Annotated in this window: 49 protein-coding genes (1 of these 49 running past the window's edge); 10 read left to right on the top strand and 39 right to left on the bottom strand. The window is 63.5% G+C overall.

Going from position 1 to position 57,671, the window contains the following annotated elements; genetic code table 11:
• Positions 1-202, top strand: the 3' portion of a protein-coding gene (locus EKL94_RS05595) for an ABC transporter permease (protein ID WP_126928326.1). 986 nt of this gene lie to the left of the window's left edge; the window shows 202 of its 1,188 coding nt (coding positions 987-1,188); the start codon falls outside the window, past its left edge; its stop codon occupies positions 200-202.
• Positions 199-1,326, top strand: coding sequence for an ABC transporter permease (locus tag EKL94_RS05590; protein WP_126928325.1), 1,128 nt, complete (start codon positions 199-201; stop codon positions 1,324-1,326). Before EKL94_RS05595 ends, EKL94_RS05590 begins: the two co-directional genes overlap by 4 nt.
• Before the next feature lie 127 nt (positions 1,327-1,453).
• Here EKL94_RS05590 and EKL94_RS05585 read toward each other — a convergent pair whose 3' ends face one another.
• Together EKL94_RS05585 and EKL94_RS05580 are read right to left on the bottom strand one after the other, a co-directional pair.
• The gene (locus EKL94_RS05585) at positions 1,454-1,822 is read right to left on the bottom strand and encodes a glycine zipper 2TM domain-containing protein (protein ID WP_032127541.1); all 369 of its coding nucleotides are present in this window, start codon (positions 1,820-1,822) and stop codon (positions 1,454-1,456) included.
• A gap of 166 nt (positions 1,823-1,988) precedes the next feature.
• Entirely contained in the window at positions 1,989-4,211 is a 2,223-nt protein-coding gene (locus EKL94_RS05580; protein WP_126928324.1) for a methyl-accepting chemotaxis protein, read from the bottom strand.
• A 281-nt stretch (positions 4,212-4,492) separates the two neighbouring features.
• Between EKL94_RS05580 and EKL94_RS05575 the strand changes: the two genes are divergently transcribed.
• Entirely contained in the window at positions 4,493-4,885 is a 393-nt protein-coding gene (locus tag EKL94_RS05575; protein WP_126928323.1) for a barstar family protein, read from the top strand.
• Between the two features lie 29 nt (positions 4,886-4,914).
• Here the strand turns inward: EKL94_RS05575 and EKL94_RS05570 are convergent, their stop codons facing one another.
• Both EKL94_RS05570 and EKL94_RS05565 read right to left on the bottom strand, forming a co-directional pair.
• Positions 4,915-5,907, bottom strand: coding sequence for a glycosyltransferase (locus EKL94_RS05570; RefSeq protein WP_126928322.1), 993 nt, complete (start codon positions 5,905-5,907; stop codon positions 4,915-4,917).
• Positions 5,907-7,184: an O-antigen ligase family protein gene (locus tag EKL94_RS05565; RefSeq protein WP_126928321.1), complete on the bottom strand. Its 1,278-nt coding sequence runs from the start codon at positions 7,182-7,184 to the stop codon at positions 5,907-5,909. The genes EKL94_RS05570 and EKL94_RS05565 overlap by 1 nt, the downstream gene beginning before the upstream one ends.
• Positions 7,185-7,521: 337 nt before the next feature.
• Between EKL94_RS05565 and mutS the strand changes: the two genes are divergently transcribed.
• From mutS to EKL94_RS05550, 3 genes are all read left to right on the top strand, one after another.
• On the top strand, positions 7,522-10,077 hold the full coding sequence (gene mutS / locus EKL94_RS05560) for a DNA mismatch repair protein MutS (RefSeq protein WP_185829995.1): 2,556 nt from the start codon (positions 7,522-7,524) through the stop codon (positions 10,075-10,077).
• 195 nt (positions 10,078-10,272) lie between these two features.
• Positions 10,273-11,916 (top strand): catalase, encoded by a 1,644-nt coding sequence (locus EKL94_RS05555; RefSeq protein WP_126928319.1) that lies wholly within the window; start codon positions 10,273-10,275, stop codon positions 11,914-11,916.
• A gap of 108 nt (positions 11,917-12,024) precedes the next feature.
• Positions 12,025-12,627 carry a DUF937 domain-containing protein gene (locus EKL94_RS05550; RefSeq protein ID WP_111203359.1) on the top strand — a complete coding sequence of 201 codons (603 nt, stop codon included), beginning with the start codon at positions 12,025-12,027 and terminating at the stop codon, positions 12,625-12,627.
• A gap of 38 nt (positions 12,628-12,665) precedes the next feature.
• Here the strand turns inward: EKL94_RS05550 and EKL94_RS05545 are convergent, their stop codons facing one another.
• Both EKL94_RS05545 and EKL94_RS05540 read right to left on the bottom strand, forming a co-directional pair.
• On the bottom strand, positions 12,666-13,073 hold the full coding sequence (locus tag EKL94_RS05545) for an RNA-binding S4 domain-containing protein (RefSeq protein WP_043396656.1): 408 nt from the start codon (positions 13,071-13,073) through the stop codon (positions 12,666-12,668).
• 9 nt (positions 13,074-13,082) lie between these two features.
• The gene (locus EKL94_RS05540) at positions 13,083-13,322 is read right to left on the bottom strand and encodes a hypothetical protein (protein ID WP_126928318.1); all 240 of its coding nucleotides are present in this window, start codon (positions 13,320-13,322) and stop codon (positions 13,083-13,085) included.
• Positions 13,323-13,384: 62 nt separating this feature from the next.
• On the opposite strand from EKL94_RS05540, the gene EKL94_RS05535 reads away from it, so the two are divergent.
• Complete coding sequence (locus EKL94_RS05535) at positions 13,385-14,845, top strand: MATE family efflux transporter (protein ID WP_126928317.1); 1,461 nt, start codon at positions 13,385-13,387, stop codon at positions 14,843-14,845.
• Positions 14,846-15,001: 156 nt separating this feature from the next.
• Here the strand turns inward: EKL94_RS05535 and EKL94_RS05530 are convergent, their stop codons facing one another.
• The 10 genes from EKL94_RS05530 to ffh form a co-directional block, all read right to left on the bottom strand.
• The gene (locus tag EKL94_RS05530; protein ID WP_126928316.1) at positions 15,002-15,409 is read right to left on the bottom strand and encodes a DUF1801 domain-containing protein; all 408 of its coding nucleotides are present in this window, start codon (positions 15,407-15,409) and stop codon (positions 15,002-15,004) included.
• 38 nt (positions 15,410-15,447) lie between these two features.
• Positions 15,448-15,882: a DUF1801 domain-containing protein gene (locus tag EKL94_RS05525; protein ID WP_126928315.1), complete on the bottom strand. Its 435-nt coding sequence runs from the start codon at positions 15,880-15,882 to the stop codon at positions 15,448-15,450.
• Positions 15,883-15,962: 80 nt separating this feature from the next.
• A complete protein-coding gene (locus EKL94_RS05520; RefSeq protein WP_126928314.1) occupies positions 15,963-16,343 on the bottom strand; it encodes a DUF6404 family protein in 381 nt (126 codons plus the stop codon).
• Between the two features lie 82 nt (positions 16,344-16,425).
• Positions 16,426-16,827: a 50S ribosomal protein L19 gene (gene rplS, locus EKL94_RS05515; protein ID WP_005408597.1), complete on the bottom strand. Its 402-nt coding sequence runs from the start codon at positions 16,825-16,827 to the stop codon at positions 16,426-16,428.
• 153 nt (positions 16,828-16,980) lie between these two features.
• The gene (gene trmD, locus EKL94_RS05510) at positions 16,981-17,739 is read right to left on the bottom strand and encodes a tRNA (guanosine(37)-N1)-methyltransferase TrmD (RefSeq protein WP_126928313.1); all 759 of its coding nucleotides are present in this window, start codon (positions 17,737-17,739) and stop codon (positions 16,981-16,983) included.
• An 8-nt stretch (positions 17,740-17,747) separates the two neighbouring features.
• A complete protein-coding gene (gene rimM / locus EKL94_RS05505) occupies positions 17,748-18,260 on the bottom strand; it encodes a ribosome maturation factor RimM (RefSeq protein WP_010483256.1) in 513 nt (170 codons plus the stop codon).
• Between the two features lie 44 nt (positions 18,261-18,304).
• Positions 18,305-18,565 carry a 30S ribosomal protein S16 gene (gene rpsP / locus EKL94_RS05500; RefSeq protein ID WP_005415733.1) on the bottom strand — a complete coding sequence of 87 codons (261 nt, stop codon included), beginning with the start codon at positions 18,563-18,565 and terminating at the stop codon, positions 18,305-18,307.
• A gap of 131 nt (positions 18,566-18,696) precedes the next feature.
• A complete protein-coding gene (locus EKL94_RS05495; protein WP_126928312.1) occupies positions 18,697-19,479 on the bottom strand; it encodes an aminotransferase class IV family protein in 783 nt (260 codons plus the stop codon).
• Positions 19,476-20,552 carry an NAD(P)H-dependent flavin oxidoreductase gene (locus EKL94_RS05490; protein WP_126928311.1) on the bottom strand — a complete coding sequence of 359 codons (1,077 nt, stop codon included), beginning with the start codon at positions 20,550-20,552 and terminating at the stop codon, positions 19,476-19,478. Before EKL94_RS05490 ends, EKL94_RS05495 begins: the two co-directional genes overlap by 4 nt.
• A gap of 91 nt (positions 20,553-20,643) precedes the next feature.
• The gene (ffh, locus tag EKL94_RS05485; protein WP_126928310.1) at positions 20,644-22,020 is read right to left on the bottom strand and encodes a signal recognition particle protein; all 1,377 of its coding nucleotides are present in this window, start codon (positions 22,018-22,020) and stop codon (positions 20,644-20,646) included.
• A 122-nt stretch (positions 22,021-22,142) separates the two neighbouring features.
• Here ffh and EKL94_RS05480 point away from each other — a divergent pair, with 122 nt between their 5' ends.
• Complete coding sequence (locus EKL94_RS05480; RefSeq protein ID WP_126928309.1) at positions 22,143-22,937, top strand: cytochrome C assembly family protein; 795 nt, start codon at positions 22,143-22,145, stop codon at positions 22,935-22,937.
• Positions 22,938-23,037: 100 nt separating this feature from the next.
• Here EKL94_RS05480 and EKL94_RS05475 read toward each other — a convergent pair whose 3' ends face one another.
• From EKL94_RS05475 to radA, 4 genes are all read right to left on the bottom strand, one after another.
• Positions 23,038-23,502: a YqhG/Tai3 family protein gene (locus tag EKL94_RS05475; RefSeq protein WP_126928308.1), complete on the bottom strand. Its 465-nt coding sequence runs from the start codon at positions 23,500-23,502 to the stop codon at positions 23,038-23,040.
• Between the two features lie 92 nt (positions 23,503-23,594).
• Entirely contained in the window at positions 23,595-25,901 is a 2,307-nt protein-coding gene (locus EKL94_RS05470; RefSeq protein WP_126928307.1) for a tetratricopeptide repeat protein, read from the bottom strand.
• Between the two features lie 48 nt (positions 25,902-25,949).
• A complete protein-coding gene (locus tag EKL94_RS05465; RefSeq protein WP_126928306.1) occupies positions 25,950-27,806 on the bottom strand; it encodes an ATP-binding protein in 1,857 nt (618 codons plus the stop codon).
• Positions 27,807-27,950: 144 nt separating this feature from the next.
• Entirely contained in the window at positions 27,951-29,327 is a 1,377-nt protein-coding gene (gene radA / locus EKL94_RS05460; protein WP_014646395.1) for a DNA repair protein RadA, read from the bottom strand.
• A 149-nt stretch (positions 29,328-29,476) separates the two neighbouring features.
• On the opposite strand from radA, the gene EKL94_RS05455 reads away from it, so the two are divergent.
• Positions 29,477-31,537, top strand: a complete 2,061-nt coding sequence (locus EKL94_RS05455; protein WP_126928305.1) for a putative bifunctional diguanylate cyclase/phosphodiesterase — start codon at positions 29,477-29,479, stop codon at positions 31,535-31,537.
• A 117-nt stretch (positions 31,538-31,654) separates the two neighbouring features.
• Here EKL94_RS05455 and cyoD read toward each other — a convergent pair whose 3' ends face one another.
• Genes cyoD through cyoA form a run of 4 tightly spaced genes read right to left on the bottom strand, consistent with a single transcriptional unit; the run spans position 31,655 to position 35,686 of the window.
• Positions 31,655-31,996, bottom strand: a complete 342-nt coding sequence (gene cyoD / locus EKL94_RS05450; RefSeq protein WP_126928304.1) for a cytochrome o ubiquinol oxidase subunit IV — start codon at positions 31,994-31,996, stop codon at positions 31,655-31,657.
• Positions 31,996-32,634: a cytochrome o ubiquinol oxidase subunit III gene (gene cyoC, locus EKL94_RS05445; protein ID WP_012510428.1), complete on the bottom strand. Its 639-nt coding sequence runs from the start codon at positions 32,632-32,634 to the stop codon at positions 31,996-31,998. The genes cyoD and cyoC overlap by 1 nt, the downstream gene beginning before the upstream one ends.
• Positions 32,631-34,628 carry a cytochrome o ubiquinol oxidase subunit I gene (gene cyoB, locus EKL94_RS05440; RefSeq protein WP_012510427.1) on the bottom strand — a complete coding sequence of 666 codons (1,998 nt, stop codon included), beginning with the start codon at positions 34,626-34,628 and terminating at the stop codon, positions 32,631-32,633. The genes cyoC and cyoB overlap by 4 nt, the downstream gene beginning before the upstream one ends.
• Before the next feature lie 2 nt (positions 34,629-34,630).
• The gene (gene cyoA, locus EKL94_RS05435; RefSeq protein WP_126928303.1) at positions 34,631-35,686 is read right to left on the bottom strand and encodes a ubiquinol oxidase subunit II; all 1,056 of its coding nucleotides are present in this window, start codon (positions 35,684-35,686) and stop codon (positions 34,631-34,633) included.
• Positions 35,687-36,038: 352 nt separating this feature from the next.
• On the opposite strand from cyoA, the gene EKL94_RS05430 reads away from it, so the two are divergent.
• Positions 36,039-36,662 (top strand): GyrI-like domain-containing protein, encoded by a 624-nt coding sequence (locus EKL94_RS05430; protein ID WP_126928302.1) that lies wholly within the window; start codon positions 36,039-36,041, stop codon positions 36,660-36,662.
• Here EKL94_RS05430 and EKL94_RS05425 read toward each other — a convergent pair whose 3' ends face one another.
• The 15 genes from EKL94_RS05425 to EKL94_RS05360 all read right to left on the bottom strand — a co-directional run bounded on the left by EKL94_RS05425 (position 36,663) and on the right by EKL94_RS05360 (position 57,399).
• Positions 36,663-42,248, bottom strand: coding sequence for an RHS repeat domain-containing protein (locus EKL94_RS05425; RefSeq protein WP_260473385.1), 5,586 nt, complete (start codon positions 42,246-42,248; stop codon positions 36,663-36,665).
• 776 nt (positions 42,249-43,024) lie between these two features.
• Positions 43,025-43,261 (bottom strand): hypothetical protein, encoded by a 237-nt coding sequence (locus EKL94_RS05420; RefSeq protein ID WP_126928301.1) that lies wholly within the window; start codon positions 43,259-43,261, stop codon positions 43,025-43,027.
• Positions 43,262-43,770: 509 nt separating this feature from the next.
• A complete protein-coding gene (locus EKL94_RS22825; RefSeq protein ID WP_440087448.1) occupies positions 43,771-44,412 on the bottom strand; it encodes an RHS repeat-associated core domain-containing protein in 642 nt (213 codons plus the stop codon).
• Positions 44,413-44,579: 167 nt separating this feature from the next.
• Complete coding sequence (locus tag EKL94_RS22820; RefSeq protein WP_126928300.1) at positions 44,580-44,996, bottom strand: hypothetical protein; 417 nt, start codon at positions 44,994-44,996, stop codon at positions 44,580-44,582.
• Positions 44,997-45,023: 27 nt separating this feature from the next.
• The gene (locus EKL94_RS22815; protein ID WP_260473384.1) at positions 45,024-45,965 is read right to left on the bottom strand and encodes an RHS repeat domain-containing protein; all 942 of its coding nucleotides are present in this window, start codon (positions 45,963-45,965) and stop codon (positions 45,024-45,026) included.
• A 595-nt stretch (positions 45,966-46,560) separates the two neighbouring features.
• A complete protein-coding gene (locus EKL94_RS05400; protein ID WP_126928299.1) occupies positions 46,561-47,052 on the bottom strand; it encodes a hypothetical protein in 492 nt (163 codons plus the stop codon).
• 620 nt (positions 47,053-47,672) lie between these two features.
• Entirely contained in the window at positions 47,673-48,200 is a 528-nt protein-coding gene (locus EKL94_RS22315) for a hypothetical protein (RefSeq protein ID WP_148105797.1), read from the bottom strand.
• Between the two features lie 73 nt (positions 48,201-48,273).
• Positions 48,274-48,993, bottom strand: a complete 720-nt coding sequence (locus EKL94_RS22635; RefSeq protein WP_260473383.1) for an RHS repeat-associated core domain-containing protein — start codon at positions 48,991-48,993, stop codon at positions 48,274-48,276.
• Between the two features lie 15 nt (positions 48,994-49,008).
• Complete coding sequence (locus EKL94_RS22630; RefSeq protein ID WP_260473382.1) at positions 49,009-49,215, bottom strand: hypothetical protein; 207 nt, start codon at positions 49,213-49,215, stop codon at positions 49,009-49,011.
• 333 nt (positions 49,216-49,548) lie between these two features.
• On the bottom strand, positions 49,549-49,863 hold the full coding sequence (locus EKL94_RS05385) for a DUF5076 domain-containing protein (protein ID WP_227417111.1): 315 nt from the start codon (positions 49,861-49,863) through the stop codon (positions 49,549-49,551).
• 7 nt (positions 49,864-49,870) lie between these two features.
• Entirely contained in the window at positions 49,871-50,797 is a 927-nt protein-coding gene (locus tag EKL94_RS22625) for an RHS repeat-associated core domain-containing protein (protein ID WP_312023654.1), read from the bottom strand.
• A gap of 644 nt (positions 50,798-51,441) precedes the next feature.
• Positions 51,442-53,778 carry an EcoAI/FtnUII family type I restriction enzme subunit R gene (gene hsdR / locus EKL94_RS05375; RefSeq protein ID WP_126928297.1) on the bottom strand — a complete coding sequence of 779 codons (2,337 nt, stop codon included), beginning with the start codon at positions 53,776-53,778 and terminating at the stop codon, positions 51,442-51,444.
• Positions 53,775-54,935: a restriction endonuclease subunit S gene (locus EKL94_RS05370; protein WP_126928296.1), complete on the bottom strand. Its 1,161-nt coding sequence runs from the start codon at positions 54,933-54,935 to the stop codon at positions 53,775-53,777. Before EKL94_RS05370 ends, hsdR begins: the two co-directional genes overlap by 4 nt.
• On the bottom strand, positions 54,935-56,392 hold the full coding sequence (locus tag EKL94_RS05365) for a class I SAM-dependent DNA methyltransferase (RefSeq protein ID WP_126928295.1): 1,458 nt from the start codon (positions 56,390-56,392) through the stop codon (positions 54,935-54,937). The genes EKL94_RS05370 and EKL94_RS05365 overlap by 1 nt, the downstream gene beginning before the upstream one ends.
• Before the next feature lie 476 nt (positions 56,393-56,868).
• A complete protein-coding gene (locus tag EKL94_RS05360) occupies positions 56,869-57,399 on the bottom strand; it encodes a dCTP deaminase (RefSeq protein WP_126928294.1) in 531 nt (176 codons plus the stop codon).
• Positions 57,400-57,671: the final 272 nt, after the last annotated feature.

Below are 57,671 nucleotides of genomic sequence, written 5' to 3'. Positions count from 1 at the left end.
CTGGCATCAGCTGCTGCCGCTCAGCGCCTACATCAAGCTGCAGACCCAGCAGCAGTTCATCGGTTCGCCGCTGCAGGTTTCGGTATGGCCGCTGGCCACGCTGTTGTTGATGGCGGTGGTGGCCGGTGGCATCGGCGGCCTGCGCCTGATCGCCTTTGCGCGCACGCCTGCCGCCGCACAACCGGCAGGGGCCGACGCATGAGCGCACTCTGGCGCAGCCTGCGGCAGACCCTGATGGCGGTGCTGTGCGACCGCTACGCGATCGTGGTGATGGTCGGCGCGGTGATCCTGTATTCCTTCTTCTACCCGGCCGCGTACCGCCACCAGGTGGCAGGCAACCTGCCGGTGCTGGTGGTGGACGAAGACCACAGCGCGACCAGCCGCGAGCTGCTGCGAAAGCTCGATGCACTGCGGGTTGCACGCGTGGTCGGGCAACCGGCGGACATCGACAGTGCGCGCCAGCAGCTGGAAGCCGGCCACGCCGAGGGCATCGTGCTGATCCCGGCCAAGCTGGAGCGCGACATCCTGCGCGGCCACCCGGCCAAATTGGTGCTGCTCGGCAACGGCGCCTACCTGGGCCGTGCCAGCTGGGTGCTGGGCAGCGTGGCCGATGCACTGGGCGCGTTCGGGCGTGAGGCGGTGGTCGGCCAGGCGGCCTTCATGGGCGCGCCGCAGGCACCACCGGTCACCCTGGTGCAGCGCCCGCTGTACAACACCCAGGAAGGCTATGGCAGCGCCATCGTGCCCGGCGTGGCCGAGCTGATCGTGCACCAGACGCTGTTGATGGGCATCGGCGTGCTGCTGGGTGGACGTCGTCTCGCGCTCGGCCGGCGCCTGCGCTTCGACCTGCCGACGCTGGCCGGCATGGCACTGGGCTTCGGCTTGATTGGCCTGTTCGGCCTGTTCTACTACGCCGGTTTCACCGCCTGGGTGCAGGACTATCCACGCGGCGGCAACCCACTGGGTCAGCTGCTCGGCGGCACCCTGTTCATCGCCGCCACGGTGGCCTTTGGGCTGTTCGTCGGCAGTTTCTTCCGCACCCGCGAACGCGCCTTCCAGTACATCATCGCCACCTCGATCCCGCTGTTCTTCCTGGCCAACCTGTCATGGCCGGCAGTGATGACGCCACAACCACTGGTCTGGCTGGCGCAGCTGCTGCCGACCACCTCCGGCATCAACCTGATGGTGCGCCTGAACCAGATGGACGCCAGCCTGGCCGAAGTCGGCCACGAACTGATCACCCTCACCGCCCTGCTGCTGCTCTACGGCAGCCTCGCCACCTGGCGCCTCCTCGCGAAAAAGGGGACGGAGGGGATTAAGTCGTAAACGGTCGGTTGGGGGAATTGCGACTTAATTCCCTCCGTCCCCTTTTTCCATAACGACGAACGCCGGCGTGGAGCCGGCGTTCGAGTACTGCGGTGTGGAAGGGGAAACGGGGTCCGGCAGCGACCGATCAGCGGTAGACGCGTTCGCAGCGGCGTTCAACCACGCGGTCGCCGTTCTTCTGCTGGCTGTTGCCCTGGATCTGGCGGCCGGCCGCACCGCCGGCCACGGCACCGGCCACGGTTGCAAGCTTCTTGCCGTTGCCGCCGCCCACCTGGTTGCCCAGCAGGCCACCGATCACTGCGCCGGTAGCGGTACCCGTGATGCGGTTCGGATCGCGCGAGTTGCGCTGCACTTCCACGTTCTTGCAGACCACGCGGCTGCCGTCGTTGAACTTGCGTCCCTCATCGCGCGGCCCATAGGTCTGCGCGCCGGCCACCGACGAAGCCGCCAGCAGGGTGCCCAGCACAAGCAATCGGGTCGAGGTCTTCATGGCCATCTCCTGAGTTCCGGTATGACGCAAGTGTCCTCCCGCGGTTGGCAACCGGAAGTGAAATACGCGTGTCCGCCACTTCATCGGCCATCGCACGTTCAGGAAGAAAATCCGCGCCCATCGCGACCAGCCGTCGCGATGGGCGCCGTCTCCCTGCCGGCCTTGCCCTCTGCTAGAACTCTTCCCAACCACCCGCATTGGCGGCCAGCGTCGGCTCGATCCGCGGCGACAGCGCCGCGGGCCGGCGTACCGGCGCAACCGATGCCGCCACCGCTGCCAGCGCCGGGCGCACCGCTGCCGCAGCGGTCACCGCCCCCGTGCGGAACACGGACACGGCCTCGGCCAGCAGGTTCGCCTGCTCCTCCATCGAGCGCGCTGCAGCACTGGCTTCTTCGACCAGCGCGGCATTCTGCTGGGTGGTCTCGTCCATCTGCACCACCGCCTGGTTGACCTGTTCGATGCCCGAGCTCTGCTCCTGCGAGGCAGCAGAGATATCGGCCATGATGTCGGTCACGCGCTGCACCGAGGCCACGATCTCGCCCATCGTGATGCCGGCCTGGCGGACCAGCGCCGAGCCGTCAGCGACCTTGCCGACCGAATCCTCGATCAGGCCCTTGATCTCCTTGGCGGCACCGGCCGAGCGCTGCGCCAGCGTACGCACTTCGCTGGCCACCACGGCAAAGCCCCTGCCCTGTTCCCCGGCACGCGCAGCTTCGACCGCCGCGTTCAGCGCGAGGATATTGGTCTGGAAGGCGATGCCATCGATGACCGAGATGATCTCGGCGATCTTCTTCGACGCTGCTTCGATGGCCGACATCGTGGTGACCACCTGGCCGACCACCTCACCGCCCTGCGAAGCGACACCATGCGCGCCGATGGCGAGCTGGTTGGCCTGGCGCGCATGCTCGGCGTTCTGCTTCACGGTGGAGGTCAGTTCCTCCATTGACGCTGCGGTCTCTTCCAGGTTTGCCGCCTGCTGTTCGGTACGCCGCGACAGGTCAGTGTTGCCCGAGGCGATCTCGCCTGCTGCCAGGTTGATGCTGGAAGCACTGCTCTGGATGCGGCCAACGATCTGCTTGAGCTGGTCGACGGTGGCATTGCAGTCATCACGCATGCGCGCGAACACGCCATGGAAATCACCCTGCATGCGCACGGTCAGGTCACCGCGCGAGATGGCCTGCAGCAGGGTCGACACCTGCACCAGGTTCTCGTCGGTGGTCTGCATCAGGCGATTGAGCCCTGCCACCATGTCGCGGAAATCGTAGGCGAAGCGATCTTCATCACCGCGCAGGCTGAAGTCGCCTGCCGCGGCCGCTGTCGCCAACCGGCGGATCTCGCTGTTGATCGCCGACAGGCTGGACTTGGTTTCGTCCATCGCCTGGGTGATCGCCGCCTTCTCGCCGGGCAGCGGGTCCATGTCCACCGACAGATCGCCGCGTGCGTAGTGTTTCATCACCTCGATCAGCCGGTTCTGCACCTGCACGTGCGATCCAACCAGCGCATTGGTCTCATGCACCATGCGCCCGTAGTCACCGGGGAATGCGCTCTCGTCCATGCGGTAGCTGAGGCTGCCGGCATCGTGCTGGCGGGCCAGCTCTCCCTGTGCCGCCATCACCGCCTGCAGCTGTGCCTGCATGCGTTGCATCGACTTCAGCAGCTGGGTCACTTCGTCGTTGCCGGTGGCGTCGATGCTGCTGTCCAGGCGGCCACTGGCGATGCCGTCAGCCAGCTTCACCGCTCCTTCCAGCGGACGGGTCAGGCTGCGGGTGATCGCCCAGGCCGCCACTGTGCCCAGCAACAGGCTCAGTGCCCCGAACGCGATCGACAGCGTGCCGGTCCACGATTCGGTTGCGCGGTACTCTTCGCGACTGCGTTCGGTCAGTGTCTCCTGGTGGCGCAGCAGGGCCGAGATGGATTCATTCCAGGCCGTTGCCAGACCGTGCTCGGCCAGCAGCTCCTTCGCTGCCCCATCAAAATCCCCCACCTTCATGCGCTCATGCAGTTGCTGGGTTGATGCATCGGTGGCCTTGCGGGCCACCTCGATGCGCGCGACCAGGGTGTCGCCGGTAGCGTCACGCGGAATCTTGATGTACTTGGCCCAGATACCGTCATAGGTCCGCGACAACTCCTGGGCACGCTGGTAATCCTTGTCGAACTCGTCACCCCGCTTGATCACCATCAGGCGGCGATGCATCAGCACCGCGTTGTTGGTATCAAGCATGTCATTCAACAGACGCATCTTCACCATGTTGACGTCCACCACTTTCTCGAACTGGGCGGATTTCAACTGATTCCCATACAACACCAGGCCAACGATGGCCATGATGAACAGCAGCAGCAGACCGAAGCCGGCGCCAAGCCGGGATCCCACACGGAGATTACGTAAGGCAAGCATCTCAATTCCCTTGATCGTGGCCGTACGTTCGATGGCGGCGCAGCGAAGGGAAACTTTACGGGGCTTTATATATGGACCGATCCAAATATATGGAACTGTGCAGGCCGTCAGAAAATACAGCGGCGGATAATGGCGCTATATCATTATCGAATACCGCTGACACGCCAGCGCCCGATGAAAATCACACGGGTTTAACACCATAATCACGCCCCCCCATCCAAAGCGACCCTGGATTATCTGCACCGGATACAACCGCCGCCCGGGCGGGCTACAGTCTTCAAATGACACGGATCCTGCACATCGAAGGCGCGTCCATCAACGACATCGCCAGCCTCTACGTGGAAATCAATCGCGTGTTCATGGCCGACGAAGACTGGCTGCTGGGCGCAAGCCTGGACGCGCTTGATGACCTGCTTCACGGTGGCTACGGCGCTCTCGCCGGCCATGCCACCGCCACGGTGGTGTGGCGTGACATCGCCCACAGCCGCGAGGCACTGGGCCGCGAGACCACACGCGCCTGGCTGCAGTCAAAACTCGGTCAGGGCGGCAGGTTCATCGGTCCGGCCATCCACGCTCAGTTGACGGCACTGGCGCTTGGCCAGGGACAGACCTACTTCGAGATCGTCATGGAGATCTTCGGCAGCCATCCGCAGATCACCCTGGTGCCTGGCTGAGCGCGCTGCAGCGACCAGACCCCATCCGCTCAGAGCTTGGCCAGGGCCTCGCCCAGACGGCGCGGGAACGCCACTTCGCTGGCCAGGTGCCATGCGCGTGCATTGGTGCCCAGCTGGGTCCACTCGGCCTCATCCATCGCCAGCGCGCGCTCGACGGCCTGTTCCAGCGCCTTCTCATCCACATGCCAGGTCCTGGACAGATGGCAGGGCTCGCCCTCGTGCGCGGCAACCAGGATGCCGCGGCTGTCGTCGATCATCTGATTCATCGGCGCGCCGTCGCAGGTGATCACCACCGCCCCGCAGCTCATCGCTTCCACCAGGTAATGGCCCCAGCCTTCGGTCTGCGACAGGCACAGGTGGAACGCATGTTCGTTCTGCAGGCGCTGCACCTCCTGGTCGGGCAGCCGCTCGCGGACGATCCGCAGGTTCGCGGCACCGCCCTCATCTTCGTCCGAAGGGCCGCCGCGCAGGATGGTCAGCAAGGGCCATTCAGGGTGCCGCTTCCAGACATTGACGAGTGCAGCCGTCCCCTTCATGCGGCTGGTACCGGCCGCATGCAGGAAGCTGCGCGACCTGCGCGGCACCGCCGGGTCGTAGCGGTCACGGCTGCAGAAACCGACTTCCAGCGCGCGCATGCCCAGCGCGTTGAAGATGCGCGTGGCTTCTTCGGTCTTGGTCAGCAACGCATCGAACCGCGGCAGGATCCGCAGGCTGCGTGCGGACACCCATTCCGGATTCGGAATCAGAAGATTGACCTCGGCCAGTCCGAAGCTTGCCGGCCGGACATGTTCCAGCGAAATGTTGATGTCGAACCGGGCCGGCGTGCGCCCCAGGCTCAGCCACGAGGCCAGCAGTCTGCGCAGGCGCATCCCGCGCAGTTTCCAGGCACCCCCATTGCGCACCGCGTCCAGGCGACTGACCGTCACCGTGTGCCCGAGCTGCTGCAACGAGCGCTCGATCACCTGGATGTCATGGGACAGGCCACGCTGGTTGTCGGCGGCCAGCAGATGGATATGCGCCATCAGGACGGACTCCCTGGCCGATGCAGATCGCGCGCCGGCAAGGCGGTCGCCAGCATGAAGCCCAGCACCAGGTAGAAATAGAACGAATGCGGCATCGCCCGGTAGAACACGTTGTCCGTGAACGCCGAAAGCGCATAGACGATGACCACGGCAAGTCCGGCGGTGGCGATCATCGCGGTGATGTCGTCGGCGTGGCCGAGGCGCCGCACGAAATGAATGCCGGGCAGGATGAAGACCAGCAGCATGATCAGCAGCAACGGCACGCCACCGGTCACCGCCGCTTCCAGGTACTCGTTGTGCGGGTGGTTGTAGCGGAAGATCGACTCGGACACCTCGCCGCGGGCGATGCCCTCACGTGCATAGGTACCGAACTGGTTCAGGCCCACCCCCGCCACGGGATGCTCGGCGAAGGCGTCGACCGCCACGCCCCACATGGCGATGCGCTCGCGGACCGAGCCGACCTCGTTTTCCTGGTTGAAACCGGAGATCTCGCCACTGACCTCACCGAAGCGCTGGATCACCTCATGGTTCAGCACCGAGGTGGCGCCGACCACGCCAATGACCAGGGCACCGACGAAGGCCAGTGCCCCCCGCCAGCGCCGGGTGCGCCGGACGTGCACCGCAATCACCATCAACATGGCGGGAATGAACGCCAGGATCGGCCCGCGGCTCTGCGCCAGGATCGAACCGTAGACGCCGACGGCGATGGCCACGCCGTGCAGCCAGCGTTCGGCCGGATGGACATTGGGCTGGATCAACCGGATGACCGAGAACAGCGCCATGCACAGCGTCACCATGGTGAACTCGATGGCCGTCCATTCGCCGCCGCTGAAACCGTGCGCGCGTTCAAGGCCCATCACGTGGTGCTGCACGATGCACGACCCGCCGAAGACCAGGGTGGACAGGGCGAAGATCTTCCAGATCAGGCGCCAGTCCAGCGCAGTGGCGAACACGGCAGCGGTACCCAGGTAGAGCAGTGTCTGTGCCGGCAGGTCCAGCTCGTTCCAGCGCAGCCCATGCCAGAGGATGCTGTAGAAAGCATAGGCCAGGCGCAGGAAGCAGACGATCACGATGAACCGGGCGATGCGGTAGCGCAGGCGGACATCGGGCTGGCGGCGGATCAGAACCACGCCGGTGACCAGCAGAGCCAGCAGCAGCACCGCCTTCAGCAGGGTGTAGGGTGCGGATCCGGCAAGCGGAATGATGGCGACCAGGATGCTCAGCAGGACGGTACGCCAGGTGTAACGAGGTTCGGCGGCCATGCAGGCTGCAGTCATGCTTGTTCTTTCCATCAACGCCCGCCCGGGATAAGTCGCCCCGGTTTCCATGGAGGCCGCTTGGCGGAAATCGCCGGGGCTGACACTACCGTGGGCCCCTGGGGAAATCAACCAAAGTGCCCGCGCAGGGGCGCAGGCGTTGGCGCACGGACAGCCCCGGGCCCAGCGCGGGTGCCGCGGATCATCGACCGCCCCAGGTCGCTACACTAACGACCTCTCCGGCCATGCCTGCGCGTGGCCACGCCCCGACGCCCTGCCAAGACGCGAAACGCCCCAAGTGACTGATACAAAAGACAACACCAGCAACGCCAAGGCGTCCAAGGAACACACCCCGCTGATGAAGCAGTTCTTCGCGGCCAAGTCCGATTACCCGGACCTGCTGCTGTTCTTCCGCATGGGTGACTTCTACGAACTGTTCTATGACGACGCCCGCAAGGCGGCGCGCCTGCTCGACATCACCCTGACCCAGCGCGGCAGCTCCGGGGGCGCACCGATCCCGATGGCCGGCGTGCCGGTACATGCCTATGAAGGCTACCTGGCGCGGTTGGTGGCGCTGGGCGAGTCGGTGGCGATCTGCGAACAGATCGGCGACCCGGCGCTGGCCAAGGGCCTGGTCGAGCGCAAGGTGGTGCGCATTGTCACCCCCGGCACCGTCACCGACGAGGCGCTGCTGGATGAACGCCGCGACACCCTGCTGATGGCCCTGTCGCGCAGCAAGCAGGGCTACGGCCTGGCCTGGGCCGACCTGGCCGGTGGCCGATTCCTGGTCAACGAAGTGGAAACCGACGACGCCCTGGAAGCAGAGCTGGCCCGCCTGGAACCGGCCGAGCTGCTGGTGCCCGACGAGGAGAACTGGCCGGAGTTCCTGCGCCAGCGCACCGGCGTGCGTCGCCGCGCGCCGTGGCTGTTCGATGCCGACAGTGGCCGCCGGCAATTGCTGAACTTCTTCAAACTGCACGATCTGAGCGGCTTCGGCATCGACGACAAGCCGCGCGCCACCGCTGCCGCCGGCGCCCTGCTCGGCTATGTCGAGGAAACCCAGAAGCAACGCCTGCCGCACCTGACTTCGATCGCGATGGAAACCGCCGGCGAGGCGATCGCGATGAACGCCGCCACCCGCCGCCATCTGGAACTGGATACGCGTGTTGATGGCGACACCCGCAATACGCTGCTGGGCGTGCTCGACAGCACGGTGACACCGATGGGCGGCCGCCTGTTGCGGCGCTGGCTGCACCGCCCACTGCGCCTGCGCGAGGTGCTGGTGCAGCGCCACCACGCGGTGGAAACCCTGATCGATCGCGGCAGCGACGCCGACATCCGCGAACAGTTCCGCCGCCTCGGTGACCTGGAACGCATTCTCACCCGCGTCGCACTGCGTTCGGCGCGGCCGCGCGATTTCTCCACTCTGCGCGATGGCCTGGGCCTGCTGCCGGCGGTGCGCGAAGTGCTGGCCCCGCTGGATTCACCACGCCTGCAGGCCCTGCATGCGGCGCTGGGCGAACACGACGAGTGCGCGCAGCTGCTGGCCAGCGCCATCGCCGAGATGCCGCCGCTGAAGCTGAGCGACGGCGGCGTGCTGGCCGATGGCTTCGATGAAGAGCTGGACGAGTTGCGCCGCCTGTCCACCCATGCCGACCAGTTCCTGGTCGACCTGGAACAGCGCGAGCGCGAAAGCAGCGGCATTGCCACCCTGAAGGTGGGCTACAACCGCGTGCATGGCTACTACATCGAGATCAGCAAGGGCCAGTCCGACCGCGCGCCGGTGCACTACACCCGCCGCCAGACGCTGACCAATGCCGAGCGCTACATCACCGAGGAACTGAAGGCGTTCGAGGACAAGGTGCTGTCCGCGCGCGACCGCTCGCTGTCGCGCGAGAAGTACCTGTACGAGCAGCTGCTGGATACCCTTGGCGGGCAGCTGGAACCGCTGAAGCAGTGTGCTGCCGCGCTGAGCGAACTGGACGTACTGGCGGCCTTCGCCGAACGCGCGCAGGCGCTGGACTGGGCGCGCCCGGAACTGCAGGCCGAGCCGTGCCTGAAGATCGAGCGTGGCCGCCATCCGGTGGTCGAGGCGGTACGCGAGCAGCCGTTCGAACCGAACGACCTGGACCTGCATCCGGACCGTCGCATGCTGGTCATCACCGGCCCGAACATGGGCGGTAAATCGACCTACATGCGGCAGAACGCGCTGATCGTGCTGCTGGCCCACATCGGCAGCTTCGTGCCGGCCAGCCGTGCACTGATCGGCCCGATCGACCGCATCCTGACCCGCATCGGCGCCGGTGACGACCTCGCCCGCGGGCAGTCGACCTTCATGGTCGAAATGGCCGAGACCAGCTACATCCTGCATCACGCCACCGCCCATTCGCTGGTGCTGATGGACGAGATCGGCCGCGGCACGTCCACCTACGATGGCCTGGCTCTGGCCGACGCGGTGGCCCGCCACCTGGCCTACCAGAACCGTTGCTACACGCTGTTCGCCACCCACTACTTCGAGCTGACCGCGCTGGCCGACGAGCAGTACGAGGGCGGCCGCAGCGGCATCGCCAACGTGCACCTGGACGCGGTCGAGCACGGTGAGGCGCTGGTGTTCATGCACGCGGTGAAGGATGGCCCGGCCAACCGCAGCTTCGGCCTGCAGGTGGCGGCACTGGCCGGCCTGCCGCGCGCCACCGTAGCGCAGGCACGCCGTCGCCTGGCCGAGCTGGAGCGGCGTGGCGGTGAAAGCCATGCCGCCGAGCTGGCGCCGCAGGCACTGGATGCGCCGCAGCAGTTCGGCCTGTTCAGCGCACCGGCCAGCAAGGCGCAGGAAGCGCTGGCGGCGATCGACCCGGACGAACTGACCCCGAAGCAGGCGCTGGAAGCCCTGTACCGGTTGAAGGCGCTGCTGTAGCCGCAGCGCACGCCCATGGCCTCCCGCCCACCTTGCGGGAGGCCCGTTGAAAGACTCTGCAAATCCGATTCTGCGTTTCAATTGACAGAATCTATCAACCTGAATGAATCATTCGATTATTCATTTCATCTGGCCATAGCTAAAGTCGAGTGAAGATGTTTCTCCCACGTCTTCACCGCCACCAGGAGCCAGCCGATGAGCCAGTCCGACAACAACAACGCCAAGTGCCCGTATCACACCGCCCCGTCGCCGGAGCAGGGCGCCGAGCAGCAGCGCGAGCTGAGCACCACGCCCAAGCAGAAGCATGGCGACGATCCGGTCACGCCGATGACCACGGCCTTCGGCGCGCCGGTGGTGGACAACCAGAACAGCAAGACCGCCGGTCCGCGTGGGCCGCTGCTGATGGAAGACGTGTGGCTGCTGGAGAAGCTGGCCAACTTCAACCGCGAGATCATTCCCGAACGCCGCATGCACGCCAAGGGTTCGGGCGCCTACGGCACCTTCACCGTCACCCACGACATCAGCAAGTACACCCGCGCCAAGCTGTTCGAAAAAATCGGCAAGCAGACCGAGATGTTCGCCCGCTTCACCACGGTGGCCGGCGAGCGTGGCGCCGCCGACGCCGAGCGTGACATCCGCGGCTTCGCGCTGAAGTTCTACACCGAGGAAGGCAACTGGGACCTGGTCGGCAACAACACGCCGGTGTTCTTCCTGCGCGACCCGCGCAAGTTCGGCGACCTCAACAAGGCGGTCAAGCGCGACCCGCATACCAACCTGCGCAGCGCGCGCAACAACTGGGATTTCTGGACGCTGCTGCCCGAAGCCCTGATGCAGGTGACCGTGGTGATGAGCGACCGCGGCATTCCGCGCAGCTTCCGCCACATGCACGGTTTCGGCTCGCACACCTACAGCTTCACCAACGCCGACGGCGAACGCTTCTGGGTGAAGTTCCACTTCGTCAGCCAGCAGGGCATCGAATCGCTGACCGACGCGCAAGCGCAGATCCTGGTCGGCCATGACCGCGAAAGCCACGGCCGCGACCTGTTCGCCGCAATCGAGAAGGGCGACTTCCCGAAGTGGAAGCTGTTCATCCAGGTCATGCCGGAGCTGGAGGCGGAAACCTACCGCGTGCATCCGTTCGACCTGACCAAGGTGTGGCCGAAGAGCGACTACCCGCTGATCGAAGTGGGCCAGTTCGAACTGAACCGCAATCCGGTCAACTGGTACCAGGACGTTGAGCAGTCTGCGTTCGCGCCGAGCAACCTGGTGCCGGGCATCGGCCCGTCGCCGGACAAGATGCTGCAGGCACGCCTGTTCGCCTATTCCGATGCGCAGCGCTACCGCCTGGGCGTGAACCACCACCAGATTCCGGTTAACGCAGCGCGCTGCCCGGTGCACAGCAACCACCGCGACGGTGCGATGCGCGTGGACGGCAACTACGGTGGCCTGCCGCACTACGAGCCGAACAGCTACGGCCAGTGGCAGGAACAGCCGCAGTACCGCGAGCCGCCGATGAAGATCCGCGGCGACGCCGACTTCTGGAACTTCCGTGAGGACGACGCCGACTACTTCAGCCAGCCCGGCGCCCTGTTCCGCAGCTACAACCAGGCACAGAAGGACCGTCTGTTCGCCAACACCGCCCGCGCCCTGGGTGATGCGCCGGACTTCATCAAGCAGCGCCACATCGACAACTGCAGCAAGGCCGACCCGGCCTACGGTGCCGGCATTGCCGCGGCGCTGAAGGCGCTGGCCAGCCAGCCGTCGGACCCGTTCAAGCCGGCCCAGCCGGAAGCGGACTTCCCCACCGCGACGCCGGGCGCCGAGGACATCGAGCTCTGATCGCCCTCCCCCGTGTACGGCACGCCGCCTCCCTGTGAGGCGGCGTCGCCGTTTTAACGGTCCGCGTCGTACCTTCTGCACGCCCAACCCAAATCAAGGAATCCGCAGATGAGCCTGACCGATGAACTTCTCGCCAAACTGCAGGGCGCCCCGCTGCAGCAGGTGTCGCAGCAGCTCGGCATCAGCGATACCCAGGCTTCCGGTGCGATCAGTGCCGCGCTGCCGGTGCTGATGGGCGCGCTGGGCAACAACGCCTCGCAGCCGCAGGGCGCGCAGGCGCTGCTCGGCGCATTGCAGAACAACCACAGTGGGCTGGACCTGGGCAGCGTGCTCGGTTCGGTACTGGGCGGTGGTGGCGGTGGTGCCGCCAGCGACGGCGCCGGCATCCTCGGCCACATCTTCGGCGGCAGCCAGCAGAAGGTGGAAACCGGCCTGTCCCAGGCCACCCAGCTCGACAGCGGCCGCACCAGCCAGCTGCTGCAGATCCTTGCCCCCATCGTGATGGCCTTCCTCGCCCAGCGCCTCGGTGGCGGCCAGGCCGATGCCGGCTCGCTCAGCCAGGCGCTCGGCCAGGAGAAGCAGCAGGTGCAGCAACAGGGCGGTCTTGCCGGTGGCCTGCTCGGCAGCCTGCTGGACCAGGACGGTGACGGCCAGCTCGGTGTGGGCGATCTGCTGAAGATCGGCGGCAGCCTGCTGGGCGGCAAGCGCTGAGGCATGCGGGCGCCGGACCCGGTCCGGCGCCCGGTTGCTTACAACGCGTCGATATCGCCCAGCGCGCGGATCAAGCGCCGCGCGCGCTTGTCCGGCTTGTGCTCCGGCGGCTGGAACCCATCGCGTGCGGCGATGCGCAGCGCACGCTGTTCGGCACGGCGCGCCTTTGAGGCCTCGCTCTCGGCATACAGCTGCTGTGCTGTCGGCGCCGGCCCGCGCTGGTCGCTCAGGCCAAGCACCCGGATCTCGAAATGCTCCTCGCCTCGATCGACCTGCAGCTGCTCGCCAACGCGCACCGCGCGTGAGGATTTCGGGCGCTGCCCGGCGACGCTGACCTTGCCGGTTTCGATGGCCTGCTTGGCCAGGCTGCGGGTCTTGAAGAAACGGGCCGCCCACAGCCAGATGTCCAGGCGGACACTGGGCGACAGCGGGGAAAGCTCGGTCATCGACAGGGACTACTCCGTTCGCTTGTTCAGGGGACGCGGGTTGTCGGGGTCGGTGCGGCAGCCGCTGCCCCCGATCAGGGTAGGTACGCCGGCGGAAAGATCCTGGCGCTGGCTGCCGACCAGGCACTCGGGGCGGTCGGTTGGCCGCACCTGGGTATCGCCCAACCGGTCACCTGTCGAACATGCGGCCAGTGCGGCGCCGATCAAGGCCAGCGCCATGCTCCATTTCACCTGCAGTCGTTGATGCATTGCCACATCCTGCAAACCGGCTTGGTGCTAGTGTGCGCCTCCCGGGATTCGATCACCACTCCATGGCCAAAGCGCCGCTTGACCTGACCTCCGGCCCGATCGGCCGCAATCTTCTGCTGTTTTCACTGCCTATCCTGGCAGGCAACATCGCGCAGTCGCTGAACGGTTCGGTGAATGCGGTCTGGGTCGGGCGCTTCCTCGGCGAGGCGGCACTGACCGCCACCGCGAACGCCAACAACATCATGTTCTTCCTGATCGGCTCGGTGTTCGGCTTCGGCATGGCCTCGACCATCCTGATCGGCCAGGCGATCGGCGCGCGCGACATCGCGCAGGCGCGGCGCGTGGTCGGCACCAGCGCCACCTTCTTCATCGGCCTGTCGGTGATCATCGCCATCGCCGGCTGGTTCATGGCCCATCCCCTGCTGGCGGCGATGGGCACGCCGGCCGCCTCGCTGCCGCTGGCCGAGGCCTACCTGCAGATCATCTTCCTGGCGATGCCGACGCTGTACGCGTTCGCTTTCCTCACCGCCGCGCTGCGCGGTGCCGGTGACTCGCGCACGCCGTTCCGTTTCCTGATGGTGTCGGTGGCGCTGGACATCGTGCTGAACCCGGTGCTGATCTTCGGCATGGGGCCGTTCCCCGCGCTGGGCATTGCCGGCTCGGCCTGGGCCACACTGGTCGCGCAGACGCTCTCGCTGGCCGGCCTGCTGCTGTACATGCGGCACAAGCGCCACACCCTGTGGCTAGGCCGCGCCGACATGCGCCTGTTCAAGCTCGACATGACCATCCTCAAGGCGCTGGTGATCAAGGGCGTACCGATGGGCCTGCAGATGGTGCTGATCTCGCTGTCGGTGATCCTGCTGATGACCATGGTCAACCAGTACGGCACCGACACCGGCGCGGGTTACGGGGCTGCCCTGCAGCTGTGGAACTACCTGCAGATGCCGGCGATGGCGATCGGTGCGGCGTGCTCGTCGATGGCCGCGCAGAACGTCGGTGCGCAGCGCTGGGACCGCGTGCGCGGCACTGCGCGCCAGGGTGTGCTGTTCAATTTCCTGCTGACCGGCGCGCTGATCCTGCCGCTGGTGCTGTTCGACCGGCAGCTGCTGGCGCTGTTCCTGCCACCGGCCAGCCAGGCGCTGGACATCGCCCGCCACCTCAACCACGTGGTGATCGGCTCGTTCCTGTTCTTCGGCGTCAGCTTCGTGATCTCCGGCGTGGTGCGCTCCACCGGCGCGGTGATTCCGCCGTTGCTGATCCTGGCCGGCTCGCTGTGGGGCGTGCGCGTGCCGTTCGCCGAACTGCTGCAGCCGTACTGGGGCGCCGATGCGATCTGGTGGAGCTTCCCGGTCAGTTCGCTGGTGTCGATGCTGCTGTCGCTGGCGTATTACCGCTGGGGCGGCTGGCGCAAGGCGAAGATGATGGGCAAGCCCTCGCACGCCGAAGAACTGGCCACGCCGTCGGAGATTCCGGCCTGTCCGCCGTCGCCGGTGGCCGACCCGGATGCCGCACCGCCACGGTAGTGCCGGCCGCTGGCCGGCAACCTCATGGACCGGTGAACGCCACGGTAGTGCCGGCCGCTGGCCGGCAACTTCATGGGCCTGTGGTAGTGCCGGCCGCTGGCCGGCAACTTCATGCCTCTGCGGAAGCACCGCGCAACAGCCGGCCAGCGGCCGGCTCTACCGTTTCTTCTTCGCCGCGTTGAACGTCGCCGCCGCGCGCAGCAGTGCCTTCAACGCTGCGGAATCGGGCATCGCACCTTCATGGATGTCGATCGCGCGCCGCGTGTTGCCCTCCAGGCTGGCGTTGAACAGGCCTTTGGGGTCGGCCAGCGCCGCCCCGTTGGCGAAGGTCAGTTTCACCGCCTGCTTGTAGGTTTCGCCGGTGCACAGGATGCCGTTGTGCTCCCACACCGGCGTACCACGCCACTTCCAGGTTTCCTGCACGTCCGGCAGCGCTTCATGGATCAACGCACGCACGCGTGCCAGCACTTCGCCACGCCAGTCGCCCAGCTCGGCGATGCGCGCATCGATCAGTTCAGCGGCCGGGGTTCCGGCATCGGCAGGGTTCGGTGCATGCGTGGCCATCAGCAGCTCTCGTCGGCAAGGAGATCAGAACAGCGGGCTTACATGTGTTCGCCGGGCAATGCCGCGGCCTGGCGCACCCAGTCAAGGAACCGGGCTTCATCCAGTACGCCATCCTGTGCAATGTGCAGGTAGCGCGTATCGGCACTCTTGGATGGCTCTGGCGGCACCGGCTTCAGCGCAGCGCCGCGGAAGAACGCCACCTTGATGTAGCGGGTGAAGCAATGAAAGCTGAGAAACCAGCCTTCGCCCGGCGCCACCGCATACATCGGCGAGTTCCACTTCACCGCCTTGTGCACCCCGGGTACGGCCTGTTCGATCAGTGCGTCCAGTTGTGCGCCGATCGGCCGCTTCCAGTCCGGCATGGCGGCGATATAGGCCTGCACCGGGGCATCGCCCTCGCCCTTGGCGATCTGTGGGTTGCCGCCGGACAACAGCGTGGGCGCGGCAGAAGGTGCGGTTCGCTTGGCAGGCATCGCACGGCACGTCCATCGGGATGATGCAGGCAGCCTAGCGCGACGCGCGCCTGGAGGTCACGGCGCGGTGCGCCATCGGCTCAGTCCGCCTGCCGCGCCCGGAACTGCCGCCAGTCCGGCAGCTTGCGGTGCCGGCGCAGCGAGCGCATCAGCGCCGCCATCACCATGCCGAACAGCGCACCAGCCAACAGCCCGGCCACCAGCAACAGCGCCAACGGCCGCTCACTGCCCTGCCACAGCATCAGCCACATCAGCGCGGTCCAGAACAACCCGAACAACAGGCCCTGCACCAGCGCGTTGATCCCGAAGCCGGCCAGGATCGGCGGTGGCAGTGCGATGCCCACGCGCCACAGCAGGCGATGCAGCAACGGCGCCGATTGCACGCGTGCCAGCCCCTTGCCGTCGAGGAAGCGCAACGCCGACTGGATGACAGCGGGATAGCGCGGGTTGATGTCGTTCATCAGCTGATCGTGGCCGATGCGATGCCGGAAACGCAAACGGCCACCCGAAGGTGGCCGTCGCGGCAACAACCGAAGTTGTTTATCAGGCCTTTTCGGCCAGACGGGCAGCCTTGGCGGCAGCAGCGGCAGCCAGGTCTTCCTTGATGCGGGCAGCCTTGCCTTCCAGGCCACGCAGGTAGTACAGCTTACCGGCGCGGACCTTACCACGACGCTTCACTTCGACCGAGTCGATGATGGCGCTGTGGGTCTGGAACACGCGCTCGACGCCGTAGCCGTGCGAGATCTTGCGGACGGTGAACGAGGAGTTCAGGCCGGCATTCTTGGTGGCGATGACAACGCCTTCGTAGGCCTGCACGCGCTCGCGGCTGCCTTCCTTCACCTTCACGTTGACGACAACGGTGTCGCCCTGGCTGAACTTCGGCAGTTCACGGGTGATCTGGGCGGATTCGAATTCCGCGACGATGGACTTGTTCAGCTTGCTCATGGGTTACACCGATTCTTGTTCGGGTGGGCGTGTCGTGTCGACAACGTAGGCTCATGCAGTCACGGGACTGTGCTGCACGTTTGTTTTGGGTACTGCGCGCGCCGGCCGAGGCTGGCGGAATTGGCCATGATAGCCGATAAAGCCAGCCCTGCGCTAGGGGCTGGCCTTGTGTTTCCGGGCCTGACGGCCCTGTTCCAGCAGCGTGCGGTCGGCCTTGCCCAGCGCCTGTTCATCCAGCAGGTCCGGGCGCCGCTGGGCGGTACGGACCAGCGACTGCTGGCGGCGCCAGGCCGCGATGGCCGCGTGGTTGCCCGAGCGCAGCACGTCCGGCACGTCACCCAGCGGGTGCTGGGCCGGCTGGCTGTAGTGCGGGCAGTCGAGCAGGCCGAGGTCGCCCTCGAAGCTGTCCTGCGCCGCCGATTCCGCGTCATTCAGGGCACCGTCCTGCAGGCGGGCCACGGCGTCGATGATGACCGCCGCACCCAGCTCGCCACCGGACAGCACGTAGTCGCCGAGGGAGATTTCCTCGTCGACATTGGCCTCCAGGAAACGCTCGTCGATGCCCTCGTAGCGGCCGCAAAGCAGGACCATGCGCGGCAATGCCGCCAGTTCCCGCACCTTGGCCTGGGTCAACGGCGCCCCCTGCGGGCTGAGGTAGATCACCCGTGCCGGGGTCGGATCAGCATCGCGGATCGCCTGCAGGCAGGCCTGCAACGGCTCGATCAGCATCACCATGCCCGGGCCACCACCGAACGGACGGTCGTCCACCCGGCGGTAGTTGCCTTCGGCGTAATCACGGGGATTCCAGCCATGCAGGCTGAACAACCCCTTCTCCTGCGCGCGCCCGACCACGCCCAATCCAGCGGACTGGGCGAGGAACTCGGGGAACAGGGTGATGACGTCGAAACGCATGCTCACACTCAGAACTCGGGATCCCAGTCGACCACGACCAGGTTGGCCTCGAAGTCGACCGACTTGACGAAGTCCGGCTGCACGAACGGGATCATCCGCTCGCGGTCACCCCGGACCACCACCACGTCGTTGGCGCCGGTGCTGAACAGGTGCGAGACCTGGCCCAGGGCAACGCCCTCGGTGGTCTTCACATCCAGGCCTTCCAGGTCCACCCAGTAATACTCATCGGGCTTCGGCGGCGGCAATGCACTACGGGCCACGTAGATCTCGGTGCCGTGCATCGCTTCAACGGTATCGCGGTCCTCGACGCCGGGGAAACGGGCGACCAGGTGCTTGCCGCTATCACGGCCACGCACACCTTCAATCGTGGTTTCCACGCCGGACGGGCTGCGCACGATCCACGGCTGGTAACGGAAAATGGCGGAACGTGGCTCGGTCCAGGACTCGAGCTTGATCTCGCCGCGCACACCAAAAGCGCCGACAACCCTGCCCAGCAGGATGCGGCGCTCGATATCTTTCATCTGCTTCAACCAAGAGGGCCACGCCGAAGCGTGGCCCGTCAGGATCAGGCCGCAGCGGCCTGGGACTTGGTCGCTTCCTTGATCAGGTTGCGGACCTTGTCGGTCGGCTGGGCGCCGTTCTTGACCCAATGGTCAACGCGGGCCAGATCCAGCTCGATGCGCTTCTCGGCGCCCTGGGCGACCGGGTTGTAGAAGCCAACGCGCTCGATGTTGCGGCCGTCGCGCGCGCTGCGCACGTCGGTCACGATGATGTGGTAGAACGGACGCTTCTTGGCGCCGCCGCGGGTCAGTCGAATCTTGACCATGGTGTTTTTCCTATTGCCCAGTCGCCAGGATGGCGAGGTAAGCGGGCGATTATAGCGGCAGAGCCCGGCCGCGCCAACCCCGGGCTGTATCCATCTTCACGGTAGCGCAGGGCCATGCCCGCCGGGACTTTTCACCCCAGACCGTCCCAAGCCACCGCCGCCAGCACCGCCCTGCCCTGTTCAGCCAGTGCCTGCGAGCCGGGCAGGACATGCCCGTCAATGGCCGCCAGCGCCCACAGGCCGCTGGCGTTGCAGGCAAAAGCGGCCTTCACACTGTCCAGTTCAGCCAGTGCCAACGGCCGCGTCAGCTGTGCGCCGGGCCAATGCTGCTTCAGCAGCGTCTCGGCGGTCCCGCGCAGGGCCGGCGCCTGCGGCCAGAGCAGCCGTTCACCATCGTGCACGGCCAGGTTCCAGGTACTGCCTTCACTCACGTCGCCCTCGGCGGTCACGAACAGCACATCGTCGAATCCTTCCGCCATCGCCGCGCGACGCTCGGCGAACAGGCCGAAGGTGCCCACATGCTTGATCTGCGGCAGTTCACGCTGCCAGGCCACGCTGCGCACACGCTTGGAGGCGGTCAGCGCCACCGGCGCGGACACCGCCACCAGCACGTCCACCGGCACGGCAACCAGCGGATTGCGGAAATCGAAGCGGCGCGAGTACACCGTCACCCGCAGCGATGCGTCGGCGAGGCTGGCCTGCCGCAGCGCCTGCGTCATCCACGCCTGCACCTGCGCCGTATCCAGCTCGCTGCCGAACAGTTCGCGCGTGGCCTGCGACAACCGCGCCAGATGCAGGTCCAGTCCCTGCACGGCGTGGTCGCGCACCTGCAGCGAAGTGAAGTGGCCGTAGTTCACCAGCGCTGGCAGCAGATCCTCCACCTGTGCCGGCAGGCCGTTGCAGGTCAGCGTCATCGCAGCAGTGCCTGCGCCTGTTCCCACATGCCGCGCAGCACGTCGGCGGCCGGCTGTGCCGGCGCCATCCACGCCGACTGCCCGGCCCAGGCCTGCGTCGCGGCCAGGCGGTTTTCCTGCACGGCCTGCTTGCGCATCGGCGCGGTCAGCCCGCGCTGCACCGGGTACGGGCGTGGCGCCGGGGCGCCTTCCGCAGCGGCGGCGCGCACATAGGGTGTCGCCAGGCCACGGCCCAGGCGACCGCTGAAAGCACGGGTCGGCCAGGTGTCTTCGGGTTCGCTGGCGGCCAGCCCATCGGCCCACGCCGAGGCGATCGCCGCTTCGGGCGTGCGCAGGAAGGCGGTGCCGATCTGCACGGCGCTCGCGCCCAAGGTGAGTGCGGCAGCGATGCCACGGCCATCGGCGATACCGCCGGCGGCAATCACTGGAATCTGCAGGTGATCGGCCAGGCGCGGCAGCAGCGCGAACAGGCCGACCAGTTGGCGCTCGGCCATCGCCGGATCGAACGCACCGCGATGGCCACCGGCCTCCACGCCCTGCGCCACCACGGCATCGGCACCCGCGTCCTGTGCGGCACGCGCTTCGGACAGCGTGGTCGCACAGGCGATCCAGGCAATGCCGGCATCCTTCAACTGCTGCACGTGGCGCGGCAGCAGCACGCCCATGATGGTCGAGGCCACCGCCGGGCGTGCGGCCAGCAACGCGGCGAACTGTTCTTCGAAGTCGGCGGGCGTTGCATCGGCAGCGCTGGCCGGCACGTCCGGGCCCCACTGCGCCAGGAAGGCGCGGCTGGCGGCCTCGGCGGCAACGTCACGGGCCGGCACCGGATCAGGCACCCACAGGTTCACCTGTGCCGGGCCGGTGGAGGTCGCGCGGAAGTCCTCCATCCAGCGACCGATATCGGCCGACGACGACAGCACCGCGCCCATTGCCCCCATGCTGCCGGCATTGGCCAACGCAGCCGACAGCGGCACCGGACAGGCACCGGCCATCGGTGCCAGCAGGATCGGAAGCTGCAATGAAAAACGCCGACAGAAGGTGTCGGCGCGTTCAAGAATCGGCGATGCGTTCACGCGACATACCTGTTGGAGAAGTCGCCGCCCAGCATACGCCAGTCATTGTGACCGGGGCCGGATCGCGATGCGCGCCGGCCCCGTCGCTGCATCAACGGAACGGCATGCCGCGGCCGCCCATGGCACCCATCATGCCCTTCATGCTGCGCATCATGCCCTTCATGCCACCGCCGGCCATCTTGCTCATCATCTTTTCCATCTGCATGTACTGCTTCATCAGCTTGTTGACGTCGGCCGGGGTCACGCCCGAGCCCTTGGCGATGCGCGCGCGGCGCGAGCCGTTCAGCAGGTTCGGGTTGCGCCGTTCCTTCTTGGTCATCGAGCTGATGATGGCGATCATGCGCGGTACTTCCTTGCCCTGGCTGACCTGCTGCTTCAGATGGTCGGGGATGTTGCCCAGGCCCGGCAGCTTGTCCATCAGGCCGCCGATGCCGCCCATGTTCTGCATCTGCTCAAGCTGGTCACGCATGTCGTTCAGGTCGAACTTCTTGCCCTTGGCGACCTTCTCGGCCAGCTTGGCCGCCTTGTCCTTGTCGACCTGCTGCTCGACCTGCTCGACCAGCGACAGCACGTCGCCCATGTCGAGGATGCGGCTGGCGATACGGTCCGGATGGAACACATCCAGGCCTTCCGGCTTTTCGCTGACACCGACGAACTTGATCGGCTTGCCAGTGATGTAGCGCACGCTCAGCGCGGCACCGCCACGGGCGTCACCGTCGGTCTTGGTCAGCACCACGCCGGTCAGCGGCAGGGCGTCGCCGAAGGCCTTGGCAGTGTTGGCCGCGTCCTGGCCGGTCATGGCGTCGACCACGAACAGGGTTTCGGCCGGATTCACCGCAGCGTGCAGGGCCTTGATCTCGGCCATCATCGCTTCGTCGATGGCCAGGCGGCCGGCGGTATCGACCAGCAGCACGTCGACGAACGACTTGCGTGCATCGTCGATGGCGGCGCGGACGATGGCTTCCGGCTTCTGGTCGGCAGTGGACGGGAAGAACAGCACGCCGACCTGCTCGGCCAGGGTCTTCAGCTGCTCGATCGCGGCCGGACGGTAGACGTCGGCCGAGACCACCATCACCTTCTTCTTGCGCTTTTCCTTCAGGTGCTTGGCCAGCTTGCCCACCGTGGTGGTCTTGCCGGCGCCCTGCAGGCCCGCCATCAGGATGATGGCCGGCGCGGGCACATTGAGGTTCAGGTCGCTGGCTTCGGCGCCCATCACCGCGGTCAGCTCGTCGCGCACGACCTTGATCAGCGCCTGGCCCGGGGTCAGCGACTTCAGCACTTCCTGGCCGACCGCGCGCACCTTGATGCGCTCGATCAGGGCCTGCACCACCGGCAGCGCAACGTCGGCTTCGAGCAGCGCGATGCGGACCTCACGGGTCGCCTCGCGGATGTTCTCCTCGGTCAGGCGGCCGCGGCCACGCAGGCGCTCGATGGTGCCGGAAAGGCGCTGGGTCAGGGACTCGAACATGCGGCGCAACCTGTCTGAAAGCGGGGGACAATAAGGCAGACAGTATAACGGGTCCGCTCCCCTCCCCGGGCTGCGACCACGGGGCCGTCGCCACCACCGCAGGGGTATGCGAAACTGCAACGATGTTAATCGTTCTCATCGCCGCCCTGCTCTACCTGGCCGCCAGCGCCCTGCTGGTGCGTGCGCTTGGCCGCGATGAAAGCACCGGCTCCCCCGCCTGGCTGTGGCCCGCCCTGCCGGCGATGCTGCTGCACGGCGGCTACCACGTGATGGTGGCGATGCGCACCAACGGCGGGCCGGACATGCACTTCTTCGCCGCGCTGTCGCTGGTCGGCCTGGGCATGGCCTGGCTGACCTCGCTGGTCGGCGCGCGCGGACGCATGTCGGCACTGGGCGTGGTGGTGTTCCCGCTGGCCGCGGCGCTGCTGCTGGCCTACCACAGCTACGGCCACGAACCGAGCAAGGTGCTGGGCTGGCGCCTGGCCAGCCACGCCTGGCTGGCCCTGTTGGCCTACGCCACGCTGAGCATCGCCGCGCTGCTGGCGATCATGCTGTGGCTGCAGGAACGCGCACTGCGCCGCCGCGAGTTCCGCCCGTGGCTGCGGGCGCTGCCGCCGCTGGCCGACCTGGAATCGCTGCTGTTCCGGGTGATCACCGTCGGCTTCGCGCTGCTGACCCTGACCCTGGTCACCGGCGTGCTGTTCGTCGACGACCTGCTGGCACAGAAGCTGGTGCACAAGACCGTGCTGAGCGTGCTGTCGTGGATCGTGTTCGGCGTGCTGCTGATCGGCCGCCGCCGCTACGGCTGGCGGGGCATGAAGGCGGTGCACTGGACGCTGGCGGCAATGCTGTTGCTGCTGCTGGCCTTCTTCGGCAGCCAGTTCGTGATCGAACTGGTGTTCGGGCATTCGCGATAGCGGCGTGCCGACCAACGGTCGGCATCCACCCCAACATCACCCGGTAGTGCCGGCCGCCGGCCGGCAACAGGGCCGCGCCCTGCGTGGATGCCGCAGACGATCAGGGCACCGGCTGGGCCAGGATCTTCCGCACCGAACGGCCGCTGTTGGTGAGGATGTCATCGACCTGCCAGCAACCCTGTCCCTGACGCACCATCGGCAACCGGGTCACGTAGGCCTTCTTCCATACCGAATAGCGCATCTCGACCTGGCCGGTGGTCGCCGAGGCCTCTTTCCAGCTGTAGCGCACCGGACTGTCGATGTCGCCGTCCTGCGCATCCAGCCACGGGTCCGAATCGATCGTGCAGATGCCTTCCTCGCGCTGCTGGCAGGCACGCTCATCACGCAACGCCTTGCCGAAGGCCGGGCTGACCAGCGCAGCCGGCGGCTCCAGCAGATCACCGTTGCCGGTCGTCGCCTCGTAGAAGGCACGGGCCACAGCCGCAGGCTCCTGGCAGGCAGGTGCAGCCTGCACGGTGGGGGCCAGCAGCAGCCCGGCGATCACGAACATCCCTGTCTTTCGCATCTATTTCTCCTTGAGGTAGTGCCGGCCGCTGGCCGGCAACACAGCATCTCATGGCGTCGCCGGCCAGCGGCCGGCACGACCCGATACCGGGCTTACAACCCGTAACGCTCGATCACATCCAGGTGCGGCTGGCGATCCTGGTCACAGGCCTCGGCCAATCGCAGCCAGCAATGCGGATACAGCCATTTCGCGGTCTCCTGCTGCAGGAAACGGTGCAGCGCCAACGGCGCATGGTCCTGCGGCTGGGCGACCGTGAACAGCAGGCCCGGCAGCGTGCCCTCCTCCATATCCGGATCGGTCACGGTGTAGTCCGCACGGCTGTGCGACCACACCTTCCAGCCCTGCGCTTCAGCCGCTTCCACGAAGTCGTTCCAGGCCTCTTCGCCGGGGTGCGCGCCGTCAATCAGCCAGCTGCGGGCAAAACCACCGCGCTCCAGTACATGCACCTGCGCATAGGTCGGGATGAAATGCTCGCGCGCTTCCTCCTCTTCCGGCGCCGGATGCACCAGTGCGGCATCGAACACCACCCAGTCGCCCACCTGCTGCGCACGGTTGGCCGGCGCGTTCTCGACGATGCGTGCGGTCACCGGGCCACTGCGGCGTGCGTAGTATTCCATCGGCTCGCCGTTCTCTTCGCTGCGGATGATCACCCAGCCCCACGGCTCCTCGACCACGCCCTCCTGGCTGGACAGCTCCATGCCGATCGCGGCCGCCGAGCGGCGCACTGCATCCCAGTCGCGTGCCGCGCTGGCCGCACTCATGTGGTCCCAATGCGCGGCATTCGGTTCTTCCAGCAGCTCCACCAGCTGCGCATAGCAGGCCTGCGCCTCGCTGAAGCGGCCGGTTTCCATGTACATCCGCGCCAGCGTGCCACGTGCACCATGCGAACCTGGCGATGCCGCCAGCAGCGCCTGCGCGGCCTGCTCCAGCGCCGGCCAGTCGGACACGCGACGGGCACGCTGCACATCGCACCAGTGCGCGAACACCGGCACGCTGCCACGGTAGATCCCGGCCAGCTGACGCAGGCCTTCGTCGTCGCCCTGCTCGGTCAGCCAGCGCATCAGCGTGTAAGCGGCCGGACCATCATCCTGCGTGTGCGCGCGCACGAAGCGCCACAGCAATGCCCGCGCTTCCGCCTGTGCGCCACAGGCGCTCAAGGCGGAGGCCGCCATCTCGGCCAGCGCCTCGTCATCGGGTAGCTGTTCGTGCGCCTGCAGCAACCACTGCGCCTCACGCTCCGGATCGCGCGACTGGCTCTGCTCCCCCTGCTCGTGCAGCCAGACCAGCAGTTCGCTGGCCGGCACCGGCAGCGGCGCAACGTCCGGCAATGCATCGATGCGTGCGGCCAGGCCAGCGACCAGCGCTGCCGCACCACGGTCCTGGCGCAGCTGCGCCAGATGGGTACGCGCCAGTTCCAGCTGGCGCAGCGCCACCCAGCGTGCGCCACGCTGCAGGGCCAGCTCCAGGCTCAGCGCAGCGACTTCGATCAGCAGGCGGTGCGAGCCAACCTCGGCAAAGTGTTCGATGATGGTGTTGAAGCGGGTGCCCAGATCCCAGGTATTGCGTGCGGGATCGCGCCGGCACAGCGCTGCGGCGGTGTTCGCCCACAGCCGCCAGTAGGTAGGCGTCAGTTCGCTCCACGGCACCAGCTGCTGCACGGCCTCTTCGTCGCGGCCCAGCTGGGCCAGCGCCCACGCCTTGGACAGGCGGCGCGGCACCGTGCAGTTGGCCGGCTCGTACTCGCCGGACGCGACCACTTCGGCCTCGCGCTTCTCGATCAGCACCAGCGCTTCTTCGGCGCGGCCCATGCCCAGCAGGATCTTGATCTGCATCTCCGGGAAGCTGTCGAACACTTCCTTGCCACAGGCTTCGATCGCATCCGACTGCACCTGCAGGTAGTCCAACGCGTCCTGCCCACGACCATCATCCAGCAGCGCATCGGCCTTTTCGCAGCTCAGGCACTGGAAGCAGGCCCAGCTCGGATCGATGCGACCCAGTGTTTCATCGCACACCTCGACGCGCTCGGGCACCCAGCCCGGGCCATCGATGTTGCCGTAGCAGGCGGCCAGATCCTGGGTCACGCAGATCGACTGCGGGCACTCCAGCGTGTCCTCGCGATGCGCACGCTCGAACAGCGCCACGGCCTCGCCCAGCGCACTCTCGCCTTCAACGCGGTTGCCCACGCGGTTGCGCAGCGCCCAGTGGCCGACGTAGACGTCGACCCACGGGTTGTCCAGCGCCTTGCCCAGCGCACGCGCTTCGGGCAGCAGCGCGTCGACGCGGTCGACACGCAGTTCGCTCACCTCGTCGGCGAGGCGGTTCAGCAGGTGCGCATTCTGCGCCTGGCCGGCCTGGCGCAGGTCGCCCTGCAGTTTTTCGACCCAGTTCCAGATGTCCATGGGGTAAGTGCTCCTGTCTAGCGAAGGCTGGATGAGAGGATGCGGTGCTCAGCGCAGCATCTGCTGCAGGGCACCGGCGATATCGGTAAAGGCGCCGTTGAGATCCGGGCCCGGTGTGGACGTCGCGCGTGCCAACGGACGGCCCTGCGCGGCGACGATGATCTTCAGTGAGCGCAGCAGGCGTGCTGCGGCTTCGGCCTGTGGATGCCCCTCGCGCTGGGCGCGCAACAGCGCCTGCACTGCCGGGTTGTCGAGATTGAGATAGAGCCGCGACGGTGCGCGCGATTCGATGCGTGCGGTGAACTGCCGCGCCAGGCGCAGCGCGGCCATCGAAACGCGCTTGTCGTTCTCATCGTCTTCCAGGCGCTGCTTCAGCTCGGCCTCGCGGTCAGGCACCACCACCACCGGCAGCGACTCGGGGCTGAAGCGTGCCGGCAGCAACTGTTCGCCGTCACCCAGCTGCTCGCGCAGCCATGCCAGCTGCGCCTCGTCGAGGCTGTCATCGCTGCGGAACAGCGCACGGTTGCCCTGCTCGGTCCCCAGTTCAACCAGGCGCAGGCCCTTGGCCTGGGCCCAGCGACGCAGGAACGGCACCACGGCATAGCGATGGCCATGCGCGACCGGCACGCCCATCGCGCGGAACAGCATTTCCTCGAAGCCGCCGCCGTTGTCGAGGATCACGTGCACGGCACCGCGTGCGGGCAATGCGCTGGCCGGAAGGTCGCCCTGTGAGGTCGGCACGCGTACGTGTTCCAGCAGCAGGTCGAACAGGCGGTCGTCGCACAGTGCCGCACCCAGCAGGGCCTCGTTGTGGCGGCTCAATACACGTCGCCAGGCTTCCGGCTGCTGCCGCGCGACGTCGGCCAGGCCATCAATCAGCGCTTCCAGCAGCGCATGCTGCACGGCGCGGTACTGGTCATCGCGCTGCAGGTCTTCGCGGCTGGCGGTGGGCGTCAGCCTCGAGGATTCGATCACCCCGCCGATGAAACCCGCCCACGGCGGCAGCAGGTCGCGCGCGTCGTCGTCCAGCAGCATGCCGCGCACGAACACCGACAGGTTGCGGTTGTCGCTGGTGCCGTAGGTAGCGCCGTCCTGCACCCACAACAGGCCGGTGGCATCGCTGCTGCCATCGGCACGCAACGGCACGGTGACGATCGGCTCGAAATCATGTTCGAAACGCGCGGCGAACTGCAGCGCCTGGCGGCGCGCCTGCACCGGATGCAGGGCAACATCACCCTGCCCACGCCACGGCGGCGGCTCGGGGTTGAGCGCTTCGGCCGCGGCACCGATGAAGATCGGCTCGGACAGCAGCGCACAGTAGCGGCCCAGCACCTCATGCAGACGCGCTTCGTTGGCCAGCGGCAGGAAATCCGGATGCAGTTCCAGCTCCACCTCAGTGCCAACCGTGCGCGCTGGCATTTCGCTGACGGTGTACTGTTCGGCATTGCTGGATACGTACAGATGGCCCAGGTCCGGCGTCTGGTACGAGGTGGTACGCACGCTCACCCGGCGCGCCAGCACGAAGGCAGACAGGAAACCGAGGCCGAACATGCCGATCAGGCCCTCATCGTCCTCGCCGCCCTGGCGCAGGCCACGGGTATAGCCGACGCCGACGGTGGCCAGGTAATCGTGGATCTCCTGGCGGGTCAGGCCAGCCCCGGTATCGGTGATGCGCAGCACGCCGGCACCGACATCGACCTGCACCGAGATGCGCGAAGGCACTTCGATGCCGGGCTGTTCGATGCGGCGGCGGATGATCGAGTCGTGCGCGTTCTGCACCAGCTCACGCAGCGCCACCACCGGGGTGGAATACAGGTGCTTGCCCAGCACCGTCATCAGTCCATTGAGATCGACCCCGGCACGACGGATTTCGGCGTTGGGGGCGGTGAGCGCGGTGTCCTGCATGTAATCGTTTACTCCTGGGCACGGAAAGACGCCAGAGGGCGCCTTCGTCGAGCGGGAAAAACTAGCACAGGCAGGCTGACCGTTACCGTGTCGGCCGCCGTATTCCACGTGCGCGGTGGTGACGCCGGGCCATGCCCGGCGCGATCACGCCGCGTCGATGGCCTCGGACAGGCGCTCCACCGCGATCACTTCCATACCCTTCACCGAACCACCCTTGGGCGCATTGGCCTTGGGCACGATGGCGCGCTTGAAGCCATGGGTGGCGGCCTCGCGCAGGCGGTCTTCGCCATTGGGCACCGGACGGATCTCGCCGGACAGGCCGACTTCGCCGAAGGCGATGGTCTTCTCCGCCAGCGGCCGATCCTGCAGCGAGGACAGCACCGCCAGCAGCACCGGTAGATCGGCGGCGGTCTCCTGCACACGGATGCCACCGACCACGTTGACGAACACGTCCTGATCGCCGACCAGCACGCCGCCGTGGCGATGCAGCACCGCCAGCAGCATCGCCAGCCGGTTCTGCTCCAGGCCAACCGCGACACGGCGCGGGTTCGACAGCGGAGATGCATCGACCAGTGCCTGCACCTCCACCAGCAGCGGCCGGGTGCCCTCGCGGGTGACCATCACGCAACTGCCCGGTTGATGGGTGCTGCCACCGGACAGGAAGATCGCCGATGGATTGGAGACCTCCTTCAGGCCCTTGTCGCCCATCGCGAACACGCCCAGTTCGTTGACCGCACCGAAGCGGTTCTTGAACGCGCGCAGCAGGCGGAAGCGGCTGCCGCTCTCGCCTTCGAAATACAGCACCGCATCGACCATGTGTTCCAGCACGCGCGGGCCGGCGATGCCGCCCTCCTTGGTCACGTGGCCGACCAGGAACACGGCGGTGCCGGTCTCCTTGGCGAAGCGCACCAGCCGCGCCGCGCTCTCGCGCACCTGGCTGACCGAGCCCGGCGCGGCGGTCAGGCTCTCGGTCCACAGGGTCTGCACGGAGTCGGCCACGATCAGCCGCGGGCCGGCCTTGGACGCGTGCTGCAGGATCGACTCGACGCCGGTCTCGGCCAGCGCATTGACGCCATCCAGCGGCAACTCCAGGCGATGCGCGCGGCCGGCCACCTGCGCCAGCGACTCTTCGCCGGTGACGTACAGCACCGGCAGCTCGGCTGCCATCTTCGCCACTGCCTGCAGCAGCAGGGTCGACTTGCCGATGCCAGGGTCGCCACCGACCAGCACCACCGCGCCCTCGACCAGGCCGCCGCCGAGCACGCGGTCGAACTCGCCGATGCCGGTCGAGACCCGGCGGTGCTCGGTCTGCTCCACATCCTTCAGCGCGGTGATCTTCGGCGGATCGATCTTGCCGGCCCAGCCCGCCCGGCGCGACGCCGGCGCCTTGGCCGCCGCTGCGCTCTCCAGCACGATTTCCGACAGCGAGTTCCAGGCATTGCACTCGGTGCACTGGCCCTGCCACTTGCTGAATTCGGCGCCACATTCATTGCAGACGTAGGCGGTGCGGGCTTTTGCCATTGGATGATTTCCAGCAACGGGAACAGGCGTGGCAGGATAGCCGAGCCGGGTCGCAGGTGCTGCGACCGCTCAAGTCCCGCCCGCCCGCGCCGATAGCTGTCGCGGGCGTGCGCCTTGCGGGCGCCCCTCCTTCCCCCACTGGATTCAACATGACTGGCAGTTACAGTCAGAGCCTGGTCGCCATCTCCCTGCTGGTGGCCATTCTTGCTTCGTACACGGCGCTGGACATGGCCGGCCGCCTGGCCACGGCCGAGGGCCGCGTGGCCCGCTGGTGGCTGGCCGGCGGCGCGGCGGCGATGGGCCTGGGCATCTGGTCGATGCATTTCATCGGCATGCTGGCCTTCGACCTGCCGATCCCGGTCGGCTACGACCTCGGCATCACCCTGTACTCGCTGGCCGTGTCGATCGGCGCCTCGGCCTATGCGCTGTGGCTGGTGTCGCGGCCCAGCCTGCCCTGGCGACGTCTGCTGGCCGGCGCCGTACTGATGGGCCTGGGCATTGCCACCATGCACTACCTCGGCATGGCCGCGATGCGCATGCAGCCGGGCATCGACTATCACCCGGGCTGGTTTGCCGCCTCCATCGCGGTGGCCATCGGCGCCGCAGGTGCGGCGCTGTGGATCGCCTTCCGCCTGCGTACCGAGCAGCGCAACACCATGCGCCTGCGCGCACTGGCCTCGCTGGTGATGGGCCTGGCCATCGTCGGCATGCACTACACCGGCATGGCCGCGGCGCGCTTCCCGGAAGGCAGCATCTGCGGCGCGGTCGGCAGCGGTGGCATCGACACGCGCTGGCTGGCGGTGCTGGTGATCGTCACCACCGTGGCCACCCTGGGCATCGCCCTGGTCGCCTCGCTGTTCGACCGGCAGATGCGCGTGCGCACCGGGTTGCTGGCCGATTCGCTGGCGCACGCCAACGACAAGCTGATCCAGGCCGCCCTGCACGACCCGCTGACCCAGCTGCCCAACCGCATGCTGCTGCAGGACCGCATCGAGCAGGCCATCGAGAAGGCACGGCGCCGCAGCCACGCCGTGGCGGTGATGTTCTGCGACCTGGACGGCTTCAAGGCGGTCAATGATGCGTACGGACACCAGCTGGGCGACCGCCTGCTGGTAGCGGTGGCGCAGCGTATCGGCGGCCTGCTGCGGCCGCAGGACACCTTCGCCCGCCTCGGCGGCGACGAGTTCGTGATCGTGCTGGCCATCGATATTCCCGACGATGCGGTGGTGGTCGCCGAGCGGATCATCGCGGCGGCGGGCGAACCGTTCCTGCTGGATGCGGCCGAGCTGCAGGTCAGCGCCAGCCTGGGCATCGCCCTGTACCCGGATGACGCCGGCAACGAGCGCGAGCTGATGGCACACGCCGACGCTGCGATGTACCACACCAAGGAAACGGGCCGGAACGGCTATACGTTCTTCACCCCGTCGATGCAGCTCAGCGCCAACCGCCAGCTGCGCCTGCTGCAGGACCTGCGCAAGGCCGTGACGCGCAATGAACTGGTCCTGCATTACCAGCCCAAGTTCCCGGCCGCGGGTGCACCGGCCACTGGCGCTGAGGCGCTGCTGCGCTGGCAGCATCCGGAGCTGGGCCTGCTGGCGCCGGACGTGTTCATTCCCATCGCCGAGCGCAGCGGCCTGATCCTGCCCATCGGCGACTGGGTGCTGGACCGCGCCTGTGCGCAGCTGCGGGCATGGCACGATGCCGGTCACACCGGATGGTCGATGGCGGTGAACCTGTCGCCCTTGCAGTTCTCCTCCCCGGCCCTGCTGGACAGCGTGCGCGAGGTGCTGGAGCGGCACCGGATCGAGCCGGCACGGCTGACCCTGGAGATCACCGAGACCACGGCGATGAAGGACGTTGACGCCAGCCTGGCGATTCTCAACGACCTGACCGCGATGGGCGTGCACATTGCCATCGACGACTTCGGCACGGGCTATTCCAGCCTGCTGTACCTCAAGCGCATGCCGGCCACCGAACTGAAGATCGACCGCGCGTTCGTGCACGATCTGGAATGCAATGAAGAGGATGCCGCCATCGTCTCGTCGATCATCGCGCTGGGACGCACCCTGCAGCTGCAGGTGGTGGCCGAGGGCGTGGAGACGCAGGCGCAGCGCGAATACCTGAGCGAACTGGGCTGTGATCAGTTGCAGGGTTACCACCTGGGCCGGCCGATGGAGGCCGAAGAGTTCCTGCGCCGCGTGGGGGGATAGAGCCGGCCGCTGGCCGGCTTCCCGCGATTGCCGGCCAGCGGCCGGCACTACCCATCCGCAGACAAACAAAAAGGCCGCCCGAGGGCGGCCTTTCTGCGTGGCAACGTCGCGAAGACGTCAGTGCATCATGTGCACGTTCATGTTGTGCATGACCCACAGGGTGCCGACCACGATGATGCCGATCACCACCACGGTGAAGGCCGCAGCGTTGACGTTCCAGCGGCTTTCCGAAGAGCGGTCCAGGTGCAGGAAGAACACCAGGTGGACCAGCATCTGCAGCACTGCGGTGATCGCGATCACCACACCGCTGACGGTGCGCGAGAAGTCGCCGGACATCACCACCCAGAACGGGATGACGGTCAGCACCACCGCCAGCACGAAGCCGATCAGGTAGGACTTGACGCTGCCGTGGCTCTCGCCGCCCGCTGCGTGGTCGTGTGCATGGTTGTCATGTGCCATTACAGGGCTCCATTGAGGTAGACGACGGAGAACACGCCGATCCAGATCAGGTCCAGGAAGTGCCAGAACAGGCTCAGGCACGCCATGCGGGTCTTGTTGGTCGGGGTCAGGCCGTACTTCTTCAGCTGCACGAACATCACCAGCAGCCACAGCAGGCCGGCGCTGACGTGCAGGCCGTGGGTACCGACCAGGGCGAAGAACGCCGACAGGAAGGCACTGCGGTCCGGACCATAGCCCTGGTGGATCAGGTGCTGGAACTCCCACACTTCCATGCACATGAAGCCGAAGCCCAGCAGCCAGGTGATGCCCAGCCACAGGTACATCTGGCCCATCTGCTTGCGGTGCATGGCAATCATGCCCAGGCCGAACGTCAGCGACGAGGTCAGCAGCAGCGCGGTTTCCCATGCAACGAACGGCAGTTCGAACAGGTCCTTCGCGGTCGGGCCACCGTCGGTACCGCCTGCCAGCACCACATAGGTGGCGAACAGCGAGGCGAAGATGAGGCAGTCGCTCATCAGGTACACCCAGAAACCGAAGACGGTGTTGCCGCCGGTGTCGTGGTGCTCGTGGTCGTCATGGCCATGGGCCGCCGCTTGCGCGGCGTGCCCGTGGCTCAGGGTCGAGGTATTGGTGCTCATGCCTTCAGCTCCGACTTCACCAGGCCCTGGGATTCCAGGTGCTTGCGGTGTTCGTTCTCGATGCGTTCCACCTCGGCGGCCGGGACCCAGTAGTCCACGTCCTGGTCGAAGGTGCGGTAGATGAACGTGGCGATCATGCCGACGAAGCCGACGATGGCCAGCCACCAGATGTGCCAGATCATCGCGAAGCCGAACACCAGGCTGAAGGCACCGATGACAACGCCCGTGCCGGTGTTGCGCGGCATGTGGATGTCGGTGTACTTGGCCGGCTTCGGCCAGGCTTCACCACGCTGCTTGCGCTCCCAGAAATCGTCCAGCTCGGTGACTTCCGGCAGGCTGCCGAAGTTGTAGAAGGCCGGCGGCGAAGAGGTTTCCCACTCCAGCGTACGGGCATCCCACGGGTCGCCGGTCAGGTCGGCGGTCTTCTTGCGGTCGCGGATCGACACGGCCACCTGGATGATCTGGCACAGGATGCCGGCGCCGACGATGAAGGCACCTGCGGCAGCCACCAGCAGCAGCGGCTCGTAGGCCGGGTTGACGGTGCTCTGCAGACGACGGGTCATGCCCATGAAGCCCAGCACGTACATCGGCATGAAGGTCACGTAGAAGCCGATGAACCAGCACCAGAACGCGCACTTGCCCCAGAACTCATTGAGGCGGAAGCCGAACATCTTAGGCCACCAGTAGGTGATGCCGGCGAACATGCCGAACACCACGCCGCCGATGATGACGTTGTGGAAGTGGGCGATCAGGAACAGGCTGTTGTGCAGCACGAAGTCGATGGCCGGGATCGCCAGCATCACGCCGGTCATGCCACCGATGGTGAAGGTGACCATGAAGCCGATGGTCCACAGCACGGGCGTGGTGAACTGCACGCGACCGCGGAACATGGTGAACAGCCAGTTGAAGATCTTCACGCCGGTCGGGATCGAGATGATCATCGTCGTGATGCCGAAGAAGGCATTGACGTTGGCACCCGAGCCCATGGTGAAGAAGTGGTGCAGCCACACGATGAACGACAACACGCCGATGCAGGCGGTGGCGTAGACCATGCCCTTGTAGCCGAACAGCGCCTTGCGCGAGAAGGTCGCGATGACTTCGGAGAACACACCGAACGCCGGCAGGACCAGGATGTACACCTCCGGGTGACCCCAGATCCAGATCAGGTTGATGTACAGCATGGCGTTGCCGCCACCGTCATTGGTGAAGAAGTGCGTACCCAGGTAACGGTCCAGGGTCAGCAGCACCAGGGTGATGGTCAGCACCGGGAAGGCAGCGACGATCAGCACGTTGGTCACCAGGGCAGTCCAGGTGAACACCGGCATCTGCATCAGCTTCATGCTGGGGGTACGCATCTTCAGGATGGTGATGAAGAAGTTGATACCGCTCAGCGTGGTACCCAGGCCTGCGACCTGTAGACCCCAGATGTAGTAGTCCATGCCTACGCTTGGACTGTATTCGATGCCCGACAACGGCGGGAACGCCAGCCAGCCGGTGGCAGCGAACTCACCGATCCACAGCGACAGCATGATCAGCACCGCGCCGGACACGAACAGCCAGAAGCTGAGCGAGTTGACGAACGGGAACGCGACGTCGCGCGCACCGATCTGCAGCGGCACGGCCAGGTTCATCAGGCCGGTGATCAGCGGCATCGCCACGAAGAAGATCATGATCACGCCGTGGGCGGTGAAGATCTGGTCGTAGTGGTGCGGCGGCAGGTAGCCCTCGGACCCGCCGACAGCGAGCGCCTGCTGGGTACGCATCATGATCGCGTCGGAGAAACCGCGCAGCAGCATGACGAAGGCGACGATGAGGTACATCACGCCGATCTTCTTGTGATCCACCGAGGTGAACCACTCCTTCCACAGATAGCCCCACAGCTTGAACTTGGTGATCAGGGCCATGACGCCCAGGCCACCCAGAACCGCGCCGATCAACGTCGTCAGGACGATCGGATCGTGGGGGATCGACTCAATTGAGAGTTTACCCAACATGTTCATTCTCCCGAACCCGCGTGGCCGGCGTGACCGGCGGCGGCGTGTTCGTCAGCAGTGTGTCCGGCGTGTTCGGCCGGAGCGGCAGCGGCGTCGGCGTGGCCTTCATGGCCCTCGTGACCCGCATGGGCGTCGTGGCCTTCGGCAGCGGCACCATCGGCCGGGGCCTTGTGCTCGTGCTTCATGCCGTAGTGCTTGTTGTCGCCCATGTGCTTGGCAAGGACCCAGTCGAACAGGCCTTCTTCGGTCTTGCCGAAGTAGGTGACCGGATACCACTCGGCGTTGCGCGCATCACCCAGGGCCTTGAACGAGGCCTTGTCCAGGGTCTGCTCGCCGGCGCGGACCTGGTCCAGCCACTGGCGGTATTCGGCATCGGTGACCGAGTAGGCGGTGAAGTGCATCTTGGCGAAGCCCGCGCCGCTGTAGTGCGAGGACATGCCCGGGAATTCACCGGTCTCGTTGGCGATCAGGTGGAGCTTGGTCTCCATCGCAGCCATCGAGTAGATCATGCTGCCCAGGTGCGGGATGAAGAAGGCATTCATCACCGAATCGGACGTGATCTTGAAGTTCAGCGGCGTGTTGACCGGGAACTTGATTTCGTTGACGACCGCCACCTTCTCTTCCGGATAGATGAACAGCCACTTCCAGTCCAGCGAGATCGCCTCGATGGTGACCGGCTTGACATCCGAATCCAGCGGCTTGTACGGGTCCAGTGCGTGCGACGAGCGCCAGGTCAGGACCGCCAGCACCAGCACGATCATGCAGGGAATGGACCACACCACCACCTCGATCGCCGTCGAGTGGGACCACTTCGGCTCGTAACGGGCCTTGGTGTTGGAGGCGCGGTACTTCCACGCGAAGGTCAGGGTCATGATGATGACCGGGATGACGACCAGCAGCATGAGCACGGTGGCCGTGATCAGCAGGGTCTTCTCATCCTGGCCGATCTGGCCCTTCGGACTGAGGATGGCCACGGCATCGCAGCCAGTGAGCATCACCAGCAACGACAACAGCAGGCCCGGGCGCAACCAGCGCCCAAGGGTATTCAACGGAATCATCGGTCGATCCAATTGCGAGGGAATGCCGTTCCCCGTCCTGCCTGTTCCGGCCAAAGCCGGTCCCACCGGTCCGGAAGACAGGTAGGGAGGTGGGGTCGAGTCAGCCTTTCAATTTTAGGCCGTCACCCACCATTTAAGAAAGGCATTGACAATGATCGAGCGCAGGAAAGGCCCGTTTCTGGCTGCGACACGTTGTCGCACCGCGCAACCGCGGCGGGCAGAACACCCGGGGGCGGCATCCTAGCATCGGGCGATGGCGGCTGCTCCGCCCGTGTTCGGCAAAGTCGCCTGAACGTGTTCAGGCATGCCCACGCGGGCAATGCATGGGATGCTCGGCGCTGGAGGAAGCCCCATGGACAAGATTGACTTCAAGAAGCGCGATCGTGCGTTGTACCAGCCCCCGGTGGGCCGGTTCGTGACTGTGGACGTACCCCCCCTGCCCTACGTGATGGTCGACGGCCACGGTGATCCGAATACCGCCCCCGCCTACCTGCAGGCCGTGCAGTGGCTGTACTCGGTGAGCTATGCACTGAAGTTCGCGCTGAAGGCCATGGGCCAGGACTACGTGGTGCCACCGCTGGAAGCGCTGTGGAGCGCCGAGGATCCGTCAAGCTTTGTGGCACGCCACAAGGATGAGTGGAGGTGGACGGTGATGATCCGTACGCCGAACGGGATCAGTCCAGAGCAGTTGGAGGCTGCCATCGCCAATGCGGCGAAGAAACTGGGCGAGGTCCCGGCCAGCCTTCGCCATGAAATTCTTGAAGAAGGCCTCTGCCTGCAGACCCTGCATGTGGGTGCCTACGATGACGAGGGCCCGATCCTGACCCATCTGCACGGCGAACTGATGCCCGCACTGGGTTACACCTTTGCCGGCCCCCATCATGAGACCTACTTGAGCGACCCGCGCAGGACCGACGCGGCGCGGTTGAAAACCGTGCTGCGGCAGTCGGTGCGCAATGGATTGCCGGCCTGCTGATCATCGGCTCCGCATCAGCATGGCTCCTCCACCATGATAGACAGGTAGCGACCATTCAGAACAGCCAGTACCGTTGCAGGCACGGACGCGATACGGTGAAACGCATCGACGCGGATTTGCCTGTGAGAAAGACGTATTGCCCCCCTGATAAACCACGCCACCGTCATTGCTCAGTTCATATCGCTCAGCGCGTGCGGAAGCTCCCCAGGCCATTTCACAGGAGCTCCGCATTTCGGCGACGTTGAGGCTTCCCGGCACATCAGGCACCGGGCGCAGGACCAGGGTGAAGGTAGCCACAGCGGAATACCCGCTGCACCCGGCGGCGTTACATGCACGGGCACGGTAGCCGTAGCTGCCCGCGCCGCGAGCACCCGCAGCGAACTGCGTCTCGGCCGAGTCCAGAACCTGCGTCCACTGCCCAGCTGCAAATTGCTCCTCCAGCCGATAGGCACTCGCAGTGGCAACTGCCCCCCAGTAGACCCTGAACCCTTGACCGCTTCCAACGTTTGACGAATCGATGGACAGACCAGGTGCAGACGGCGCCCGCAGCACGGTGACAAGCAGCGCCGATGACAGCGGTCCGCAACCACTGGCATTACAGGCTCGCACGCGATAGCCGTACGCCCCTGTCGAACGTTCGGGAAGCGTTGCGGCGATCGCGCTGGAGTTCTGCACCTGGGCCCAAGCTCGACCCGGCGCCTGCTCCTCCAACGCATAGCTCGCACCATCGAGCACGGCGCTCCAGCCAACAACGACCGGACTGCCATACTGCGCGGAGTTGCCACTCATTACAGGCGCCACGGCAGGGATGCGCAGGACACGGGTGGTCGCGACGGCGGAATAGCTGGAACACCCGGCATCATTGCAGGCACGGACGCGATAGCCATCCTCACCGCTGGGGCGCCCGGCAACATCCTGCGAAGTCCTGGCGGCGTTCGCGATCTGCGTCCATTCACCTGTACCGGAGCGTTGCTCCAGGGCATAGCGGGCTGCCCCTGCCACCTGGCTCCAGGAAACCACATACGCACCGGAGCTGTTGCTGGCCGGCAACGACAATGTCGGCGCGGCCGCCGGCTTGAGAATGACCTGGATGGAAGCGGGAGCAGAGTAAGCCGCACATCCACGCCCGTTGCAACCGCGCACGCGGTATTGCACGGAGCCGGCGGGCTGCCCACTGACGGGATGATTCGCGACATTGGCGGAGAGGACGTTCGCCCACGCACCTCCAGTGGATGCCTGCAGCTCATAGCGACTGGCGCCGGCGACTGTGCTCCAGGTCACGACGTAGTTGCCTGAATAGCTCGTGGCCGGCACTGTGACAATGGGAACATCAACCGGCTCAGCCTGAACGTTGATCGCGCCAACACTGCTCCATGCACCACACGCATTCGAGGAGCACGCCCGCACCGAGTATCCGTAGACACCGGCCGAACGATTGCTCACTGTCCAAACTCTACCAGCCCCCGAATACACCGTGGTCCAGCTGCCACTGTCTCGCTGCTCACGAAGCTCGTAGCGCACCGCGCGGCCGACTTCCCCCCAGCTTAGGCTGAAGCTCCCCGTCTCCGACGAAGGCGGAACCGACAGCGACGGAACGCCCGGTGCAATATGCCCAACGACCTTCGCTACGAGACTGCTACCCAGGTAGACATATTCAGAGATTTCACCCGTCCGCTCATTGTTCTGTCGCCGCAGCAAGCCATCCTCACCATACAGAGAGAAAATCCGGCGTTCCTCATTCTCGGCAGACGACAAAACTCGTCGCCCGTGTGCGTCATAGCGATACGACTCAGCCCCGGCCACCTTTCGCAGCCGATTGCCGACATCGAACGTGTGAACAACGCCGTTTCGATTCCTAAGGTTTCCTTGCGGGTCATAGTCCAAGCCAATAATCGTGGAACCACCCGTCGTCTGTACATTGGTCAGCCGATTGGATGCGTCGTACCAGTACTGATGGTCCCTCACTCCGGCGAGGCTGCTGCTGCGAAGGTTATCCAGTGCGTCATAGGTGTAGCGCATGACACCATTGCCGCCAAACATCGCAGAGGTCGCCTGCTGGAGGCGATCAAGCTGGTCATACTCCATCCGACGATCACGAAGGCTGTCGACGCCATCGAGGATGGTGACGACGTTTTCAGCGCCATCATAAAGATACGAATAGTCGAGCACCCCGTTCCCGTCAACAACCTGCGCCGGCAGCTGGCGGGCGTTCTGCTGCATGCCGTGCACGACGCCATTACCGTAAGTGAATCGACGAATCGCTCCATTGGGGTAATAGCTCACTGCAGTCGCGTAAGGGCCTGCCTGGGTTGCCTGCCCGAGCGCATTTGGGGCAAGGCCGACGAACATCCCGCTCGGATAGGTAATTCCGGCCCTGGTACCGTTGCTGTCGTAACCATACCCCAGCGAAAGGGCGGGCCCGGCCGACTCCTGCAGCGACTCACCGGTAAGAAGCCGACGCTTGTTGTACGTATAGCCGTTCACCGCTACGGCCCCGCCCCCGTCATTCAGAGTGGTCACCTGCGCGGGCTTGCCATCGGCATGATAGAGCCAGTCCTGATCACCATTCCGGTCGGGAAAACGCAGTGTCGCTAGACGGTTCCGCGCATCGTACGTCCGGTCCACGCGGCGCGAAGACGACAAGGCTGCGGCAGCATCACAGGATGCGACGTTGGGCAATGCGAGCCCGGATGCCGTCCACAGCAGATTTCCCGCAGGGTCATATCCCATCGCGGTACTGCCAGTTTCCGGTTCAATCGACTTGCACAGTTGCTGGTGGCCGTCGTAGACATAAGTGCGCGTCAGCGCTTCAGTAGAAGACGCGTTCCGCCGCTTGATGGAAAGTGGCTTGCCAAAAACGTCACGGACAATCTCGGAGAACACCCCCCCGGGATGTGCAATGGCGATCGGCTGCGTCTGACTGGGCTGATCAAAGGCCTGGTATGCAGTCGTAGTCACCCGGCCTTTCGGATCAATCACCCTTACCAGTCCGCCAGCAAGATAACTGGTCGTAGTCGTCAGCAAACCAGACTCGCTGTCCTGTGAGACAGATGACACTCGCCCCAGGCCGTCGTACGTCGTCCAAGTGCCCGTGGAGGCATTGGCTGACGCCGACGGATATGACTGGAACTCAAGGCGCCCCTGTAGATCGTAGCTGGCTCTCACGAATCGCTGGGTTTCCGCAGGCGACGCCGCATCAAACTCCTGGGTCAACAGCGGCCGCCAGAATGCATCGTAGTAGACGCGCTTGCGTGCATTTCCGGTCGAAACATCCTGACGCCAATGGCCTGCAGCGACCCCATACTCAGCTGCACTGCTTTTGCTGAAACTGCGAACAGTATCCGCCCATGCCACCGTGTCGCCCGCTGGATAGCGTATGCGCGAGATGCGCCCCATCGAATCATATTCATACCCGGTCGCGGCACCGGTCTCGCCTGTGACCGACGTGACGAAGCCATTGTCATCCACACCACGAACCAGTGTCGTGCCATCTGCGAACTTCAGCGTCTGCGCAACGCCGCGTTTCCAGTCCGCCAGATGGGTGATGTGATTGTTCGCATCGGCAATACTCGCGAGTGAGCCATCTGGGTTGTAGCTGTAGCGCTGCAGAAGGCGCCCGTGGCTGTGGAGTTCGATCGGAAGCGCCCGACCATCGTAGATGGTGCGACTGATCACGGACGCCGTATCCGAGTTGGAAACGCGCGCCACCTGACCCAACACCCAAAGGCCAAGGTTGTCGCCATACCCAGTCACATCCGTACGGGCGTCTCCCTGATTATTGAACCGGGAGACGCTCAGTGGTCGAGCCAGGCTGTCAAAGCTGTTCGTGCGACGGGTGTAGACCACCCCGTCCAGGCGCGTGACGGTTGACAGCTCTGGCTGGATCGCCTCGCGGGGGAAGTTGTCGCCGGTATCCTGCGCGCTGACACCAAAACGCGCGGGATACGGCTGGCCTGCAGGCGAGAGCGCGTAAGTGTTCTCGACAACCTGCAGGATATCGCCGCCCTTGCCACGCTCAATGCGCAAGAGCTTTCCTTCGTCATACTTGAAGCTGTTTCCGTGGGTGTAGCGGGTCCACTCAGCGCCGGGCCCCTCCACCACCGTCGTTGCGCGACCCGCACAGCTGTCACTCGTGCAGATCGGTTCTCCACATACCACCCCACCGGTCAATGGGCATGGCCGATCCATCGTTCCACCCGGGTAAAAAATGGAACTGATTGCGGAACTGTAACTGTACTTCCAGGTCATCGGAGGAATGGCCGGTCCGCTGATGGACTTCTCGATCAGTGTGTACGTCTTGTACGCAATCGCCCACTGGTTGACATCATCACCACTGTCGTTTCCACCTAACCCAGTCGTGAAATTCTTGCAGGATACTGGAACGTTGCTCCGACCATGCTCGCGGATGGCGACAGTAAATGTCCCTACAGCGCCGGAAGGATGCTCGATACGCCCAGTTGCCGACTGTGGCCCCACGAGCGGAGTTCCGTCTATAAAGCAACTGCGGACTGGCTCATTGGGAATGGGCGGCGTGGCATAGTACGCGGCATTGGAGAGGCCCGAGAAGTCGATCTTCCACTGGCTTCCATCAGGTTGGATGACCGCCGACAGCGAGACCTTGCCGTCGCTCCGATACAGATAGCGCCAGGTCCGGCCATTCGTGGTCGCGGTTTCGATCTGACCTCGTGGGTTATAGGAAAAGCTGATCTGGCGCCCGTCACTGGCGACGATGGATTGCAATCGCGCAGGTGCATTTGCTGCGTTGGCATAGTTGTACGCCACGCTATTGCCGAACCGGTCTTCGACGCGAGTGGCATACAGCACATTGAGCCTACGATCCAGCCGTTTTGCACCATTCAACGGATTCTTGATCTGCGGTTCGACGTACTGGGCCATCCAGTCGAACCAGTAGCGGGTGCCGTCTGGCCCGATCGCCAGGAATCCCTCGCCGGGGCCGTTGCGGATGGCAGACAGGCAGCCAACGAACACCTGATCGTTGGTCATCCAATGGTACGGCCCCCCTTGGGCAGGTCTGGCCGTTGAACCATTGATCAGCAGCATTTCCCCGCTGGTCACGCCCGGAATGTTCATCGAGTTTCCGGACCACACGTCACTGACATCCATCGACCCGCTGAATGGAATGGACGGCTGCGCCTGGGACACTGTGCTGACACTGCAGCGCGCACCGGGCGACGCTGCGGCATGCCCCATGACCCAGTCTGTTGAGAAAACGCCACTGATGCTGGGCAAGTCCAGGTCCCAGTCAGCAAGAAGCGCATCGTTCTCGTACTGATAGCGATTCTTCATCACGTACTTGCGTTTCAGGCTCACTGGTAACGCGTGATGACTTTCCAGCGATACGTCAGCCGCCGAGAATGACAAGGCGCCATTTGAAAGACCTACGCTGTCTCCCAGCAAATCGTCCGACAACCTGGCAACGTCCATGCTGCTCTGCAAGCGCTTGTCGAACTCCTCCCAGGGATACTTGCCGGGCTGGGTATCCTGCGCAGCTGCGCCCGGCGCATTGAACATCCCCAGAAAAATCAGCCCGATCAGGCATCGACGGCTTCGCGCGTGCGTCTTCATGGCTTCCATAGCGAGATACCACTCCTTGGGTGCACGGAAGACGCATGCGCCATCCGATCAGGCAAGTGAACTCAACGTGAACCGGATGAATATCACTCACTCAAACTTTGTTCAAGGGCCAAACGCGGCAAGTTGCCCCTGAGCCTGCGTAACTGACGACCACCCCAGGTGCCGCCAACCCCAGGACTGCGTAAGAAGAACCAGCCCGCGAACCTGAGCATCCCTGAGCAGTCATGGACGATCCCGGGTGCACAGCTGAGACAACGGTGCGTTTGGCAACGGCGGCTGACATTGACCGAACCGTCCGTAGGTGGGGATAAGGCGAACTTAGGAGAGGATGCGACGCGGCGTTTGGATGCGGATCATCCCTCAACTAGGCATCTGCAGGCATCAGAGACGGAAGAGTTCCAAGACTCATCTGGCAGCCTTTTCAAGTGTGCGCCATACGCGCGAATGCTCTCTAGCGCTCTTGCCCACACATCTCGGGCCTGGAGGGCTACCTGCGGTAGCGATGGTTCGCCCCACTTGAATCAGAGCAACAACGATGGCTGCGAGCGTGGGCCGCCAAGCTTGCGGCACCGCAATCTCGTTCTCACCATCTTTAGCTATAGTCGTCTCATTCATTCTTTAAGCTCGTCCGCCTGGAACGTGGCTGCCCTTTGGAAGGCTGCGCGGCCGTACTCTGCTTAACAGCCTGCGCAAACAGGAACTCCAGTACCAGTTCTCGGCCAGCAGGCAGGGAGCATCTCCCAACCCAACCAACAACGGGCACTAGTTTATGCACCCTCCTCCCAAGGACCTTCAACGATCCTCCCCCGCCATACGCCTTCTATTCCAGGTGCAACAACGATGATCTTGGCAGTGAGATCACCGTCTGATCCTGTAGCGGGCATCCCCTCTTCGAGAACCAGTTGCTCTCTTCTCAGATCCTCCAGCGTCCCCGTGAGGTTAAGCCTCAAGAAGCCATCAGAATCTCTATTGTTGAAGTCGACAAATATTCTGAGCTCAGACATCTATGGCCTCTGCAGCCTTTCAACGGCCGGAACCGGATTGGATACTGTAGGGGAAAACAATCGGCTGGCTGCCTTGACCCACCCCCAAGGCTCGCAGTGATAGCACGTTGCCAGTGGGCTCGTCGTTGCAACGCAAAACGCAACAGCCTCATCCGATCTCCCGCCCCTCCATCACGCTGACCAGCAGTACAACGGACTTCCAAAAATACCGTGAGCTCCTAGCTGCTCGGGCCTACCCCCCCAAAAGGCATAGAACAGATCCTCCTGTGCCCTATACACCAACCAGCGCCCCCCCTCCTTCGCGACGCACATCCCAGATATCTCCTCACCATCATCAAATCCCGGAATACCTGGCGCCATCACCATCGCAGACAGTTCAAATGGCCGACATTCATTCCGCCTGATGTCATTCGCAAGCCCTTCAAGATACTCACTCGAACTCACGCCCGCATCAATATAGACATCGGAGCCATCGGCCAGGCGCGACTCCAACAAACTAATAAGATCGCTCACAGGCCCGACCTCTCTGGCGGCGGAGGTGGCTTGGGGTAATGAAGTGTTTCATGAGGCTTTTCACCGTTCGCTGGAATATCGATTCGAGGGCCAGAGCCTGCATTTCCTGGCCGATAGATTACTCCGTTCTCACCAACTTGCGCCCCCTCTGGCAATCGTGAACCCTCAGGCGCTGGACCAAACCTCCCGCCGGTCAAGATACCGAAGTCCTTCAGTCCATCCCCCACCCCATCCTTGTCCGGGGCCAGAGGCCCGTTATTGACACGTCCTCCCTGCTGCCTGCTTCCCTTGTCTTCAGTTCCTACCAATCCTCCAGGCAGCGCAGGAGCATCACCTTTAGGTGATTGAGACTGCTGCATAACTGGCAGGATCGTATCAACTGCGTTCCGAAGCAGCCGCCCTCCGTACACCGTCCCAACGTATACATAGTCTACGGCGCACGTAAATCCGCTTGTGCATTCGATTGCGCACGATCTCTCACCACATGTGGCGGACCGCCCATCCGGGTCCGTGAACTTGTAGGGATTCCCGTTCGCACACCGATACCGGTTGAACTGCCCAACCGGCTGCTCATACGCCGTCACCGGATCCACCGACAGGAACACCCCCAACTGCGGGTCCATGTACCGCTGCTGCATGTAACTTAGCCCTGTGGCCGAGTCACTCACATGCCCGGTATACCCCGCTTCGTGATCGACATGGCCACCATCAAGGCCTGACCGCCGCGGTTATGGAACGAAAAACCCCGGCACTGCCGGGATTCTTTCATGGTGCACCGTCGGCTGACAGGGTCAGCCCAGCGAAATCAACCGATACTTCCGGCGCAATGCGGAATGCATTTCATGAAGACGTCAGCGGGCTGTTGCTCAGCCTGCTCCGCCAGCGCCTGCAGAAAGTCCGCATAGGATCCTACGGCGGGCAGATCCCTGTAGTCCGATCCAGCCCAGAACACGAACCCGATGTTCATCTCGAACGCACGCTTCACCAGCCGGGCGATACGCGAGCCTTCCACATCCGAGTTGGATCTGATGCGCAGGTAGACGTCGTTGATCAGATCACTGGCATCCCCAGCAACTGCGGCGCAACTGACTACCTGTTCTGCCCCAGGGAAGTAGAGGTCGGCAACCCCAGCCAGGAAGCCACTGTTCCGCGCTGACGCCATTTCAGCACGCCATGTTCCCTCTGCGGCAGGATTCTGCTCGAACAGGATGAACTGACTCATGGACCACCTCGATCCTGTCGATTTTCTCTATGCCTCAGCGAGCCATCTTTCAATCCGGCATCCCCCCTTCCTCATCGATTCCGCGAGAGGTGTATCGATCCGTTTACCACTACTGGGATCGGGACCATGCGCATGTGCGCGCGGATCGCCCGCATGAGGGTGTGAACTGTGGACTTGCACCCACTCCGGGTTTCGAGGATTTGGCGCCGACGTTGGAACCAGATCCATATCTTTACCCGGCGGGAGAATCACTCCGTCATTTGTGGCAGTCCAGACCTTCCTTCCGTCTGCCGCAGCACTGGCTCCCTGTTCGCCACGGCGTGCGGCATCCATTGCTTTGTCTGCAATCCTGACCGCTTTGATACTAGCTCCCGCGCCACCAGGCACAAAAGGAACTGCGGCCGCGACAGTGTCAATCGCGACACCAACGGAGTCGACTACCCCAGCACCAATATTCCCTTGACTGAAGTTCGAGTACGCACTCGACGCGCCCATGGCGATGTTTGCCACATCCCAAACCGTCTCGACAATTCGACCGTCCGGGTCTTTGAACTTATAGGGATTTCCGTTGGCGTATCGATAGCGGTTGAACTGGTTAACCGGACCGTCATGCGCAGTTACAGGATCCACGGACAAGAACATACCAAGCTCAGGATCCAGGTACCGCTGCTGCATGTAACTCAGTCCGGTCGCCGAGTCACTCACATGCCCGGTATACCCTGGTCCGTCCGTGACCTGACCGCCTACCACGGCACCGTAAGGCTCGTAGTCATAGCGCTTGATCACTTTGCCGTTGGCATCGCTCTCGGCCACAACCGAGCCCAAGGCATCCGTGTGGATGTAAGTGACCGTCGTCTGGGCGATTGCGGCTGGCGACACGCCAAGGCCAACGAGCAGCGCGCAGCACAGCCAGGCGCCCAATGCCCCCAGCTTCCGAACTCGTTCAATCCTCCTGAAGCGGGTCGACACACCGCCTGCAGTTCCCCCGAGCCTGCGCATCCTTCCAATCCCTGAAAGAGCCTTGAAGCAAGGCTGGGTATTCATAGCACAGGAATGACCGGCTGCGGTTGCCAGGCCAGGAACTGTGCGAGGAGCTAAGCGCCTGGGAAGCCGGAGGGGCGAGCTGCCCCCGAGATTCGGAAATCGCGACCTGCCAGCCATGGGCTGGCACTCCTGGGGTTGCCGGCCAGCGGCCGGCACTACCAGAGCACAAAAAAGCCCCGACCAAGGCCGGGGCTTTTCATTACAACTGGTGCCGGAAACAGGAGTCGAACCTGCGACCTACGCATTACGAACCCAGCCGAGTGAACCTTGATAGCCCCACGCTCCTGGCAACTGATCAGGCAAGCCCAACTCTGGCCGAGTGGACCGGCATGGACCGTTGCCACCGGTACGCTGTACGAGGCTCTCTGGGCAAGCGACCAAGAGACTGTCCCGGGGTCTACAAGGCCGGGGCTTTTCATTACAACTGGTGCCGGAAACAGGAGTCGAACCTGCGACCTACGCATTACGATCGACCTCTCCCAACCAGTCAATTGCGCCGTGCGACCATGTCGACCAAGCGTCATGGTGATGGGCGGAACTTCGTGACCTTATGGCGAAGGCAGTCGGTTAATCCGCCGATGGCCATACGGACACAGGACTGGTCGACCATAAAGCTGAAACTGGTTGTCATCACCAGACCGGAGAAGTAGCTAAAGGTAAACACAGCCTTATTCGTGGATCGAACAAAGCGCGGATCATCTCCCAAGCCGACTTCAAGCACCTGCCCACCTCCATCTGCAGGCTGGAGCGCGCGCGAGAATGATCCACCGTCATCCAGCCAGTCTATAAAAGACTGCCTAAGCCCTTCCAATGCGTCTCGCGCCACGATGACTTGCGGAAGCACAACGCGAAAATCCTCAGTTGCCTCCCGCCCCCCCTCTGGCGCTCGATTCCAGTACTCGCCAACCAGCGTGAAGCGACAGACCATTTCGCGACCTGTGCTCTCCACAACTTCACACTCGAGATTCTCCATTCCTCGATTTGAGGGCAGCGACCATCTACGATCAGTCATCGAGACCTCCCTGTTGGATTTCCCTTGGGTCGGCGATAATGCTCCTCGTTTCTATTGACATTTCTTTCTCCGGTATCGTGTGGAGTCCTTCCCCTGCTCGCATGCCCTCCTTGATCACTTCCGGGCCCACGGTCAGGAATCACCGAGTCGGGATCGCTACTTGAAGCGCCTTCATTTCTTCTCGTTTCAGACTGACGCCCACTTGTACTCTCAGGTGAATATGGATCACTCGGGATGAATGGCGATGGCGATCGTCCCGATTCGCCCCTGCTTCCAGGAATAGGCTGCCCATCTCGCCCCCCGCCGCACTGTATCCCGACCTGCGGGGCGTTCAGTGGGCCTCGAAGTTGGCCTTCCACTTGGCCCGCTCTCGCGATTCCCCCCGTGAGCCCGGCCACACCTAGCGGTACCCGGACCCGTAGGGCGCTCCGTCGGCCGCGAAGTCTACCTTTCGCCCGGGGCCGGCCTCCCGTTCCCCACCAGCTGCGTCATCATTTCGCTGAATCTTCCCATACGAGCCAGAAGCCGGAACAGGGAAGATGCAGGGCAAAGGAAACGTAGTCGCCCGAGCCTGCTACCGGGGAACCGATGCCGGGTAATTACTCAAATTGTTCACCCCATCAATCCTGCCGAGCAGAACCACTTGCGCGCTCAATGACATGCTCGAGATCCCGCACCACGCCATCTGCAAGACGAAAATCCGACGCATTTTTCGATTCTCGACCTTCAACCCCATAGACAGCAAATCGCCCAACCGAACCTCCATCATATGTGGTGACATAGGAGGTCAATCCATCGAAGCCAATTCCCAAACGCGGCCCGTCCGCAAGAGCCCTGGATCTGGACAGCAAGCCGTCCATGTTCTCCGACGCCGGGAGGCTTATTACCGCTTCTTCGCCCCCTGCCCCTCCACGTAGCGCAGTCCACGCCTTCCCATTTCTGCAGAGCAGCGCAAAGTCGTACCTTGACGAGTTCACCTCTACACTCTGAAGTGCAATCCAAGCATCACAGCCGCTTTCAGAGGCCGTATTCGCGCTGTTGCGATAGCGATGTGATTGGAGCGCGGCTGCAAGATATGCGTGAAACACCCCTGCTCGCGGATCTTCTGCACTTGATGGAGCATTACGATAATAGGAAAGATCGTCCAATGGAGACCATCTAGCCGCCCCCCCAGCAAAGGACATTGCAGATACAATCGCAATAAGACCTGCGACTACATACCTAACGCTCTTTGGGGGCCGGGACAGACTCACGGTAGTAGCTTGGCCGCTCATTAAATCCGTTCTCCTTCCTGATGCTGTTTTCAATCTTCATTGAGTGTTCTTCTGACCCAGGAGTCGTGCCCCACACGCCTGCGCCCATATCACTACTTTGGATACCCTGATCAATCGCATCAGCATGACCCATTTCATGCCCGAGCTTGACAAAACCAGGCACCTCCACCGGCCCATTTGGGCCTGCTTCATAAATCTTCTGCGCCGGATCGATTAATATTGTAGACCCGGTGCCCCCTCCAGCCGTCCCGTCGGCGCGCAGCCCGGCCTCCTTATGATCCGATGGAATCGTCTTCGCAGGATCACCCAATCGGGCAGGTGCATATCCGATGCCATGTATGTTGGGCGATTTCTCTAGGCGATCAATGAGGGCGCGCCCCTCTGGCTTGGACCCAATTGTTTTAAGGTCCGCCCTGACACCCTCGACGTCCCCAAATGGAACGATGTCGCGCCCATCCGGATCCGTGAATCTGTACGGATTCCCGTTTGCATATCGATAGCGATTGAACTGCCCCACAGGCTGCTCATAGGCCGTCACAGGATCCACTGACAGAAACACACCCAACTGCGGATCCATGTACCGCTGCTGCATGTAGCTCAGCCCGGTGGCCGAGTCACTCACATGCCCGGTATACCCTGGTCCGTCCGTGACCTGACCACCGACCACAGCACCGTAAGGCTCTTAGTCATAGCGCTTGATCACGTTGCCGTTGGCATCGCTCTCAGCCACAACCGAGCCCAAGGCATCCGTGTGGATATAAGTGACCGTCGTCTGGGCGATTGCGCCTGGCGACACGCCAAGGCCAACGAGCAGCACGCAGCACAGCCAGGCGCCCAATGCCCCCAGCTTCCGAACTCGATCTTCAAATCCTCTGAAGCGGGTCGACACACCGCCTGCAGTTCCCCCGAACCTGCGCATCCTTCCAATCCCTGAAAGAGCCTTGAAGCAAGGCTGGGTATTCATAGCACAGGAATGGCCGGGTGCGGTTTCCAGATCGGGAACAGGGCGCGGCGCTAAGCGCCTAGGAAGCCGGCGGGCGAGTAGGCTGCGAGATTCGGAAAGTGGGGGCTGCCAGCCATGGGCTGGCACTACTGGAGCTGCCGGCCAGCGGCCGGCACTACCGGAGCACAAAAAAAGCCCCGACCAAGGCCGGGGCTTTTCATTACAACTGGTGCCGGAAACAGGAGTCGAACCTGCGACCTACGCTGCCACGACCATCACTCAATGACGATCGATGAAACCACCTTTGATTGCAGGTGAATTCTTGCCAAGCTCATTATTGAAGCACTCCTGTATCTCACGAAGGGAGGCGTGGGCATCAGCACCGTACCCGGTTTCCAGCGCATTCGCCAGATGCCGTGCAACATCTGCCAAAATTCTTCCCCAGGCTCTCTCCTCAGGCACTTCAAACTGCTCCCGATACATTCCAACCTTCATGGAACAATGCAGCCCTTTTGCTGCAATCCAGACACGCAGCATCTCTACTGCATTCTCATCCTCGAAAGCTGCATCCGGAATGGGGCGTTCATTGATCACTTAGACACTACCTCTCTGGTGGCCTGATATCTCGCTCCTCCCATCGAGAGGGAGCTACCTCATTTCGCTTGTTATCCAAATTTTCTTTGCCACCTCGATCATTTATAGCCTGCTGCTCTTGGTTCTGACGACCCGTCCTGTCACCTTTGGAATAGCTTCCAATTCTCTCAGCGCCACTTCGATCCCTTCCGTCGGAAGTATCGCGCTGCCTCCGCCCCATGTCATCCGTTGATCCGATGTAATCTTTGCCGGACTGGGTCTTGGATCCGTCTACGCAATAGATGCAGCCTTCGGAACTATCTGCATCACCAGGCTGTGCAAACGTGCCAGCATCGCCCGTTGAATCTGCAGCTTCATTTCTTTGGAAAAGCCTTTTTATGCCTCGATCTATCGCTTGCCCTGCCTGCTGACGTTGCTCAGGCGTCGTACCCAGATAGTAGACCGTCGCAACTACAAGCGGACCGATTACAACCGGTACAAGGATGGTCGGGTTGCGTCCATCCGGATCTGTGAATTTGTACGGATTCCCGTTCGCATACCGATACCGATTGAACTGCCCCACAGGCTGCTCATACGCCGTGACCGGATCCACCGACAGGAACACACCCAACTGCGGATCCATGTACCGCTGCTGCATGTAACTCAGTCCGGTCGCCGAGTCACTCACATGCCCGGTGTACCCCGGGCCATCCGTGACCTGACCACCGACCACAGCACCGTAAGGCTCGTAGTCATAGCGCTTGATCACGTTGCCGTTGGCATCGCTCTCAGCCACAACCGAGCCCAAGGCATCCGTGTGGATATAAGTGACCGTCGTCTGGGCGATTGCGCCTGGCGACACGCCAAGGCCAACGAGCAGCACGCAGCACAGCCAGGCGCCCAATGCCCCCAGCTTCCGAACTCGATCCTCAAATCCTCTGAAGCGGGTCGACACACCGCCTGCAGTTCCCCCGAACCTGCGCATCCTTCCAATCCCTGAAAGAGCCTTGAAGCAAGGCTGGGTATTCATAGCACAGGAATGGCCGGGTGCGGTTTCCAGATCGGGAACAGGGCGCGGCGCTAAGCGCCTGGGAAGCCGGGCTGGCCGCGAGATTCGGAAATTAGGGGCTGCCAGCCATGGGCTGGCACTACTGGGGCCGGCATTCCGCCGGGCATGGCCCGGCGCTACCAAAGCACAAAAAGCCCCGACCAAGGCCGGGGCTTTTCATTGCAACTGGTGCCGGAAACAGGAGTCGAACCTGCGACCTACGCATTACGAACCCAGCCTAGTGACCCCAACTGGAGCACAAATCGACTCGCAACTGATCGGATGAATCCGACTCCGGCCGAGCGGACCGGCATGGACCGTCGCCATAGGAACGGCACACCGAGCTCGCCTGGCAAGTGTCCATCGGGCCGTTCCGGGGTCTAACCGAGACTGTCCCGACTGGCGGTAAGCGCCAAGTAAGCCTCGGCTTGCAGACAGCTCCATCCCGCCAGCCCCAGACGCGGATGAGGATGCGGACACTCCTTATCTAAGCGGTCACTCCATCGCTGAAGCCCATACCGACTAACCTATGGCTTATGGCTGCCGGGTCTCTAGGGAAGCCTGGGCGATTCATACAGATGCCGCTGGAAGTCCACAAAAACCCGTCGCACCAGCTCTGGCTCGCCAAGATCTGCAAAGGCGTCATTTAGCGCCCTGTACCGAAGCCGCAGCAGCGGTGACAATTTCTCCGCGTCAAGCTCGTCCACGCCCTGCTTGACATACTGCGCGAGCACGAAATCGATGAAAGCTTGCTGTTTATCAGTGAACCGGCCCACTCCAGCGAGGCGCGCCGTTTCCGCCCGCGCCTCGCGTGTGAGCGGATCGCGCGCGTAGGCCACATAGGCCAACACGTCAAAGAGATCGCTCTTATCGGCCTCGATGGCCTTCTGCATCTCGGCCAGCGGCTCCTTGCCGAATCCCCGCTCGGCAAGGTCGGCCAGCAGCTTTTTGCGGGTCTCGGGCGCGCTCCAGATCCGGCGCAGCTCGTCCTCGTCGTTGAAGAAATCCGGTAGGGTGCCGAATAGAGCTTCGAGGAACTGCGCGGCCGACATCGGCCGCCCGTCAGCGCTCCAGAATGTCGTTGCCGACATGCTTTGAATGGTTCGAGCCTTGCCATCAGCCAGCTTAACTTTGAGCTTCTGCTGCGGCGGCTCTGGATCACCCATCGGCAGTGACCCCGGGGTGCGCTCCGGCTCTCGCGGCGGGCGGGGCCGCCTTGGCGATTCCGGCTCCTGCGGCTCGCCGTCCCACTCCGGGTCGCTGAAATGGTGGTGCGCCTTTACGAAGTCATAGATCGTAAAGTGGTTTTTGCCATCATATAGGCGTGTGCCGCGGCCGATGATCTGCTTAAATTCGATCATCGAATTGATGGGCCGCATCAATACGATGTTGCGCACGTTGCGCGCATCCACGCCGGTCGAGAGCTTCTGTGAGGTCGTCAGGATCGTCGGGACCGTCTTCTCGTTGTCTTGGAAGTCGCGTAGCGCCTGCTCGCCCCGCGCACCGTCGGCGGCCGTCACGCGCACGCAGTAATCAGGGTCTTTGCTCGCCTTCACTTGGTTGATCAGATCGCGCACCATCAGCGCGTGCGGCTGGGTGGCGCAGAAGACGATGGTCTTCTCGCTCTGCTCGATCATCCCCATGAACAGCTTGACACGGTACTCCTCGCGCTCGGGGATGATGATCGCGCGGTTGAAGTCACCTTCGACGTAGCGCTTGCCGGGCACGACCTCGCCCTCGACCACGGCGTCGTCGGGGGCATAGGTGTAGTCGTCGATCGTAGTGGCGATCTGCTTGACCTTAAAGGGGGTCAAGTAGCCATCGTTAATGCCGTCCTTCAGCGAGTAGGTGTAGACCGGCTCACCGAAGTAAGCATAGGTATCCGTGTTGCCCCGCCGCTTGGGCGTGGCCGTGAGGCCGAGCTGCACAGCCGGCGCAAAGTAGCTCAGGATCGCGTGCCACTGACCTTCGTCGTTGGCCCCGCCACGGTGGCACTCGTCGATGACGATGAAGTCGAAGAAGTCCGGCGGATATTCGCCGAAGTAGGGCGAAGGCTGCCCATCCTTGGGCGCGCCGCTCATGAAGGTCTGGAAGATCGTGAAGAAGACGCTGCCATTCTTGGGCACTCGGCCCTTCTTCTTGATCTCGTCGGGTGCGATGCGCACGAGGGCATCGTCCGGGAAGGCCGAGAAGGCGTTGTAAGCCTGGTCGGCGAGGATGTTCCTATCAGCCAATATCAGGATGCGCGGCCGCCGCGAGGATTCGCCCTGCCCTTTCCAGTCTGCGATGTTCCAGCGACTCTGGTACAGCTTCCAGGCGATCTGGAAGGCAATCGCCGTCTTGCCGGTTCCGGTGGCCAGGGTCAGCAGGATGCGCTCGCGACCCTCAGCGATGGCTTCGAGCACCCGCCGGACCGCGATCTCCTGGTAGTACCGACTCTCCCAGGCGCCCCCCTTATCCTCGAAGGGCACGGCGGCGAAGCGGTCGCGCCAAGTGTTGGATTCCGCAAAGGTCTGGGCCCAGAGTTCGTCGGGGCTCGGGTAGGCGGCGACATCTCCCTCCTCACCCGTGGCCATGTCCACGCCGTAGATGGCTTGGCCATTAGTGGCGTAGGTGAAGCGCACCGCCAGCTTCCGGGCGTACTGCTTGGCCTGCGCCAAGCCCTCGGTGGCTGGCTTGTCCCAGGCCTTGGCCTCGATGACCGCGAGCTTAGTGTTTCGGTAGATAAGCACGTAGTCGGCAATTTCAGCCTTGCCGCGCTGGCCCTTCCCCTGCAGTCGGCCAGGTGCGATGACCTCCCGGCGGATCCGGCTGCATTCCACCACTCCCCAACCGGCCGCCTTGAGGGCAGGGTCAATGTGTTCAGCGCGGGTTTCAGCTTCGTTCATGGGACCGCTTCCAGTTGCTGGTCAGTTGACTTGCCTGTCAGGAGCCCGGAGAAGGCTTGGTGTAGCAGGGACCTTTTGAGCTCATCTAGGGCGATGAGTTTTAGACTGCACAGCTCCTCAAACTCCTGGACCCTAGAAGACAGGTTGTCTAGCAGGCTGACGACACGCGCTTGAGTGTCGAGATCTGGAAACGGAAACCGCTCGTCCTCAAACGTCGCCAGATTGATGTTGTCTTGGGCGCTGCCCTTGCCTTTAGCTTTAAGACGGGCTTTGACCGTCTGCAGCATGTACTCAAGATACTTACTACTTGTCTGCCTCTCATCCACGACGACACCAATGATGCTGTCGGGGAAGCATGCATCGAAGTTCAAAACGCCGGTTTCCGCGATGTTGGCCGCGATAGTGATGCACAGCGTGCCTTTCGGCCAAAGCTTGCTTTGAGTCAGCCCCACTTCACTGTAGCTCTGCGTGTACTCGGTGATCAGGTGCTCGGCACCTCGCACGTCACCGGTCTGAATGAACGGGTATGGCCCTCCGTATAGTTTCGGATCGTTACGGGGACGATGCTTGGACTTGCCACGACCGAAGTCTAGCGCGACCTCCCGCAACGACTTTTTGGGCCAAGCTGCTACATCATGACTGAGTAGCGCATACAGCTTACTCTCAAAAACCTCCCGCGCGTTCAGAAGGCTTTTCTCGGTGTTGACCTTGGCCGTGGCAATGGCCTCGAAGGCCCCGTCGAGGATGGCGACGATACGGCGCTGCTCGGAAAGGGCTGGGTAGCTAACCAGATGCTCTTTCAGAAGGCGGTAGTGCCTCGCATAACCAAGTGAATCCAGTTTCGCGGTGTGGAGTTGGTAGTAGAAGTACCGAGGATGTAGAAACGGCTTGGGCTTTAGAACCTTGACGCCATCAGCGCCAAGAACGAAGTCAAAGTCGATGAATTTGAGTGTCCGCGTGTGATCACCGAATACCACGACTGGATGATCTAATCGGAACAGGTCCGCTGCGTTGTTCCAGAAGCCGTTCACGAGCCCATCTTCCTGCGAGACGATCGGGTACGTGCCATCGGCCAAAAATTCCTTGCGCTGAACCTTCGTCGTATAGACAACAGGCTCAAGGCACTCTTCGAAAGGCTTGAAATGCCAGCACTCCATCACGCCACCAAAGCCCGTATCTTGGCCAGAGCCTCGGCACTCTCGGTATCGAGCGCAACGATCTCGTCGAGGATATCCTGCGGAGTGCGCAGCGTGATCACTTCCCCACCATTTGGGTTCTTGACCGACAGGTCGTAGGTTGTGGTGTCGATGCTGGCTGCGTCCAGCATCCAGCTCTTCGGCGAGTCGGCAAAGGTTTTCTGCAGCTCGACGAACTCCACCAAGTCGGCGTCGTTCAGCGCCGTGGTCTTGCCTAGGCTGCGACCCGGGTCGAGCTGGTAGTACCAGACGCCCTGGGTCTTGGCGCCTTTTTCGAAGAACAGCACGATGGTCTTCACGCCAGCGCCTAGGAAGGTGCCGCCGGGGCAGTCGAGCACCGTGTGCAGGTTGCAGCTCTCCAGCAGCAGCCTGCGAATGCTGATCGAGGCGTTGTCGGCGTTCGACAGGAAAGTATTCTTGATGACGATCGCAGCCCGCCCCCCAGCTTTCAGCATCTTGATGAAATGCTGCAGAAAGAGGAAAGCGGTTTCGCCGGTCTTGATGGGGAAGTTCTGCTGGACCTCCTTGCGCTCCTTACCCCCGAAGGGAGGGTTGGCCAAGATGATGTCGAAGCGATCCTTGTCTTGGATGTCGGCGATATTTTCCGCCAGCGTGTTGGCGTGGATGACGTTTGGGGCTTCGATGCCGTGCAGGATCATATTCATGATCGCGATCACGTACGCTAAGCTCTTCTTCTCCTTGCCGTAAAATGTGCTCGTCTGCAGGGTGCTGAGATCGGCCGTGGTCAGGCACGCCTGGTTAGAGAGGTACTCAAAAGCTTCGCACAAGAAGCCGGCCGAGCCGCAGGCGCCGTCGTAGATGCGCTCACCGATCCGGGGCTTGATCACCTTGATCATGGCCCGGATGAGCGGACGGGGCGTGTAGTACTCGCCACCGTTGCGGCCGGCGTTGCCCATGTTCTTGATCTTGACTTCGTAGAGGTGCGAGAGCTCGTGCTTCTCAGCCTGGGCGCCGAAGCGCAGCTCGTCGACGTGCTCGATCACGTCGCGAAGGCTGTAGCCGCTCTGGATCTTGTTCTTGATCTCGCCGAAGACCTCACCGATCTTGTACTCGATGGTGTTGGGGCCGCTTGCACGCTGTTTGAAGCCAGCGAGATACGGGAAGAGCTCGGCATTAACGAACTCACATAGATCGTCGCCGGTGAGCGCCACGTCGTGATCAAGCTTGCCGTCGACGCCCTTGGGCGCCGCCCAACTTTCCCAGCGGTAGGCCTGTTCGATGATGTAGCGGTAAGGCTTGCCTTCAAGCGCGGCTTCGCTCGCCTTGTCGGCTTCGAGTGCATCGAGGTACTTCAGGAACAATAGCCAAGAGGACTGCTCGGTGTAATCGAGCTCACTCGTGCAGCCAGCGTCCTTATGCAGGATGTCGTCGATGTTCTTGAAAGTCTGTTCAAACATGGCAAATCTGTACCGGGATCAATATTACAGGGTTCAATGTCTTCCAACTCCAAGATGCCAGGCAATGTCACCGTCGGATAGGCGATTCAATGGAGTTCTTCCACCAAATGCGGCAAGTCTACTCGCAGACGCCACAGGAGGAGTTGTTGGGATTCATGCCACCCGAGTCTGGCCTCATTCGTGAAGAGCTTTCGCCTTGGACCAACCCTAGTTAGCAGCGCTTTATGCAGAGCACATACCCAATACTTCCGTCCTGCGAGCCCGTCCGCAGCCTATTTCTCCCAACTTGCGGTGGATGCGTAAGCCCCAACAAGTTAGCTCGCCTCATACCTGGTCGCACTGAGATTCACAGACTCACTTGGACCGAGCTGCCCGCATGCGAAATTGAAGCCGGTCAACCACCAACCTTTTGAGACGCCAGCGGTGCTAGGTCACTACATCAATCACAACTTAAGCGCCTCCTATGCCCCAACCTGCTAGAAGGAAGCCACCGTCGGACCCTGCGCGTTCTGATAGCGGCCATTGTAGGGGACAATTGAGTTACTGCTACACCGAAAGACAAACATCTGCGCAACTTCGCTACCACTCGGAATGCTAACAGCAAATTTCGCAAGATTCGACAATTCCAGAGTTATCTTTCCTTTATACCCTGGCTCCACCTGCCCGTCGTTCGCGGTGGCAGTGACGAATAGACGCGCTAGACTCCCCTTAGTTTGCACGAGACCGAAATAGCCAGGGGGCATGAAGTACTCATGCTGCGAGCAAGCAAGACAATTCTGACCTGGCAGCAGCATTAGGGAATCATGAATCTGCTCTTCCGGAAAGAAAAAGTCATCGGGATTATACCTAGAGCCATAACGCACCGGGGAAGACTCCAAGGCGTCATCCCGCATTCGCCTAACCGTCCTGTCGAGCAATATCTTCAAGGAAAACTCCTCAACAAGACTGCCCGGACAAACATCAAAGGACTTAGCAATACCTTTTAGGTTTTCAGACACAACCAGCATCACTTATCCTTGATGTTTATAATTTCGGACGGATTAACATTTCGCCCATCATCCTGGACGGGAGACTTATCGCGCAAGCTCGAAAAGAATGCGCCAGACGCAGAACTAAACAATATAGTAATCGTTTGCTTATACACAACTCCTGGCCCACAGGCCGGACCCCTAACCCGTATCCCGGCTCCCCGTTGAAAAAAAAAACAAAGACCTCTGATACCGTCTTCAGCTTCAGTAAACAAAAAAAAAAAAAAAAAACTGGGAAAGAGGGGACAAAA

Origin of the sequence: Stenotrophomonas maltophilia (genome assembly GCF_003970865.1) — a bacterium.
Classification (GTDB): Bacteria; Pseudomonadota; Gammaproteobacteria; order Xanthomonadales; family Xanthomonadaceae; genus Stenotrophomonas; species Stenotrophomonas maltophilia_AR.
The sequence above is the reverse complement of the archived record's forward strand: the minus strand, read 5'-3'. Positions and strand labels throughout refer to the sequence as shown.

Excerpts from the sequence above, each read along its gene's own strand:
- EKL94_RS05590 (WP_126928325.1), top strand. The coding sequence starts at position 199 with ATGAGCGCACTCTGGCGCAGCCTGCGGCAGACCCTGATGGCGGTGCTG.
- EKL94_RS05585 (WP_032127541.1), bottom strand. The coding sequence starts at position 1,822 with ATGGCCATGAAGACCTCGACCCGATTGCTTGTGCTGGGCACCCTGCTG.
- EKL94_RS05580 (WP_126928324.1), bottom strand. The coding sequence starts at position 4,211 with ATGCTTGCCTTACGTAATCTCCGTGTGGGATCCCGGCTTGGCGCCGGC.
- EKL94_RS05575 (WP_126928323.1), top strand. The coding sequence starts at position 4,493 with ATGACACGGATCCTGCACATCGAAGGCGCGTCCATCAACGACATCGCC.
- EKL94_RS05570 (WP_126928322.1), bottom strand. The coding sequence starts at position 5,907 with ATGGCGCATATCCATCTGCTGGCCGCCGACAACCAGCGTGGCCTGTCC.
- EKL94_RS05565 (WP_126928321.1), bottom strand. The coding sequence starts at position 7,184 with ATGACTGCAGCCTGCATGGCCGCCGAACCTCGTTACACCTGGCGTACC.
- mutS (WP_185829995.1), top strand. The coding sequence starts at position 7,522 with ATGAAGCAGTTCTTCGCGGCCAAGTCCGATTACCCGGACCTGCTGCTG.
- EKL94_RS05555 (WP_126928319.1), top strand. The coding sequence starts at position 10,273 with ATGAGCCAGTCCGACAACAACAACGCCAAGTGCCCGTATCACACCGCC.
- EKL94_RS05550 (WP_111203359.1), top strand. The coding sequence starts at position 12,025 with ATGAGCCTGACCGATGAACTTCTCGCCAAACTGCAGGGCGCCCCGCTG.
- EKL94_RS05545 (WP_043396656.1), bottom strand. The coding sequence starts at position 13,073 with ATGACCGAGCTTTCCCCGCTGTCGCCCAGTGTCCGCCTGGACATCTGG.
- EKL94_RS05540 (WP_126928318.1), bottom strand. The coding sequence starts at position 13,322 with ATGCATCAACGACTGCAGGTGAAATGGAGCATGGCGCTGGCCTTGATC.
- EKL94_RS05535 (WP_126928317.1), top strand. The coding sequence starts at position 13,385 with ATGGCCAAAGCGCCGCTTGACCTGACCTCCGGCCCGATCGGCCGCAAT.
- EKL94_RS05530 (WP_126928316.1), bottom strand. The coding sequence starts at position 15,409 with ATGGCCACGCATGCACCGAACCCTGCCGATGCCGGAACCCCGGCCGCT.
- EKL94_RS05525 (WP_126928315.1), bottom strand. The coding sequence starts at position 15,882 with ATGCCTGCCAAGCGAACCGCACCTTCTGCCGCGCCCACGCTGTTGTCC.
- EKL94_RS05520 (WP_126928314.1), bottom strand. The coding sequence starts at position 16,343 with ATGAACGACATCAACCCGCGCTATCCCGCTGTCATCCAGTCGGCGTTG.
- rplS (WP_005408597.1), bottom strand. The coding sequence starts at position 16,827 with ATGAGCAAGCTGAACAAGTCCATCGTCGCGGAATTCGAATCCGCCCAG.
- trmD (WP_126928313.1), bottom strand. The coding sequence starts at position 17,739 with ATGCGTTTCGACGTCATCACCCTGTTCCCCGAGTTCCTCGCCCAGTCC.
- rimM (WP_010483256.1), bottom strand. The coding sequence starts at position 18,260 with ATGAAAGATATCGAGCGCCGCATCCTGCTGGGCAGGGTTGTCGGCGCT.
- rpsP (WP_005415733.1), bottom strand. The coding sequence starts at position 18,565 with ATGGTCAAGATTCGACTGACCCGCGGCGGCGCCAAGAAGCGTCCGTTC.
- EKL94_RS05495 (WP_126928312.1), bottom strand. The coding sequence starts at position 19,479 with ATGACGCTGACCTGCAACGGCCTGCCGGCACAGGTGGAGGATCTGCTG.
- ffh (WP_126928310.1), bottom strand. The coding sequence starts at position 22,020 with ATGTTCGAGTCCCTGACCCAGCGCCTTTCCGGCACCATCGAGCGCCTG.
- EKL94_RS05480 (WP_126928309.1), top strand. The coding sequence starts at position 22,143 with ATGTTAATCGTTCTCATCGCCGCCCTGCTCTACCTGGCCGCCAGCGCC.
- EKL94_RS05475 (WP_126928308.1), bottom strand. The coding sequence starts at position 23,502 with ATGCGAAAGACAGGGATGTTCGTGATCGCCGGGCTGCTGCTGGCCCCC.
- EKL94_RS05470 (WP_126928307.1), bottom strand. The coding sequence starts at position 25,901 with ATGGACATCTGGAACTGGGTCGAAAAACTGCAGGGCGACCTGCGCCAG.
- EKL94_RS05465 (WP_126928306.1), bottom strand. The coding sequence starts at position 27,806 with ATGCAGGACACCGCGCTCACCGCCCCCAACGCCGAAATCCGTCGTGCC.
- radA (WP_014646395.1), bottom strand. The coding sequence starts at position 29,327 with ATGGCAAAAGCCCGCACCGCCTACGTCTGCAATGAATGTGGCGCCGAA.
- EKL94_RS05455 (WP_126928305.1), top strand. The coding sequence starts at position 29,477 with ATGACTGGCAGTTACAGTCAGAGCCTGGTCGCCATCTCCCTGCTGGTG.
- cyoD (WP_126928304.1), bottom strand. The coding sequence starts at position 31,996 with ATGGCACATGACAACCATGCACACGACCACGCAGCGGGCGGCGAGAGC.
- cyoC (WP_012510428.1), bottom strand. The coding sequence starts at position 32,634 with ATGAGCACCAATACCTCGACCCTGAGCCACGGGCACGCCGCGCAAGCG.
- cyoB (WP_012510427.1), bottom strand. The coding sequence starts at position 34,628 with ATGTTGGGTAAACTCTCAATTGAGTCGATCCCCCACGATCCGATCGTC.
- cyoA (WP_126928303.1), bottom strand. The coding sequence starts at position 35,686 with ATGATTCCGTTGAATACCCTTGGGCGCTGGTTGCGCCCGGGCCTGCTG.
- EKL94_RS05430 (WP_126928302.1), top strand. The coding sequence starts at position 36,039 with ATGGACAAGATTGACTTCAAGAAGCGCGATCGTGCGTTGTACCAGCCC.
- EKL94_RS05425 (WP_260473385.1), bottom strand. The coding sequence starts at position 42,248 with ATGAAGACGCACGCGCGAAGCCGTCGATGCCTGATCGGGCTGATTTTT.
- EKL94_RS05420 (WP_126928301.1), bottom strand. The coding sequence starts at position 43,261 with ATGTCTGAGCTCAGAATATTTGTCGACTTCAACAATAGAGATTCTGAT.
- EKL94_RS22825 (WP_440087448.1), bottom strand. The coding sequence starts at position 44,412 with ATGCAGCAGCGGTACATGGACCCGCAGTTGGGGGTGTTCCTGTCGGTG.
- EKL94_RS22820 (WP_126928300.1), bottom strand. The coding sequence starts at position 44,996 with ATGAGTCAGTTCATCCTGTTCGAGCAGAATCCTGCCGCAGAGGGAACA.
- EKL94_RS05400 (WP_126928299.1), bottom strand. The coding sequence starts at position 47,052 with ATGACTGATCGTAGATGGTCGCTGCCCTCAAATCGAGGAATGGAGAAT.
- hsdR (WP_126928297.1), bottom strand. The coding sequence starts at position 53,778 with ATGAACGAAGCTGAAACCCGCGCTGAACACATTGACCCTGCCCTCAAG.
- EKL94_RS05370 (WP_126928296.1), bottom strand. The coding sequence starts at position 54,935 with ATGGAGTGCTGGCATTTCAAGCCTTTCGAAGAGTGCCTTGAGCCTGTT.
- EKL94_RS05365 (WP_126928295.1), bottom strand. The coding sequence starts at position 56,392 with ATGTTTGAACAGACTTTCAAGAACATCGACGACATCCTGCATAAGGAC.
- EKL94_RS05360 (WP_126928294.1), bottom strand. The coding sequence starts at position 57,399 with ATGCTGGTTGTGTCTGAAAACCTAAAAGGTATTGCTAAGTCCTTTGAT.